The sequence below is a fragment of the Anabaena sp. EIM26 genome, from assembly GCF_057568715.1.
This window is the reverse complement of sequence record NZ_CM172472.1, coordinates 4,177,672-4,235,342: the sequence shown is the minus strand read 5'-3', so window position 1 is coordinate 4,235,342 and position 57,671 is coordinate 4,177,672. Positions and strand designations below refer to the sequence as shown.

General features: G+C 39.0%; 52 protein-coding genes, 1 tRNA gene and 1 pseudogene (2 of these 54 only partly in view). 22 read left to right on the top strand and 32 right to left on the bottom strand.

The window, feature by feature from the left end:
* The 3 genes from AC012T_RS18305 to gloB form a co-directional block, all read right to left on the bottom strand.
* Positions 1-2,964 carry the 5' portion of a replicative DNA helicase gene (locus AC012T_RS18305; RefSeq protein WP_487060166.1) on the bottom strand. Its footprint begins 837 nt before the window's first position, so only the first 2,964 of its 3,801 coding nucleotides appear in the window; it begins with the start codon at positions 2,962-2,964; the stop codon falls past the left edge of the window.
* Positions 2,965-3,276: 312 nt separating this feature from the next.
* The gene (rplI, locus tag AC012T_RS18300) at positions 3,277-3,735 is read right to left on the bottom strand and encodes a 50S ribosomal protein L9 (protein ID WP_487060165.1); all 459 of its coding nucleotides are present in this window, start codon (positions 3,733-3,735) and stop codon (positions 3,277-3,279) included.
* Between the two features lie 214 nt (positions 3,736-3,949).
* Positions 3,950-4,723 carry a hydroxyacylglutathione hydrolase gene (gloB, locus tag AC012T_RS18295; RefSeq protein ID WP_487066654.1) on the bottom strand — a complete coding sequence of 258 codons (774 nt, stop codon included), beginning with the start codon at positions 4,721-4,723 and terminating at the stop codon, positions 3,950-3,952.
* 658 nt (positions 4,724-5,381) lie between these two features.
* Here gloB and AC012T_RS18290 point away from each other — a divergent pair.
* The 7 genes from AC012T_RS18290 to AC012T_RS18260 all read left to right on the top strand — a co-directional run bounded on the left by AC012T_RS18290 (position 5,382) and on the right by AC012T_RS18260 (position 14,029).
* Positions 5,382-6,554 (top strand): glycosyltransferase family 4 protein, encoded by a 1,173-nt coding sequence (locus AC012T_RS18290; protein WP_487060164.1) that lies wholly within the window; start codon positions 5,382-5,384, stop codon positions 6,552-6,554.
* A gap of 85 nt (positions 6,555-6,639) precedes the next feature.
* Entirely contained in the window at positions 6,640-8,889 is a 2,250-nt protein-coding gene (locus AC012T_RS18285; protein WP_487060163.1) for an ABC transporter ATP-binding protein, read from the top strand.
* Between the two features lie 58 nt (positions 8,890-8,947).
* On the top strand, positions 8,948-10,165 hold the full coding sequence (locus AC012T_RS18280; protein WP_487066652.1) for a glycosyltransferase family 4 protein: 1,218 nt from the start codon (positions 8,948-8,950) through the stop codon (positions 10,163-10,165).
* Positions 10,166-10,176: 11 nt separating this feature from the next.
* Positions 10,177-11,130 (top strand): glycosyltransferase family 10 domain-containing protein, encoded by a 954-nt coding sequence (locus AC012T_RS18275; protein WP_487066650.1) that lies wholly within the window; start codon positions 10,177-10,179, stop codon positions 11,128-11,130.
* A gap of 36 nt (positions 11,131-11,166) precedes the next feature.
* Complete coding sequence (locus AC012T_RS18270; RefSeq protein ID WP_487060162.1) at positions 11,167-12,165, top strand: Npun_R2821/Npun_R2822 family protein; 999 nt, start codon at positions 11,167-11,169, stop codon at positions 12,163-12,165.
* Between the two features lie 11 nt (positions 12,166-12,176).
* On the top strand, positions 12,177-13,106 hold the full coding sequence (locus AC012T_RS18265; protein WP_487060161.1) for an Npun_R2821/Npun_R2822 family protein: 930 nt from the start codon (positions 12,177-12,179) through the stop codon (positions 13,104-13,106).
* Positions 13,107-13,144: 38 nt separating this feature from the next.
* The gene (locus tag AC012T_RS18260; protein ID WP_487060160.1) at positions 13,145-14,029 is read left to right on the top strand and encodes a hypothetical protein; all 885 of its coding nucleotides are present in this window, start codon (positions 13,145-13,147) and stop codon (positions 14,027-14,029) included.
* Positions 14,030-14,187: 158 nt separating this feature from the next.
* Here AC012T_RS18260 and AC012T_RS18255 read toward each other — a convergent pair whose 3' ends face one another.
* The 3 genes from AC012T_RS18255 to AC012T_RS18245 form a co-directional block, all read right to left on the bottom strand.
* On the bottom strand, positions 14,188-14,580 hold the full coding sequence (locus AC012T_RS18255; RefSeq protein ID WP_487060159.1) for a hypothetical protein: 393 nt from the start codon (positions 14,578-14,580) through the stop codon (positions 14,188-14,190).
* A gap of 46 nt (positions 14,581-14,626) precedes the next feature.
* The gene (locus AC012T_RS18250) at positions 14,627-16,303 is read right to left on the bottom strand and encodes an ABC1 kinase family protein (protein WP_487060158.1); all 1,677 of its coding nucleotides are present in this window, start codon (positions 16,301-16,303) and stop codon (positions 14,627-14,629) included.
* Between the two features lie 285 nt (positions 16,304-16,588).
* Positions 16,589-19,174 (bottom strand): M1 family aminopeptidase, encoded by a 2,586-nt coding sequence (locus AC012T_RS18245; RefSeq protein WP_487060157.1) that lies wholly within the window; start codon positions 19,172-19,174, stop codon positions 16,589-16,591.
* Positions 19,175-19,739: 565 nt separating this feature from the next.
* Here AC012T_RS18245 and AC012T_RS18240 point away from each other — a divergent pair.
* On the top strand, positions 19,740-21,410 hold the full coding sequence (locus AC012T_RS18240; protein ID WP_487060156.1) for a DUF3352 domain-containing protein: 1,671 nt from the start codon (positions 19,740-19,742) through the stop codon (positions 21,408-21,410).
* A 269-nt stretch (positions 21,411-21,679) separates the two neighbouring features.
* Here the strand turns inward: AC012T_RS18240 and AC012T_RS18235 are convergent, their stop codons facing one another.
* The 4 genes from AC012T_RS18235 to AC012T_RS18220 all read right to left on the bottom strand — a co-directional run bounded on the left by AC012T_RS18235 (position 21,680) and on the right by AC012T_RS18220 (position 26,127).
* Complete coding sequence (locus tag AC012T_RS18235) at positions 21,680-22,054, bottom strand: DUF2887 domain-containing protein (protein WP_487060155.1); 375 nt, start codon at positions 22,052-22,054, stop codon at positions 21,680-21,682.
* 1,119 nt (positions 22,055-23,173) lie between these two features.
* On the bottom strand, positions 23,174-24,991 hold the full coding sequence (locus AC012T_RS18230; RefSeq protein ID WP_487060154.1) for an SUMF1/EgtB/PvdO family nonheme iron enzyme: 1,818 nt from the start codon (positions 24,989-24,991) through the stop codon (positions 23,174-23,176).
* 7 nt (positions 24,992-24,998) lie between these two features.
* Positions 24,999-25,403, bottom strand: a complete 405-nt coding sequence (locus tag AC012T_RS18225) for a Pepco domain-containing protein (RefSeq protein ID WP_487060153.1) — start codon at positions 25,401-25,403, stop codon at positions 24,999-25,001.
* A gap of 271 nt (positions 25,404-25,674) precedes the next feature.
* The gene (locus AC012T_RS18220; RefSeq protein ID WP_487060152.1) at positions 25,675-26,127 is read right to left on the bottom strand and encodes a DUF29 domain-containing protein; all 453 of its coding nucleotides are present in this window, start codon (positions 26,125-26,127) and stop codon (positions 25,675-25,677) included.
* A 124-nt stretch (positions 26,128-26,251) separates the two neighbouring features.
* Between AC012T_RS18220 and AC012T_RS18215 the strand changes: the two genes are divergently transcribed.
* Positions 26,252-26,671: a BlaI/MecI/CopY family transcriptional regulator gene (locus AC012T_RS18215; protein ID WP_487060151.1), complete on the top strand. Its 420-nt coding sequence runs from the start codon at positions 26,252-26,254 to the stop codon at positions 26,669-26,671.
* Between the two features lie 4 nt (positions 26,672-26,675).
* Complete coding sequence (locus tag AC012T_RS18210; RefSeq protein ID WP_487060150.1) at positions 26,676-27,509, top strand: M56 family metallopeptidase; 834 nt, start codon at positions 26,676-26,678, stop codon at positions 27,507-27,509.
* A 200-nt stretch (positions 27,510-27,709) separates the two neighbouring features.
* Here the strand turns inward: AC012T_RS18210 and AC012T_RS18205 are convergent, their stop codons facing one another.
* Positions 27,710-28,570 carry an acyl-CoA desaturase gene (locus tag AC012T_RS18205; protein ID WP_487060149.1) on the bottom strand — a complete coding sequence of 287 codons (861 nt, stop codon included), beginning with the start codon at positions 28,568-28,570 and terminating at the stop codon, positions 27,710-27,712.
* A gap of 54 nt (positions 28,571-28,624) precedes the next feature.
* Complete coding sequence (gene hemF, locus AC012T_RS18200; RefSeq protein ID WP_487060148.1) at positions 28,625-29,707, bottom strand: oxygen-dependent coproporphyrinogen oxidase; 1,083 nt, start codon at positions 29,705-29,707, stop codon at positions 28,625-28,627.
* A gap of 269 nt (positions 29,708-29,976) precedes the next feature.
* On the opposite strand from hemF, the gene acsF reads away from it, so the two are divergent.
* A complete protein-coding gene (gene acsF / locus AC012T_RS18195) occupies positions 29,977-31,071 on the top strand; it encodes a magnesium-protoporphyrin IX monomethyl ester (oxidative) cyclase (protein WP_487060147.1) in 1,095 nt (364 codons plus the stop codon).
* A 65-nt stretch (positions 31,072-31,136) separates the two neighbouring features.
* On the opposite strand, the gene hetL is transcribed toward acsF, so the two are convergent.
* The gene (hetL, locus tag AC012T_RS18190) at positions 31,137-31,859 is read right to left on the bottom strand and encodes a heterocyst differentiation pentapeptide repeat protein HetL (RefSeq protein WP_487060146.1); all 723 of its coding nucleotides are present in this window, start codon (positions 31,857-31,859) and stop codon (positions 31,137-31,139) included.
* 259 nt (positions 31,860-32,118) lie between these two features.
* Between hetL and AC012T_RS18185 the strand changes: the two genes are divergently transcribed.
* A complete protein-coding gene (locus tag AC012T_RS18185) occupies positions 32,119-32,481 on the top strand; it encodes an ArsR/SmtB family transcription factor (protein WP_042466054.1) in 363 nt (120 codons plus the stop codon).
* Positions 32,482-32,487: 6 nt separating this feature from the next.
* Here the strand turns inward: AC012T_RS18185 and AC012T_RS18180 are convergent, their stop codons facing one another.
* Entirely contained in the window at positions 32,488-32,643 is a 156-nt protein-coding gene (locus AC012T_RS18180; protein WP_487066778.1) for a hypothetical protein, read from the bottom strand.
* A 218-nt stretch (positions 32,644-32,861) separates the two neighbouring features.
* Between AC012T_RS18180 and AC012T_RS18175 the strand changes: the two genes are divergently transcribed.
* Positions 32,862-33,059 carry an NblA/ycf18 family protein gene (locus AC012T_RS18175; protein ID WP_015215475.1) on the top strand — a complete coding sequence of 66 codons (198 nt, stop codon included), beginning with the start codon at positions 32,862-32,864 and terminating at the stop codon, positions 33,057-33,059.
* A gap of 181 nt (positions 33,060-33,240) precedes the next feature.
* Here AC012T_RS18175 and nifH read toward each other — a convergent pair whose 3' ends face one another.
* Positions 33,241-34,140 (bottom strand): nitrogenase iron protein, encoded by a 900-nt coding sequence (gene nifH / locus AC012T_RS18170; RefSeq protein ID WP_487060145.1) that lies wholly within the window; start codon positions 34,138-34,140, stop codon positions 33,241-33,243.
* Positions 34,141-35,442: 1,302 nt separating this feature from the next.
* Here nifH and AC012T_RS18165 point away from each other — a divergent pair.
* Positions 35,443-35,862: a pentapeptide repeat-containing protein gene (locus AC012T_RS18165; RefSeq protein ID WP_487060144.1), complete on the top strand. Its 420-nt coding sequence runs from the start codon at positions 35,443-35,445 to the stop codon at positions 35,860-35,862.
* A 98-nt stretch (positions 35,863-35,960) separates the two neighbouring features.
* On the opposite strand, the gene AC012T_RS18160 is transcribed toward AC012T_RS18165, so the two are convergent.
* From AC012T_RS18160 to AC012T_RS18145, 4 genes are all read right to left on the bottom strand, one after another.
* A tRNA-Asn gene (locus AC012T_RS18160) sits at positions 35,961-36,032 on the bottom strand.
* A gap of 158 nt (positions 36,033-36,190) precedes the next feature.
* Positions 36,191-36,739 (bottom strand): NYN domain-containing protein, encoded by a 549-nt coding sequence (locus AC012T_RS18155; protein ID WP_487060143.1) that lies wholly within the window; start codon positions 36,737-36,739, stop codon positions 36,191-36,193.
* Positions 36,740-37,132: 393 nt separating this feature from the next.
* Positions 37,133-37,810 (bottom strand): ABC transporter ATP-binding protein, encoded by a 678-nt coding sequence (locus AC012T_RS18150; RefSeq protein WP_015215479.1) that lies wholly within the window; start codon positions 37,808-37,810, stop codon positions 37,133-37,135.
* 13 nt (positions 37,811-37,823) lie between these two features.
* Positions 37,824-38,096: a UPF0367 protein family gene (locus AC012T_RS18145; protein ID WP_015215480.1), complete on the bottom strand. Its 273-nt coding sequence runs from the start codon at positions 38,094-38,096 to the stop codon at positions 37,824-37,826.
* 328 nt (positions 38,097-38,424) lie between these two features.
* Between AC012T_RS18145 and psbD the strand changes: the two genes are divergently transcribed.
* From psbD to AC012T_RS18120, 5 genes and pseudogenes are all read left to right on the top strand, one after another.
* Positions 38,425-39,480, top strand: a complete 1,056-nt coding sequence (gene psbD, locus AC012T_RS18140) for a photosystem II D2 protein (photosystem q(a) protein) (protein WP_487059583.1) — start codon at positions 38,425-38,427, stop codon at positions 39,478-39,480.
* A gap of 1,103 nt (positions 39,481-40,583) precedes the next feature.
* Positions 40,584-42,287: an iron uptake porin gene (locus tag AC012T_RS18135; RefSeq protein WP_487060142.1), complete on the top strand. Its 1,704-nt coding sequence runs from the start codon at positions 40,584-40,586 to the stop codon at positions 42,285-42,287.
* 242 nt (positions 42,288-42,529) lie between these two features.
* Positions 42,530-42,970, top strand: a complete 441-nt coding sequence (locus AC012T_RS18130) for an RrF2 family transcriptional regulator (protein WP_487060141.1) — start codon at positions 42,530-42,532, stop codon at positions 42,968-42,970.
* Positions 42,971-42,987: 17 nt separating this feature from the next.
* A pseudogene (gene cysK / locus AC012T_RS18125) lies at positions 42,988-43,949 on the top strand (cysteine synthase A).
* A 59-nt stretch (positions 43,950-44,008) separates the two neighbouring features.
* A complete protein-coding gene (locus AC012T_RS18120) occupies positions 44,009-44,698 on the top strand; it encodes a J domain-containing protein (protein ID WP_487060140.1) in 690 nt (229 codons plus the stop codon).
* Between the two features lie 7 nt (positions 44,699-44,705).
* Here the strand turns inward: AC012T_RS18120 and AC012T_RS18115 are convergent, their stop codons facing one another.
* From AC012T_RS18115 to AC012T_RS18095, 5 genes are all read right to left on the bottom strand, one after another.
* On the bottom strand, positions 44,706-45,125 hold the full coding sequence (locus tag AC012T_RS18115) for a putative toxin-antitoxin system toxin component, PIN family (RefSeq protein WP_487060139.1): 420 nt from the start codon (positions 45,123-45,125) through the stop codon (positions 44,706-44,708).
* On the bottom strand, positions 45,103-45,339 hold the full coding sequence (gene vap15 / locus AC012T_RS18110) for a type II toxin-antitoxin system VapB15 family antitoxin (RefSeq protein ID WP_487060138.1): 237 nt from the start codon (positions 45,337-45,339) through the stop codon (positions 45,103-45,105). The genes AC012T_RS18115 and vap15 overlap by 23 nt, the downstream gene beginning before the upstream one ends.
* A 74-nt stretch (positions 45,340-45,413) precedes the next feature.
* The gene (locus tag AC012T_RS18105; protein WP_487060137.1) at positions 45,414-45,782 is read right to left on the bottom strand and encodes a clan AA aspartic protease; all 369 of its coding nucleotides are present in this window, start codon (positions 45,780-45,782) and stop codon (positions 45,414-45,416) included.
* The gene (locus AC012T_RS18100; protein ID WP_487060136.1) at positions 45,779-46,051 is read right to left on the bottom strand and encodes a hypothetical protein; all 273 of its coding nucleotides are present in this window, start codon (positions 46,049-46,051) and stop codon (positions 45,779-45,781) included. Before AC012T_RS18100 ends, AC012T_RS18105 begins: the two co-directional genes overlap by 4 nt.
* A 119-nt stretch (positions 46,052-46,170) precedes the next feature.
* The gene (locus tag AC012T_RS18095; protein WP_487060135.1) at positions 46,171-46,575 is read right to left on the bottom strand and encodes a peptidoglycan-binding domain-containing protein; all 405 of its coding nucleotides are present in this window, start codon (positions 46,573-46,575) and stop codon (positions 46,171-46,173) included.
* Positions 46,576-47,094: 519 nt separating this feature from the next.
* Between AC012T_RS18095 and AC012T_RS18090 the strand changes: the two genes are divergently transcribed.
* A complete protein-coding gene (locus AC012T_RS18090) occupies positions 47,095-47,967 on the top strand; it encodes a 6-carboxytetrahydropterin synthase (protein ID WP_487060134.1) in 873 nt (290 codons plus the stop codon).
* 50 nt (positions 47,968-48,017) lie between these two features.
* Here the strand turns inward: AC012T_RS18090 and AC012T_RS18085 are convergent, their stop codons facing one another.
* The 3 genes from AC012T_RS18085 to AC012T_RS18075 are packed head-to-tail and all read right to left on the bottom strand — an operon-like array spanning position 48,018 to position 50,484.
* Positions 48,018-48,575, bottom strand: coding sequence for a Uma2 family endonuclease (locus AC012T_RS18085; protein WP_487060133.1), 558 nt, complete (start codon positions 48,573-48,575; stop codon positions 48,018-48,020).
* Between the two features lie 9 nt (positions 48,576-48,584).
* Complete coding sequence (locus tag AC012T_RS18080) at positions 48,585-49,571, bottom strand: PrsW family intramembrane metalloprotease (protein ID WP_487060132.1); 987 nt, start codon at positions 49,569-49,571, stop codon at positions 48,585-48,587.
* Positions 49,564-50,484: a class I SAM-dependent methyltransferase gene (locus AC012T_RS18075; protein WP_487060131.1), complete on the bottom strand. Its 921-nt coding sequence runs from the start codon at positions 50,482-50,484 to the stop codon at positions 49,564-49,566. The genes AC012T_RS18080 and AC012T_RS18075 overlap by 8 nt, the downstream gene beginning before the upstream one ends.
* A 298-nt stretch (positions 50,485-50,782) precedes the next feature.
* Here AC012T_RS18075 and AC012T_RS18070 point away from each other — a divergent pair, with 298 nt between their 5' ends.
* Entirely contained in the window at positions 50,783-51,523 is a 741-nt protein-coding gene (locus AC012T_RS18070) for a 2-phosphosulfolactate phosphatase family protein (RefSeq protein ID WP_487060130.1), read from the top strand.
* Positions 51,524-51,760: 237 nt separating this feature from the next.
* Here AC012T_RS18070 and AC012T_RS18065 read toward each other — a convergent pair whose 3' ends face one another.
* The 5 genes from AC012T_RS18065 to AC012T_RS18045 form a co-directional block, all read right to left on the bottom strand.
* Positions 51,761-53,548: a M61 family metallopeptidase gene (locus AC012T_RS18065; RefSeq protein WP_487060129.1), complete on the bottom strand. Its 1,788-nt coding sequence runs from the start codon at positions 53,546-53,548 to the stop codon at positions 51,761-51,763.
* Positions 53,549-53,647: 99 nt separating this feature from the next.
* Entirely contained in the window at positions 53,648-54,331 is a 684-nt protein-coding gene (locus tag AC012T_RS18060; RefSeq protein ID WP_487060128.1) for a Crp/Fnr family transcriptional regulator, read from the bottom strand.
* 345 nt (positions 54,332-54,676) lie between these two features.
* Positions 54,677-55,864 carry a HetZ-related protein 2 gene (locus tag AC012T_RS18055; RefSeq protein ID WP_487060127.1) on the bottom strand — a complete coding sequence of 396 codons (1,188 nt, stop codon included), beginning with the start codon at positions 55,862-55,864 and terminating at the stop codon, positions 54,677-54,679.
* A 602-nt stretch (positions 55,865-56,466) separates the two neighbouring features.
* Entirely contained in the window at positions 56,467-56,817 is a 351-nt protein-coding gene (locus AC012T_RS18050; RefSeq protein WP_487060126.1) for a carbon dioxide-concentrating mechanism protein CcmK, read from the bottom strand.
* Between the two features lie 86 nt (positions 56,818-56,903).
* Complete coding sequence (locus AC012T_RS18045; protein ID WP_015215497.1) at positions 56,904-57,215, bottom strand: carbon dioxide-concentrating mechanism protein CcmK; 312 nt, start codon at positions 57,213-57,215, stop codon at positions 56,904-56,906.
* A gap of 114 nt (positions 57,216-57,329) precedes the next feature.
* On the opposite strand from AC012T_RS18045, the gene AC012T_RS18040 reads away from it, so the two are divergent.
* Positions 57,330-57,671: the 5' end (the start) of an alpha/beta fold hydrolase gene (locus AC012T_RS18040; protein WP_487060125.1), read on the top strand. 549 nt of this gene lie beyond the right edge of the window; only the first 342 of its 891 coding nucleotides appear in the window; the start codon lies at positions 57,330-57,332; its stop codon lies off the right edge, out of view.

Sequence of the window (57,671 nt, the reverse complement as noted above, 5' to 3'; positions counted from 1 at the left end):
CTCTTGGGGCTGTGACAACAAGTCTTGAGGCACAAACTTTTCGTAAGACCTTAAACCAAAAATTCCAAGAGAGTCTAGCCATTTGGCTATTGGATTTCTAACACCATGAGTTAGGCGTTGTGATGCGGGCAAGTAAACCTGATACCAGCCACGTTCAGGTGAAATTCTGGGAACAATTGCATCTCCAAACAATTCTCTTGCTAAGAAAGCAACTTTCTCCGCTAAATCTATCTCTTTGGTAGTGTACTGTATGACATGACGTGGCAACGTACAACCGTCACCAATTAAATGCCCTAATAATGCAACCTCAGCATAAGTCATGGTTTGTTTACCAGAATTAGGTAGATATCTGGGTAAGCAAAGATGTTGTTTAGAACTTAACTCATCAAGTCTTTTCCAACCGTGTATTGTTAAAAATTTGTGATTACCTGTAGCTCTAATTTTTCTCCCTAATCGAGTTTTCAAGGTAAATACAGGTTTAATACCTGTGGAAAAGGCATTGCTAACAATTGCCCTTTCTAACTGCATTGTTTTTTCATTTAATGACCAAACTGCAAAATCAGATTTACCTACTAATTCTTTAATTGGTACTTGTAATCCGGTATCTGCCAATGTGACTAGACTATCACCCGTTAAACAACCCGATTCGCGTAAATCAGATAACATCGGGCGTTTATTGGTACGGGCTTCTACGCCTCGACTTAACTGAGATAGGGCTATAACTGGGACAGATAACTCACGAGCTAAACCTTTGAGCGATCGCGTGATTCTCGATAACTCCTGTACCCGATTATCCCCTCCACCTTCCATCAATTGCAAGTAATCTATAACGATTAAGCCCAGTTCTGTATTCTGTTCGGCTTGGAGTCGTCGCGCTTGACTCCGCATTTGTGTAACTGTAATATTTGCAGTATCGTCAATAAAAATGGGCATTTCCGAAAGCATCCCAATGGCACGGCTTAAAGGTTCCCACTGGGTTTGGCTAATGCGTCCACTGCGTAAATAACCACTTTCAATTCCCGCTTCACTAGCTAATAATCGCTGTACTAGCTGTTCTTTAGACATTTCCAAACTAAAAACAGCAACAGGTAATTTATAACCAGCCGCAATATTATGGGCTAGGTTAAGACAGAAGGCAGTATTGTGTACACAAATATCATTAGCAACAAAATTGTGTGTTTCTGGAATAGTTAAATCATAAACTTGCTTGTTACCTACTCCATCAATAGCAACGATTTCATCCCAATAAATATCACTATCTGCTAACTGTTGGAGTGGTAAATTATCTAAAGCAGTAGCTAAAATCCACAATCTTTCTCTGCTTAAAGATCGTTTACCAACGTGCATATTGCTATAGCCTTTAATGCCCGCACGATAAGCTAAACTATTCCAAGTTTCACTACCTTTGGCTACTGCTATTTGTTCCCAAATGTCTACAGGAATAAGGTCACGATTGGTTTGATATCGTTTTTTAGATACTGCTGCTGTAACCTTTGCTAATGCCTCTTCTTTACCGAAAATACCAATTTCTGCAATAAAAGTTTTGATAGATAAGGCATCAGTAATATCTAATTGCCAAGCAGGTCTACGAGTATTATTATATTTTACAGAGCGCTTTTTCAAGGTGGCAATAATGCCAAATCTTAATAACAGATGTTGAATCTGTCTTGCTAGTTTCTCGCTGACTGTTGCATAGCCTAACTGTGATTGTCCACTAGCGAGTAATGTCGCCCAGCCATCTGTAGCAAATAGACGGTTAAGGAATAAGGAAATTTGGGATTTTTCTAATTTAAAAATAATGGGTGGGACAGTTTTAGCATCAGGATTCTTACTCAATAAGCCTAATTCTTCTAAACCACCAAAATCATTCACTGCTTGAGAAAAATCTGCTTGTAGTAATGGGTTGCTATTTGTAAATCTTGCGGTGCTTGTAGTTAAACCACCATCACCAATCAAGTAACCTAATAACTTGACTTCGCACTCCCGGATGGTTTCTTTCCCAAAGACATCAATTTTGCGGGGGACGGCAATTTTATCACCAATGTTCAGATTTTCTAACTTTTGCCAGCCATTAATAGTTAAATACGGATGGGTAATGGTAGTTTCAATCGACCTACCCAAGCGAGTTGTTACCCGAAAAACAGGTTTGATGCCGTCATCTACAAAGGCAGATGGTTGGGTAAAGGTGAATTTCCAATCGTTGTTTAACGTCAATAAAGAGGCTTGACGCTGGTTGTACAATTCTTCAATTGTGGTAATTTGCCCATCAGCTAGGACGATTTCTGAGTCGTAACTGAGGCATTTCCCCATTGATGGTCTACCAGCGATGATAATTAAATCAGAACGCTGAAAACCACTGGTCATGGCATCTAAATCATAAAAACCGCAGGGAATACCGGGTAATGCAATGCCTTGATGACGAGTTTCAATTTCCTGGAAGGCGTTAATCAGGGTATCAGAAATGTGAACTAAACCTGATTGAGGACGTTCTTGAGTGACACCGAAAACTTTCTGTTCAGCTTGGTCGAGGACAATTGGTAATTCGGTTTCGGTTTCGTAACCAAGATGGACAACTTCATTACCAGCTTTTATTAATTGTCGTCGCAGGTATTTTTCTGTGACTAATCCTGCTAAGGCATCAATGTTAACTGCTGAGACAGTGCGGTCTACTAAAGTGGCTAATTTGTTTCTGCCACCAATGCGGGTCAGTTTATCGTTATCAGTCAGCCAACTGGTGAGGGAGAGTAGGTCTGTGGGTTTATTTTGGGCATGGAGAGCGATCGCAGCTTGATAGATATCTCTGTGGGCGCTAATATAAAATGCTTCAGGAGCCAAGCGATCGCGAATTCGACCTATTGCTTCTGGATCTAGTAAGATACCCCCCAAAATCGCTTCTTCTGCTTCAATGTTTTGGGGTGGTAAACGATTGCTACCATCACCTTGAAAACTCAGTTCTTCAGCCATAAGCGATTCTGGATTGGTGAGCAGGGTCAATTCAGTACAGAGTGATGAGTAACGAGTAGCGAGTAATGAGTAGAAGAGTCAATCAATTTTGGATTTTAGAGAAAGCGATTTTAGATTGACTGTACTCACTCTTGGGTTACAGCTTGGGGATTTTAGATAAAGCTATTTTAGATTTGTTCCACCCACAAGGGTTGGGGCTTGTACCAAACAAATAATCCAAAATCCAAAATCCAAAATTGGCACGGTCAACCACTCGACACTCAATACTCTGTACTTAATACTTTGTACTCGGTACTCGGTACTCGGTACTCGTTAGCTGGCAATAACTTCGATATCAATTTGCGCTGTTACTTCAGAATGCAGCTTAATCTCAGCTTTATAAGTACCGAGGTGGTTAATATCGGGGATGGTAATGCCACGACGATCAATTTCTTGACTAGTAGCTGCTAGAATTGCTTCTGCGACATCTTGGGTGGTGACAGTACCGAAAATCGCTTCATTTTCACCAACTGGCTTGGCAATTTTCAAGCTACCAACTTTTTCTAAAGTGGCTTTTTGTTCTAAAGCTTGTTGTTTGAGTTCTAATTGCCGTAGACGTTCTTGCTCACGACGACGTTCTACCTGTCTGAGAAGACCAGGGGTAGCATGATTTGCCTTTTTTTGAGGAATCAGATAGTTACGAGCATAACCAGGGGCCACATCCACTAAGTCGCCGGATTTGCCGAGCTTATAAATATCCTGATTCAAAATTAACTGCACACGTTTGGCCATTGTCTTTCGTTTTTCCTGTAAAATTTTTATTGACTTGGGTATCAGCAGGAGAGCTTACAAAATGGTAGCTTGATTCCCAGCGACTTTACATAGTTACCCCAAAGCTTACAGATCGTAGCGGAAAACAGGGGGCGATCGCAACTCTAATTTGCCAAATTTGCCAAAATCTACAATACCTGTTCCTACGATAGAGTTTCAGCAGTTACTAAAATATTTAAAATTGGTCTTTCATGCCTCTAATTCTGGCAAAGGTTTGCACTGGATCACTACTTTTTGCAGCTAATTGTAATGATGGTTGATCCCATCGCAAGAAGGGATTTGTCAGCTTTTCTATTCCTAGTACTGAAGGTACAGTCGGTTTTTGATGTTGACGCATAGCTGTGACTTCAGCAAAACGCCTTTGTAACTCTGGATTTTCACCATCAACGGTGAGAGCAAATCGTAAATTATTCAAGGTGTATTCATGGGCGCACCAAACACGAGTATTATCAGGTAAATTACGGAGTTTACTAAGAGAATCTACCATTTGTGTAGGTGTTCCTTCAAATAAGCGACCACAACCACCACCGAAGATGGTATCACCACAGAATAATTCCCCTGTCTCATCTGCTGTGGTTGGGGGGAAGTAATAAGCAATGTGAGCGCGGGTATGTCCAGGCACAAAGAAAACTTCTGCGGTGCGATCGCTAAACTGGATGCGATCGCCATCTTGTAAAAATACCTCCTGTCCAGGAATCCTCCCCCGATCTTGCTCCCCACCATAAACTACTACCTGGGGAAATTGTTGCATTAACTGCTGATTACCACCTACGTGATCATGATGGTGATGAGTGTTAAAAATTGCTACTAACTCCGCTTGAAGTTGCGCTAACTGCTGCAAAACTGGTTGAAAATCTGCCGGATCGACTACTGCGGCAATGTTTTTTTTGCTATCATGTAGCAAAAATATATAATTGTCCGAAAGTGCTGCCAATTGTATGATCTGCATCATATTCGCCTCAATTTTCAGTATAGTTAAAGTATTAAATATTTAATTTTTCTTCAGCGAAACACAGAACTTTATAAAAAATACAAATAATTACTTATATTTTAAATCAAAATAAAACTATATTTGGTATGATACTATAAAATTATACTTGCTTGTTTTTACAACACTATCCACAATATGTTGACTCTCAAAAAAATTAGGATAACAACATCGAATATTAACTCCAGGTTGTTGTTATACGGTTTTGGTATTATTTCCTAGTCATTAAATCATTACTAAAAAACTATGATTGTATATATTCGCTTAGATATTCATCAATGTTAACCTAGATTGCAACTACATAAATCATGTTAGTAATATCTGCGAAAGCTGGAAAGTTAGGAAACAGGTTATTTTTATTTGCTCATTTTATAGCATTTGCTATTGAACATAAATATAGGAATCCTATTTGATTTTTGAGCAGAACTCCGTACATACTGCAAGCCTTATTCCCTGTTACCTGCCTCCACAAAAAATTTATGCATCAAATCGGATCACTATATACAGTAATAAATCCCCCATTTGATGAATATTATGTAATCAAAAATTTACGATTAGTTAGATCGTAGCACAATAAAAAAATCTGAAAATTTTGCAATCATAGGAGAAAATACAAAAATTGAAAATTTCTATATTAGTGAGTGATTTATCGAGTGCTGGAGCAGGAAGATGGGGTGGTGGATCTGTCCGTTCTTTTCTGTTAGCTCAAGCACTGCAAAAACTGAATCATCAAGTAGAAATTTTAGGATTTGTCTTTGGACAAGAGGCCGCAGTGATTCCGAAATCAGAAATTATGATTAATCACTTTACTGGCTATAACTACCCAAAATTTCTGATCTCAGCTTCTCAGCTTTTGAAAAGACTTGATGGTGATATCATTTATGCTATGAGACCAAAACCTACAACTTTTGGGTTAGCATTACTGCAAAAATTAAAAACCAATCAACCAATAATTTTAGATATAGATGACTGGGAACTCAGTTGGTATGGTGGTGAAAAATGGCAATATAATTTCTCATGGAAGCAAATTTATCGGGATATTTTTAAACCAGATGGAGCATTGAAAAATCCAGATCATCCGCTTTATTTGCAAAAAGTTGAAGGGATGACACACAAAGCCAATGCCATTACAATTCATACTAAATTTTTACAAAATAAATTTGGCGGCATATATATACCCAATGGCAAAGATACTGAACTGTTTAATCCCAATGATTATGATCCTGAAGCAAGTAGAAGCTATTATGGACTGTCAGGTTATAAAATTTTAATGTTTCCTGGCGCACCTAGACCTTATAAAGGTGTTGAAGATGTATTAATGGCACTTGAAATTCTTAATGAACCAGATTTAAAACTAGTAATTGTGGGTGGTAGTCCCTATGATGATTATGATGCTCAACTCTCAAAAAAATGGGGACGTTGGATTATCAAACTCCCAAAATATCCATCTACAGAAATGCCTAAAATTGTAGCAGCTGCACACATCATTGTTGTACCACAAAGGGATACTCCCGCAGCTTTAGCTCAATTTCCCCTCAAGTTAACAGATGGTATGGCAATGGCTAAACCTATATTAGCAACCCGTGTGGGAGACATTCCTGAAATTTTAGGTGAAACAGGTTACTTAGTTGATTCTGAAGCACCTGCACAACTTGCCGAAAAAATCAAATTGATATTTGAGGATTTAGATACAGCTAATCAGCGTGCAGTTAAAGCAAGAGAAAGATGTGTAGAAAAATATAGTATCAACTCAATGTCCTCTGTTCTTGAGTCAGTCATCGCCAACTTATAGATAATTCTGAAATTAATTTTCAATGAATAATCATATATTATTGTTGGTGTAACAAATAACTTAATTTTCATGTTAATTAAACCTTATGTCTACCAGAAAACTACTACTAAGATTTGCTAAACCTTATCCAGTTTTGATTGTATTAACAATATTATTAGGATTTTCTGGAGCTTTGTTTAATGGTGTTAGCACGGCTCTAATTGTGCCAGTTGTTTTAAAAATAGTAGGACAAGATATAGATTTTAAAGGCGCTCCTGGTATTCTCAAAATTCTCCTGAATCCATTTGATGATGTGCCAGAAAATTACCGAATTGCAATAATGGCAATGGCAGTTATTGGCACAATTGCTTTAAAAAATTTAAGTTCCTATATAAGTTCATTAACATCTACTTCTTTAACCCGGATGTTAACCTCTGATATGCGAGAAGCTGGAATCAGTATTTTATTAAAAGTTGATATAGATTATCACAGCAAAATGAAGGTTGGCGATTTAATAGAGCGTCTGGGCGGAGAAATGAGTCGTGCCTCTAGTTCTATAAGTAATGTAGTCAAATTAACTACTCTGTCTATTACAATTTTAGTTTTTGTTGGTTTATTATTGTCAATTTCCTGGCAATTAACAGTTGCTGCGACAGTTTTAATGTCGGTAGTCACATTTTTAAATCAGTATTTTATTAACCGTTCCAAAAAATTTGGTAGACAACTTAGTGAGTTATCTAAAGCATATTCAATTGCTGTGTTAGAAACTTTGAACGGAATTAGGCTGGTTAAGTCAACAGGTAATGAAACGAGAGAATATCAACGTATTCAAAAACTAATTAAAAATCGTGAAAAAGCAGATTTTCAATCCCAGGCTAATTCACAAGTTATCGCTCCATTGAGCGAATTTATGGGCATCACTTGTTTAATGGTAATTGTTTTTTTGAGTAAAACTTTATTTGCCAACCAAATTACCGCCGTTTCTACCGTATTGTTGACATACTTACTAGTGCTATTGCGGTTACTACCATTAATTTCTCAATTAAATGGTCTGCGGAGCAATTTTGCCAGTACTGCGGCTAGCGTAGAGATTGTCAGTGAATTTTTAAGGATAGAAGATAAGCCATTTATGGGTGATGGTAAACTGCCCTATAAAAGTTTAGAAAAGGGGGTAAATTTTAAATCTATTGCCTTTGCATATCCTGGAAATAAACAACAGGTATTGAAAGATGTCAATTTATATTTACCTTGTGGCACAACTTTAGCATTGGTAGGTGGTTCTGGTGCTGGTAAATCGACATTGGCAGACCTTTTACCAAGATTTTATGATCCAACAAGTGGCTGTATTACCTTTGATGATGTAGATTTACGAGAATTTGATTTAACTTCTGTACGAAAACACATGGGAATTGTTAGTCAAGATACTTTTTTGTTTAACGATTCAGTACGGAATAACATTGCCTATGCTAGACCAGAAGCAACAGAAGAAGAAATCATCACAGCAGCACAGCAAGCGAATGCTTATGAATTCATTAGCAAATTACCACAGCAATTTGATACCCTGATAGGCGATCGTGGTGTGATGTTATCAGGTGGGCAAAGACAAAGACTAGCGATCGCCCGCGCACTAGTTCAAAATCCAGAAATCCTCATCCTAGATGAAGCTACAAGCGCCTTAGATACTGTTTCCGAACGCTTGGTACAATCTGCACTCGATGAACTCAGTCAGAATCGCACCACCCTAGTTATTGCTCACCGTCTTTCCACAGTCCGTAAAGCCGATCAAATAGCCGTCCTAGATCAAGGTCGTGTTGTAGAAGTTGGAACCCATGAAGAACTGCTCAAAAAAGGTGGATACTATTCACAGCTATGTTCCATGCAATTTGCCAGTAACTCTGACACTTCCAGTAAACGCAATCAAAGCTTACTCCGGATATCTTATGAAATTCGCACACAACTTAACTCCATGATCGGGTTAATGCGTTTATTACTTGATGATCTAGTAGATGATTCCCAAGAGCGTCAAGAATTACTAGAAGAATCTTACAAATCTGCATGGAGAATCCTCAACACCGTTGATGTTTTCGATGATGTAATTAACAAACAAATCAAGGGACAATTAGTCTCTATCGCCGAGCAAAACCGTAGTAGTATCACTACATATTATCAAAATTTCACTTATCTATTTGATGAATTTCGCTCCTCTCTTAATCCCATATTTGCCTACCTCCGCTCACTAGCTGATCACACAGAAGAACCAATAGAATTTCAAAATCAACTACTTCATGAAGCGTATGAATCTGCTATATATCTTCTGGGCAACTTAGAAAAATTTGAGGATAACATTAAGATATAAAATCATGGTTTTTTTTTGAAAAAATTGATATAATTAATTACAAATAATATAGCTAATGATGACAAATAATACCTCAGCAAATCAATATATATTTTATACGCAAGGATTATCCTTTCAACCAGATACAGCACATGAAATACATGATGTACTTTGTGCTAATGCAGCTGCTAACTTAGGGTATTCTTCAGTTTTGATATATCCAGATAAGAGAAATCATGCTGTTAGTCCTCTCTCGCTTTTTTCACCTTATCAAACCCAACAGCCCAATCCAGAATTTATCAAATTTTATGATGTGGATGCTAAACTAAAGGTTGCTCCCTTACCCCTACCTTGGCCTATTGATAGAATTGGAGGTAAATTCACTGATTCTCGGACATTAATAACTAAATATTATTTACCTACTCATATATTACCCTATACAAAAATTATCCACACTCGTGATTGGAATTTTGCTAAAGCCGCAGTTAAAAATAAAATCCCTACTATTTATGAACGTCATTACTTCCAAGACAAAAAATTTGAGCAAGAAATAGTTTCCAGTCCTTATTTTCAAATAGCTATTACTCAATCTGAACCTATCCGTCAAAGCCTAATTGAAAATGGAATGCCACCGCAAAAAGTAGTTTGGCTGCATAATGGCTTCAATCAGACATTTTTAGTCAGACAGCCTGAAGAAGCAGAAAAATGGCGGCAAGAATTATTAGCGAATGGGCATAAGTATCTAGTTGTCTATTCCGGCGCTTTATATCCTTTTAAAGGAATTGATGTTTTAATTGATGCTGCTAAAGAATTACCGGAAATTCAGTTTGCAATTACGGGTGGTACAGATTCACAAGTACAAAGTTATCAACAGCAAGCCCAAGAAAAACAAGTGGAGAATGTTAAATTCTTGGGCTGGATATTGCCAAGAGAAAGATTAGTAAGCCTCTTTCAAGCATCTGATATTTTGGCTCATCCTCACTGTTCAGGTAAATCAGCAAATTTCACAAATCCAGTTAAGTTTTTCCAATATATGGCATCTGGTACACCTATGGTTGTCACAGAAATTCCCCCATTAATGGAATTTAAAGAATCACCTTTAATTGCTAGTTGGTGTGAACCAGATAATTCTCATAAATTTGTTGCTGCTATCCGCTACGCTTTAGCAACCTATCCAAGAAAGATAGAAGGTTATACAGATAGTATAAATTTTGCTAAACAATTTTCTTGGGAGAATAGAATTACCAAAATTTTAAGCTACGTCAAAGAAGATATGCGTCCACTAATAATGAGTTAAGCAATGAAATGATGAAAACAGTAGGAATGATTAGCAGCTATCGCGCTCTAGAATCAAGAGCAGATTGGCTGTGGCAACAAACACCCCATCCCTTTGGTGTTTGGGAAAATATACAAATGCAAGCACTGGCAGAAAAACCAGATTTCCTGCTCATGTATCAGTTTAATTTTCCTCAACCATCACCTCCTCCGTCATTATTAGACCGTTTACGGAAACGGCAGTTAAAACCAGAATCAAATATTTATAATCTCTTACGTAATGTTAGTAAAGAGCAGATTATTTATTTATTGAGAGAACCACCTTTAGATGAAATTTTAGAAATTAATAAACGTAATTATCAACAAGCTGAAAATTATTGTGGTTATATTTCCGGCCCTGATGATTTTGCCCCCATTCCCAATTATATGCCTGCCATTTGGTATCACTCTAATTCCTTTAAGGATTTAAATGAAATGCCATGTCCGCAAAAAGTATCTAACTGTAGTTGGATTACTTCCGGTATTAATCGCACAGCTAATCATCGGCAACGGCTAGATTTTTTGCAAGCTTTAAAATCTAGCGGTATGCAAATTGATTTCTATGGGCGTGGTTTAGAAAAATGGGTGAAAACTTCAGGAGAACTTGGTAATAAGTGGTACGGCATGGCACCATATTATTATAATTTAGCAATTGAAAACTATGCTGATAATAGTTGGTATGTTAGTGAAAAACTTTGGGATAGTTTACTAGCTTGGTGTTTACCAATTTATTATGGTGGACAAGCAGCAGATAAATTATTACCACCAGGTAGCTTTTTAAGATTACCAAGTTTAGATGAAAAAGGAATTGCCTACATTCAAGAAATAACAGCTACTCCTGATGCTTGGTATGCTGCCAAAGATGCGATTGCTGAAGCCAGGCAAATTATTTTACACAAACTAAACTTACTCAATTGGTTATCAGAATTTGTCACTCAATTTTCTTAATTCAAATTGATAAATGTAAATTTTTAGGATTTATATATGGATGGTATTTGTACACTTGCTAATGACCGAGTTTATGACCAACTCATTGCCCTAATTAACAGTATAGAAGCAATTTATGGTCAGACAATGCCTGTATGTATCTATCCTTATGATCACAATACAGAAAAAATTGCTGCTGAACTTGTCCACCGTCCTCATGTAACACTTTATGATCACCAAGATTCAATTCAAAAATGGGATAAATTTGTCAAAGATATTTGGGATACCCATCCTACCGCCCAAACACATTGGCAAAAACTAGGAAGCGATCAATATCATCGACTCGGAACCCATCGGCGTTACTGCGCTTTTGATGCCCCTTTTGATCGCTTTGTTTATATGGACGCTGATACTATATTAATGAGTCCATTAGATCATATTTTTACTCAGCTAAATCATCATGATTGGGTAGTATACGATTTTCAATTCAAAGATTTATCTCATGTTTACAGTTTATCATCAACCAAATTAAAAGAATTATTTACCCCAAGACGTTTGCAAACTGAAATATTTTGTTCTGGATTTTATGGTTCTAAAAAAGATATATTTCCTGAACAAAACAGAGAAATGATCCTAGATTTTCTGCGTCAAGGAGAAGCAGAAGTTCTCTATGATATGGCTCCTGACCAAACAATTCTCAACTATATGGTCATGCGATTAGGGTTATCTAACTATAATTTTGCCCTGGAGATACCCGCTGATAAAACTACTGGTTGTTCTGTAACCTCTTTGCATTTTGAAAACCGAGATCAAATTCTCTATGACAAGGGTAACAGATTAACTTATTTGCATTATATTGGGTTATCTTCTAAATTATTCCATCGAGTTTGTACTGGAGAAAATATTGATTTTCCCTATCGAGATATTTTTCTGTACTATCGCTATTTGCATGAACCAGAACAGCGGCCAAAGTTTACAACTAAAGCTAAGGCTTATAATGCTGTTCCCAGTCTAGGCACAAGAATTTTAAACAAGTTGAAATTAGCTAAAAAGTAGAGGTTAATTGAATGAATAGGGGAATCTATATCATTGCTAATGATAAAGTGACAGACCAAGCGATCGCACTTTTGAATAGTATTCGGTTACATGACGCTGATACACCAGTAGTCATGATTCCTTATGATGATAATTATCATGCTATTGCTGATATTTTAGGTAAAAATTATGGCGTAAAAATCTACGAAGACCTAGATTTTATTGCTCGTCTTTCCCAAAGATTATACGAAACCTTTGGGGGACAGTTCTTTGCTCGTCCTAATCAATTTCGTAAACAAGCTTGCTGGTTTGGAGAATTTGATGAGTTTTTGTATATTGATACTGACATTGTTGTCTTTGAAAAAATAATTGATAATCTCAACTATTTGCAAAATACTGACTTTATCTGTTGTGATTATCAACATTTAGGAGGAATTAAAAATGTTTTTAATTCCCAAGTATTAGAAGATAAAGTATTTACAAAGGATGAAGTTAAAGAAATTTTTAACGGCGGTTTTTGGGGTTCTAAGAAAAACCTAATTTCTGAAAATGATTTGTATGAAATATTTGCTGAATGTGCATCTCATCCAGAATATTTTGATTTCTCTGAAAAAACTTCTGACCAACCAATTATAAATTATATGCTACTTAAGCGTATTCCCCGTCGTTTTAACATTGTCCGTAGAGAAGGTAAAGCACCAGGAAATTGGGGGGGAACACCACATTTTCAGACCCAAGGTAATACGTTATTTGATCCAACAGTTAATCAACCTCTACAATATCTCCATTGGGCAGGAATTAAAATTCAACCGGGTTGTCCCTATTGGAAAATTTGGGAATATTATCGTAATTTGAATGCTGGTCTTCCTCCCGCTGCTATTCCAGCACCTGTGAAAAAAAGTCAGTGGCAGCAGACTGTTGACAATATTAAAAACCAAGTTAGAAAACTGAGAAATAAGTAACTCTTCAGAATTAAAACAAAAATTGGAGTATTTTTGATATGAATTTACCAATGAAAGACTATTGTTTTTGTACTTATGCTGCTAGTAAAACTTATCGAACTTTAGCTAAACAACTGATTAGTGATTTAGAAAAATTTGCCCCAGATGTTCAGGTCGTACTTTACACTGATGATCCTCAAGATTTTGTAGATTATAAAAATGTTTTAGTATTTGCACATACAAGACAAGGAGTTTTACATTACCATGAACGTAGATTTTCTATAGTTAAAGCATTATCAATGTTTAACTCCTGTATTTATCTGGATGCAGATGTAAGAATATGTGCGCCAATATCTCAAAATCAGCAATGGCTACCAGGTATTACAGCCAGAAGTTGTACGAACATGAACAAACATTTTGACGAAAGATTAAATAAAAGCAATCCACCTCCAGCAAATGTTATCAAAGTATTTAATTTGTTCAAAAAAATGGCACAAAAATTAGATATAGATGTAGAAAAAGAGAATATTAAATGGATTAATGAATTTTTATTTGTAGTTACCAGAGATAATGGCAAAGAACAGGAATTTATAAAATATTGGGAAAAATTAGCTTTTTATGCAGACGTGAATGGTCTCCATAAACATCCAGCTTACGCGATAGGATTAGCAGCAGTTAAAGCAGGATTAACTATCAGACATGATAATATGGAAGGCATTGACTTTTTTGATGATAGGATAGAAAAGGTGAGAATTGCCCAAGGGCTTTCAGATGTAAATGCAAAAAAATCCTATTTTGAAGCTCAGAATCAAGTTGAAAACGCTCCTAAGTCAATTGTTCAAAAAATCATTAATAAAGTACATAAATTCTGCGAATATGTCTATTATTACAATCGTCTAAAAATTCATATGTTATTCAAAGATTATAAATTTTATTATGATTAACTGTCAAAAAATATTGTGGCTACAATTCGCAATACGTTGTTAAAATTTTCTATTTTCTGTGCGGGGATATTTAAAAATTTTTTGGTGATGGCTACAACATCTCTATATACTACCTATCCCCCTTCACCATAGGTATTTAGGGGGATAAACTTTTATTGTTAAGACCAAGAATCTAAATCTAAAGATTGCATTCCTTGGCTTTTAACATAATCTAGCAAACCTCCCAACTGCCACCAAACAAATAAACAAGTTAGCACGCTCATTGGTAAACCCACACCTAAAGCTAATCCAAAAGGAAAACCAAATATTTCTAAACCGGACGAAAGAAATAAACAAATACCACTCGTAATACCAATAAATGGCACTAACAATTGTTTATAAAAGAAACGGGCATTAGTATTTTGTTCAGAAGACTTATCTTTAGACTTATCCTTTGGCCATTGTTGAATAATTACTTTTAATGTGCCAGAGAGTGCTAAACCAGAAGTTAAAGCGGTGAGAAAACCAATTAATAGTAAAATGTAAGGCGGTTGTAGAGGGTAATAGTACATCAAAACTCCTGATTTTTATTAAAATTCGTTTTTATTTACTGAGGGATTATTTTGGCAGAATGGCCGCTACACTTTCTCTAGAAAACTCTGTTAACAAGCCAACTGCTACATTTAATAACCGATTTGGTGGTAAGTCATCTTTGACTAAATTCCAGAGCCGTTGTACTTCTTCAGTATGCAAGCGGTCATCTTCGGTGATAGCAAGCACTAACTGACGACGGAGAAATTTACCTTCTTCAGATAGTAGAAATTGTAAGCCCATTTTTGCTGTAGGTAAAACATCAAATTCCTCATCAGTACGAGCAATGGAAATTAGGTTTTCTAACCTCTGCCACTGGAATTTACCATCTTTAAATAATACATTCAGTAACCGCCGTCTCAATGCGGGAGATTCTCCGGTGAGCAATCGTCTTGCTATGTAGGGATAACCTATTTCAACGATTTTAAAATTGGGGTTAAGGCTGAGAGCAATGCCTTCTTGTGTCACCAGAGAACGAATAATTAAAGCAAATTTGGCTGGTACTCGGAAAGGATATTCATACATCAATTCCGAAAATTCATCAGTAATGGTTTTGAAGTTAAAGTCCTTGACATTTTTGCCAATAGCATTCCCCAACACGGCTTCTAATGCTGGTACGATTGGGCAAATATTTGTATCTGGAGCTAAAAAGCCCAGTTTTACAAAATCTTCGGCTAAGTCGGTGTAATCCTTATTGACCAGATGTATTAAGGCATCTACAAGTGATTCTTTGGTAGTTTCCTCTAATTGATCCATCATGCCAAAGTCGATGTAAGCCATCCGACCATCGGCGACAGCAAATAAATTACCTGGATGGGGATCGGCATGGAAAAAGCCATGTTCTAACAGCTGTTGTAATCCGGTAGTAACACATATTTGGATTATTGTTTCTGGATCTAAACCTGCTTGACGGATGCTTTGTGTATCGGTGAGTTTAAATCCGTTAATCCATTCTAGAGTTAAGACATGATTACTGGTATAACGCCAATAAATAGACGGAACTTTGACGTTAGGATTATCATGGAAGTTATTTGCAAATTTTTCGGCGTTGCGACCTTCGTTGATGTAATCTATTTCTTCAAATAGTTTTGTGCCAAATTCATCCACAATTGATGTGAGGTCGTGACCGAGATTAAGAGGCAACCAAGGTGTTAGCCAACCTGCTGCCCAGCGCATTAAGTACAAGTCTTTTGTGATGACTGGACGTAGGTGCGGACGCTGCACTTTTACGGCTACTTCTTCACCACTGAGTAAGCGACCCCGATAGACTTGACCTAAACTGGCTGCTGCTACTGGTTTGGGTGAGAGTTCCTTAAATATGTCCTGAATTGGTCGGTCTAGTTCAGTTTCAATAATGTGGTAAGCCAGGGCATTATCGAAAGGTGGTAACTGGTCTTGCAGCTTTACCAGTTCTGCTAGAAAGTCTTTGCGGATTAAGTCAGGTCTGGTGGAGAGTGCTTGACCTACTTTAATAAATGTAGGGCCAAGGCGAGTGAGCAGTTCTCGCAACTGGGTAGCTCGTTTTCCTTTGTTCTGCTCAACTTGATTTTGCCATTCATCCCACTTGAGACCGAGTATAAATCCTGCAAAAGATAGGATGATTCTTAGCAGTCTGCCCCAAGCTAACCAGGGACGGTAGCGGTAGTAACGAGCGATCGCGTCTGGATTATACTGCTTTAGTTGAGCAGGTTGATACTGACCCACGCCTTTATTTGCCTCTTCAACTGGGAATTTTACGATAGGTAATTGGTTGACAAAGCTCAACACTTTGTCTATTGACAGATACTATGTCAGGCTCAAGTAGCCTAGTTCAACTGTCTAGAGTTGTTTATCTTTTTCTTAATTATACTTTATAAAAGTACAAACATTTGTTTTCTAGCTGGCGTATTTTATATTTTCTTAATTGTTGAGTTAAAAAGGTTGAGATCCCCGAATCTTCAGGAAGTCGGGAATCTGGTTGTTGTTCAGGAATGATTGAGGATGTTGAGTTTACTTTGATTTAGCCTCTAAAGTTTCCAAGCGGCTTTTTAGTTCCTGATTTTGTTGTTTGAGTTGGTCAAGTTCTTCACGCATTTGGCGCAAGCTTTTTTCTGGGCCAATATTATTTTGGACTTTGGCAACTTCTTCTTCAGCATAACGACGAACACGCCCATCGGCTGTTTGATTAGCTAAAGATTGTAAAATAGCGATCGCTTTAGAAGTTTCCATTTGTCCTAATGCTGACACCACTGCCACCTGTGTCAAAAAGAACGTTTCTCTAGCTATTTCTGCTAATCGGTCTAAAATTCGTTCTAAATTAGCAGGAGTTTGACCAACAGAAATTTTGCCTAAAGCCCGAATTGTCGCCAGTCGTAACGGTTGGGGGATACCCAGTTTGGTGTATTCAATCAGCAAATTCAAAGCCGTTTCCGAAGTTTTCAATTCAGCCAGTCCAGCAACTGCGCCACTCCTTACCACTTCATTCCAACCTGCTTTTTCTTCCAAAACAGATTTTAGCAGCTTGATAACCTTATCTTCATGGGGTTTATCTTCCAAATTAGCAGCCGCAATTGTGCCAATGGTACGGCAAGCAGCAGCTTCCACATAGTAGCTGGGATCACCATCCTGCACAAAACCTTTCACAGCTTTATAACTAGTATGGGTTTTGATTTGAGACAAAGACTCTACCACCGCACGGCGTACATAAGGACTTTGATCTTGCAAACCAGTAACTAAAGCATCAAAAGCTTGATCTAACTTAATTTCTGCTAACTGTTTAGCCACTTCTACACGCACACCCCAGAAGGAATCATTTTCCAAAGCTGCTGATAGTGATTTTACCGATTCTAATGCGCCTTTTTTAGCTAAAGCTTCAGCTGCATAGATGCGAGAAATGGGATTTGGATCAAATTCTAACTGTGCTTTCAACTCTGGGACTGGATATTCTAAAGCCACAGTTTTCAGGTAATTATTACCCACATCAAAGCTGATAAATTCAGGCTTTTCTGTCAAGGGAAAGTAGAAACTTTGTTCTCGTTCATTCACACGCACAGTGAAACTTTTGAGTTCTAATTTTGGCTGAGTATAACCAAAACCGATGGGAATTTTCAGATCAAATAAATCCTTTTTCCCATTATCGTCTGAACTGGCTTGGGTTTGAGTCACCGTCACCTTAGCTAAATTCGCATCCCCATCCCAAGAGTAAGCAACTTTAAAATCGGGATAACCACCACGATAAACATACTGATCAAAAAGGAAAGTGAGATTTCGTCCAGTTGCTTTTTCAATTGACCTTAATAAATCTACTGTTTCGACAGTTTGATGAGCATAATCATTCACAAAGGTTTGAATGGCTTGCCAAAATAATTCATCTCCCAATTCTGTGCGAATCATGTGATAAACACAAGATCCTTTTTCGTAAATATGGCGGTCATAAAGCTCAATTGCTTCCCGGTAAACATGAGTTACCATTGGCCGACGGTAGCGACTGTTATCTTCGCTCAAATAACTCCGAGCTTCCAATAGGCGATAATAAGCTGCGTCTTGGATACCATATTCATGTTCTGTCCACATGACTTCAGAATAGGAAGCCATTCCTTCCTTAATCCAAGCGTGGGACCAATGTTTAATTACCAGTAAATCACCAAACCATTGGTGTGCTAGTTCATGAACAACTAAGCTTTCTGTATTGCGGTTATCTAATGTGGCCCGATTATCTAGTAAACAGCGATCGGTTAAGAGAGTGGTGGAGGTGTTTTCCATACCTCCAAAAATGAAGTCATCGACGCAAACTTGGGCATATTTGGGAAAAGGGTAGAAATAACCATACTTTTCACTCAAAAATTCGATCATGCGGGGAGTTTTTTCCATGCTACGTTTAGCATCTGCTTCCCTGCCTTTTTCTACGTAGTAGGTGACGGGTTTACCTTTCCACTCGTCTCGAATTTCGGCAAAGTCTCCTACTGCTAATGTCATCAAGTAGGTAGGATGAACTTGCTGCTGTAACCAATGGTAAATTTTATCATTGCCATTTTCTTGGGTGTGAATCAATTCACCATTGGAAATAGCGATCAGATGTTTGGGGACACGAACTCGAATTTCCGAAGTTGATAACTGTCCTGGGTAGTCAAAACAGGGAAACCAAAAACGAGAGTCTTCGTCTTCTCCTTGAGTCCAGACTTGGGTGGGTTTGTCTGGATAGTGTTTGTCTGGTTGAATAAAGTAGATTCCCCGTTGGGGTTTTTCCACTGAGTAAGCGATCGCAATCAACAATCTCTTACCGATCTGAGTTGGTTGAGACAGTTGAATTGCCAGCTTTTCTCCATCATATTCAAACTTTTGCGGTATTTCGTCTACCTGTACAGATTGGATATTCAGGTTTACAGCATCCAAGGTCAAACGCTCAATATTATTACGGATAGGCAACAATCTAATACTACAATTGCCATAGTAACTTTGCTTCGGGATATCCAAACTCAGGTCGAGAAAAATATGCTCAACCTGTCCGGGTTTGTCAGGGTTGTAGTGTGGTTTAGCCCCTGGCAACTCAAACGATTTGTGTCCGTTATTCTCTGTATCAAAATAAGAATGCAACATTGATAATTACTGACCTTGTAATCCTGAAACTTTCATAAACATACCGATAGCTACGCTTGCCGTCGGCATCGTAGATGCGTATCCTCAATCAACATGATTATTTGATGAGGATTTTTCTCTGGGATGGGATGATTGGTATTAACCTTTCCATTTTGCTCCCAAGTCTCGATGTTTTGATGTCATCTGATATTTTGCACTTTTACATCTTCGGGGCAAGAGTGTCTTGCACCGCGCTGTGTTCACGTAGCGTGCCGTTAGGCAATAGATTTCTGTTAAGCACAAATACTATCGATCATTCTTCTAGCTTAGAATAGCTTGTGGCTAAGAGTCCGACTATTTTTTGGATATCAACTAAGATACCATTTGCGGATTGACTCCTGACTCTAGTGAAGTCTTTTTTAGTGCCACTACAAATTCTGCGTCTGTATAAACACTAATTTTATCAGTAAAAACCGCTAAATTAGTGGAAATCGGTGATAAAAATCCTAAATATTGACTATCACTGTTTTAACTGCCTGATAATAATTTATTTGCTCAAATATCTGCTCAAAAGAGGACAATAACAATGCCTGAAAGTAAATCAAAGTTTTTAGTTCCTGCTATTAGTATTGCTATAGTCGTGGCAGGAGGTGTTGCAGTCTATATGTATTTAAAATCTCCTACTGGAGATAGTTCCAGTCCTCTGGGCAGTGCTAAGGTAGTACCCGCTAATGCCTTAATAGCAACTTATATCAATACAGACGATCAGTCTTGGAATAAATTACGGCAATTTGGTAATCCGCAAGCCCAACAGCTATTAACAAAAAGTCTAGAAAATGTCAATAAAGAACTATTAAGTGATAGTAATATTTCTTACGAAACAGACATTAAGCCTTGGGTAGGTGGTGTGATGATTGCTGTGTTACCACCAACTCCCCCTACACCTACTCAGCCGAATGCACCTATTAAGCCAAAACAAGAGCCAAATATCCTGTTAGTAGTAGGTATTAAGGATAAACTCAGTGCCTTGAATTTTTCTAAGAAATTGAAAGAGCAAAAAAATCTGCAAACTGAGGAATCAGATTATAAAGGTCAGAAAATTATTGCTAGTAAAAATAAGGGTAAATCGACATACACAACGGTTTTGAATAATAGCCAATTGCTGTTAGCACCAGAAAAACAAGCTTTAGAAAAAGCTATTGACACTTATAAAGGAGAACCTTCTTTTGCGACTAAAGAGGGTGCAAGCAGTATTCTCTCCAAAGGTGTGGATGTAAAAAACAGCCTTGCTCAAATTTATGTTCCTGACTACGCCAATATGGCACAGCAATTAACAGCATTAAGTCCTCAAGCTAGGCCATTACCTCCTCAAACATTGGCACAACTTAAACAAGTAAAGTCGATGGTAGCAGGGATTGGTGTTGATGATGCAGGACTGCGGTTAAAAGCTGTAGTGAATTTAGATCCGCAACTGAGCAAATTTCAGTATCAAACGACTCCTGCGAAGATAGTGGGACAATTTCCTAGCGATACCTTTGCTTTAGTCACTGGACAGAATATTAATCGTAGTTGGCAAACCTTGGTAGAACAATCAAAAGATTATCCTGAACTGAAGCAAGTAGTTGAACAAACTCGCGGACAACTACAACAATTTGCCAATCTTGATTTAGATAAAGATATTTTTGGTTGGATGAATCAAGAATTTGCTTTGGGTGCAGTGAAATCAAGTCAAGGATGGTTAGCTAATGTAGGATTTGGGGGAGCGATCGTATTTGATACGAGCGATCGCAAAACAGCCGAAGCTACCTTCACTAAATTAGATGATTTAGCCAAAAAACAATCTCTCAACGTTGCTCAAAAAAGCATTGGTGGTAAAAATATCACAGAATGGCAAATACCCCAGCAAGGCGCTTTAGTCGCACATGGTTGGCTAGATCAGGACACCGTATTTCTTGCTATTGGTGGCCCTGTTGGCGAAACCCTGGCTGATAAAAAAGGTCAATCCCTCGATAATACGGACACATTTAAATCTGTAACCGGTTCTTTGCAAAAACCTAACGCAGGCTATTTTTACTTAGATATGGACAGCACCACGACCCTGATTACTCGTTTTGCCACAGCAGGTCAACCTCTTCCTCCTGATGCTAGTGCTATCCTGAGTTCCATTCGTGGTCTTGGTGTGACTGTGAATAGCCCTGATAAATCTACCAGTCAAATGGAAATGTTGTTGTCTCTCAAACCTGCTACTGCAAAGTAAATTAAATTACTTGTAATAGGACGTAGGGGTAATTCATGAATTACCCCTACAAAACCTGAGTTCGGAGTTCGGAGTTTCTCCTCCGGAGACGCTACGCGAACGGAGACGCTACGCGAACGGAGTTAATATGATTTTTAAGGGCGAGAGAATAAGGGTTTGAGACTCCTACTGGGGGCAAGTTTTCCACAAATTATCTTATGTCGAACTCAGGTAACAATACCTTTTTCTCCTTGCACCTGATTACATTTCTCTGGTCTATCTAAGTTATACTAAAAATGGGTTAAAAGTGTCATTCTGAACGAAGTGAAGAAAGGAGTTAATACTTCTATATCCAAACTGCGTTTTGCAAATAAAGCTACTGCTTGCCAATCTTGTGGGGGTTTGTATTGATTGAGATAAATGTTGATTTCTGTAATTAGTTCCCAGTAAAAATCAGGTTTGGGTTGAAATTGGACTTCTACGAAATAGATGGGTTTTTCTAAACTATCTGGGATGAAAATACCATCAAATCGAAAGGCTTTTTCTTTGACTTCTACAGATGTGAAATTATAGCCTTCTGCATTTTCTGTGGGTTGACCGAGTAATTCAAATAAAAGGGTATGGAAGGTGAGAAAGATTTGGTAGAATATCGTATCTGTGTGCATATTTTTATTAATAGTAAATCGGCGGTTAGAAACCGCATCTATACAGGCAAAACCCACCTGCCTGGGTTGGATTTATTTATTTTCTCCTAGTCCACGTAGGTGGACTTTGTTTGTGTAGCCGTGATTTCTAATCACCAGGGCTTAAATTTAAAAAACATAGGTTTAAATTTAAAAATAATATAAATAGGACTTACGCAAGATATAATTGAAAGCCTTATTCTTGCGTAGGGGTAATTCATGAATTACCCCTACTTTCGTTCTGTTTTGCGTAAGTCCTAATAAAATAATATAATTAATTAATTGAGCCAGTTAAGTCTTCGGTTTCCCTACCAAGCTAACTGGCTCGGTTTTATATTCGGATATAGTTACCCACATCACTGGGTTTGAGTTTGGACTCTCTGGTGTACGCTTGATAGAATCCCTCCTATCAACTCTGACTGTAGAGAGTGCTGGCGAGCAAGACCCGAACACAACACGAAAACCGAGATTATTGTCTTGATTACGCGCGTTGTTCCTGTTACGATTCGCCGAACGGCAATTGATAGCATTGTTGTACCAAGAACCGCCTCGTTTAATAACTCAACCCCAAGCTATGTGCCATAAGTTCTAAGACTTATAAACAAGGATAGCCAATATCAATTTTACAGTGTTGAAATATTAATATTTGATGTGCGTTACAAGTCTTTAAAAAGTTATCTCATGTCCGCCTAATCACTTACGATAAAATATATAGTAATCATATTTGATTTCTGAAAAAATCTAGGTATATGTAGGGTGTGTTAGGCGTAAGCCGTAACGCACCAAAGGCTTCAAGGAAGGTGCGTTACGCTCCGCTAACACACCCTACGTGTATTTCAAAAATCAAATATTAGTCCTATATGTGTCATACTGAGCAGAACGTAGTGCCGCGTTCGCGTAGCGTACCGTAGGCTCTAGTATCTCGGAGATTCTTCACTTCGTATGGCTAACGCCACGCTTCGCTATCAGAATGACAAGCATTTTACCAGACTTGATATTATTTGGAGAATTAAAAATTGCCAAAAAATTTGATCGCCTAACGGCGAGGGGCAAGGGTAAAGGAAAGAAGGGCAGAGGGCAAAAGGGCAAGAGAGCAGAGGGCTAAGAAAGTCCTGGCGAGCAAGACCCGAACACAACACGAAAACCGAGAAAAGCGTCTTGAGAACGCGAGTTGATCCTGACACGAATCGCCGAACGGCAAATGATAGCAATGAGGTACCAAGAACCGCCTCGACACACATAAGTACGATTATCTTCTTTACTTACATTTAATTCTCCCCAAACTTCATTACCACTATTTTTTAAACGCGCTGGTTTTTCGCTATAGCTGTCGTGAAATTCATCCAAGCACCATTCCCAGACATTACCGTGCATTTGATATAAACCCCAGGCGTTAGGGGTGAAAAAACTATCTACATTTACTGTACATTCTCGATATTTGCCCTTGGGAGCATCGGCATAAGGATAATTGCCGTCATAGTTGACTTGATCGGTTGTAATGGTCTTACCAAAGGCAAAGGGTGTAGTTGTTCCAGCACGACAAGCGTATTCCCATTCTGCCTCTGTGGGCAATCTGACAGCCCGCTTTGTTTGCTCAGATAGCTTTTCACAAAATGCCCGTGCTTCATGCCAAGAAACGCCAACTACAGGCTGTTTATCGCCTTGAAACTTGGGGTCATATTTCTCAGATGGCTTGGTTTTCATGACGGCGTACCATTGGGCATTGGTGACGGCATATTTGCCCATTAAAAACTCTTGCAAATACACCTCATGCTGTGGAGTAGACCAATCTAACCATTTTGCAGCATCTTTCCAGCCATATTTCAGGGCATTTTCTAGGGCTATTTTGCGTTCTTCTGGGGGCATTCCCATAGTAAATTTCCCTGCTGGCACTCGCACCAGTTCCAGGGGTAAGCCTTGACCTAAATCTACAGTCAATTCACGGCGTTTTGCTGCTGCTATTTTCTGTCCTTGTGCTTCTGCTTCTCGACGCTGTTCTTGTTGACTCTGAGATTGCTTGTTTGCTAAACGCTGAAAGGCCGTAATGGCTTTCATATCTTGTCCACCTGCGGCCACATTCACACGTACCCACAACTGAAATGCTAAATCGAAATTTCCTTCAATTTCTGCATGAAAAGCATCTTCTCTGAGGGCGCTAATATCCCTATCGTTAGCCGATTTGGGCAGTAAAATATAATGCAGTTTTGTAGCGGGTTCTATGGCTGCATAGGGTGTCTGTATATAATTTTTATGCTTTAGGGTCAATTGGGGAACTTGATGGCGCAAATAGTTATACAGACGTTCAACTGTGGCACAGTTGCTTTCTCCTTGAATTTGCAAACCATTGAGTAATACGTGGGTAAATGCACCTTGTTGAATTTCCTCAATTTCGTAGGAAACCTGATTGGGACTACAGGAATAAAAGGTGATTACACCTTGCTGTTTTTCTTCACCAATTCCCAAACCTGCACTTTTTTCACCTGTGCTGCGACAGGCATCTATAAACAAGACTATGTTATCTGCACCACTCCGCCGCAAACGTTCGGTGATGTGGGTGATAGAGATGGCTAAATTGGGGACAGTGCGGGGATTTCCGTCTATGGGTAGTAAATAATCTCGTCCTTCGTGGGGGATGCCATGACCGCTAAAGTAAAACCAGAGGGTATCTCCAGGGTTTAAAAAAGGACGTTCAAAGCGATCGCCTAAAAAGGAAATTAGTGTACCGTAAGTTGGTTGAGTTTTGCGTCCCGCGCTGTTGCGTGGGGAATCATCTGAGAAAAAATATAGATTGTCTGGTTGTACGCCCAAATCACAGGCAAAATAATTACACACCCGTTCTGCATCAGTTTTTGCATAGTTGAGGTGCTGAATTTCGTCATATTCATTAATGCCAATGACAACGGCGCAATTCTTAGCCATATTGCGGTCAATTTTCCGGGGTTTTAGGCGATCGCTTAAATTTTAACTCTATTGCGCCTTTACCAGCTGCTTTTACACCCGTACCCAGTAATTTAATTTCACCTTCACTACTAATTTCTACTGTGAGGGTAACTTCGTCTAGTTCAAGTCCTGCTTGCGGTTTGATTTGCTTCTCTACATGACTAAAAAGATGACTAACTATGCCTACAAATTGCGACATTTGCGCCGCTAATTTCCCTGCTTTGATACGATTTTCTTTTATTTCTTCAACGGTTACAGGGGAACTGCTATAAGGATTACCGTTGCCTGTAACAGCTTTTACACCGTCTTTTGTGATATCTCTTGTGCGATCGCTTGGAGTGTTTGCGGTGACAATCCATAGTTCTTCGTCTTCCCACCTGTTGTCTGTCATGTTACTTCCTCACACCTGCTTGACAATTTTCGCATATATTGTCTAAATCAGGATTTCCAGGATTTAAGGATGAACAGGATTAAGATCATTAGCAATTATACTGTAACCGGGTGAAATCTGAACTTATGTCATACTGAGCGTAACGTGCCGTAGGCTCTAGCATCTCGGAGATTCTTCACTTCGTATGGCTAACGCCACGCTTCGCTATCAGAATGACACTTTTAACCCGTTCTTAGTATACCAATACCAATTTTAACTACGTGGGTAAGTGTCAATCCCAAAAATCGACATTTAACATTGCTTCTAAATCACGGCTAAACGGCCATGTATCAGGGAATTCACACTGTGGATAACCCCTGCGAACAATTTTGAGAGTATCTTCATAAGCTTCATCAAAGACTTGGCGAAAATAAGGCTTGAGGCTAGGTGAATCCTTTAGCAATTTTCTAATTCCAATCCTTTGCTTATCAATAGATTCTACCCATCCTCGATAACAATCAGGCATATTTACATAATTCCGCTTGAGAATATGTTCTAAAAGTTCTCTGAGTCTACTTTCCAATTCACGTTTATCCGATCGCCCCAAATCCTCTATCTCCTCAATCAGATTCTCAAAATCTAGACCTTCAATATCCCTATTCCGTAACTTATTAACGATATCTTCAATCCAAAGTAGATAGTCTTGCTCATATAAAGATACTGCAATCTGCGTCTGTGGTGTCATTGCTTTGTGTCCTTTGAGTGACCTAACTCAACCTTACAGCGAATTTTAATCTCTTTGCGCCTCTGCGTGAGATAAAAAATGTGAAAATATAAAAGATAAAAGCAGTTTCCCCGAAATTATCAACATGGCTCCATTACCAGATTATCGTCCCAAGCAACTATCTGTTGGCCCTTTAGAAGCAGAAATTTTGAGTATTGTCTGGGAACTGAATTCAGCAACAGTTAAAGATGTACACGATCGCATTTTGGCTGATCCCAACCGAGAATTAGCTTATACTTCTGTTACTACTGTTCTCCGTCGTCTCACTGATAAAGGTTGGTTAGCTTGCGATAAACAGGGTAAAGCATTCTATTGGCGGCCATTGCTAACTCAGCAACAAGCAGAGATGATTAAAGCTCATGAGCAATTGCAAAGATTCCTGGCAGTGGGAAATCCTGATGTTGTTGCGGCCTTTGCTGATAGTTTAGATCAAGCTGCTAGTGACCAAATAGAAGCGATCGCAAAACGCATTCAAGCTGCACGGGAAGCCAGAGGAGAAAAATAGAATTATGCATCTACTCATTATTATCTCTGCTGTAACTATTGCTTGCTGGTTAAGATATTCTGCCCATATACCCCAGGGTAATTGGAATTTACGCTGGGAGCGATCGCTCTTTTTATTCCTTTTTCCCCCCTTACTCATTTTCATGACAGCAATGGCTGTAGTCTGCATGGGTACACAAGGGACAATGGGCGGAATGTATACTGGTTCCTTCAGTTATCTTCTAGCATCAATTTTTCTCGGATTTTTTAACATTTTGGGTATCAAACTAGCTTTCCAAGGCTGGAAATCCATTAAATCAGCCCGTGAATGTCCCCTCGTTAATCTCGCAGGTAAACAAGCCCGACTCCTGCAAACTAAAGCATTATTCGCCGGACAAATGGGTTTTTGGCAACCTGAATTAGTAGTTAGTCAAGGATTGCTACAAACTCTCTCACCTGCCCATCTAGAAAGCGTTTTAGCCCACGAGCAAGGGCATTATCAGTATAGGGATACGTTTTGGTTCTTTTGGCTGGGTTGGATGCGTTCCTGCACCGCCTGGTTGCCCAATACAGAACCACTATGGCAAGAATTGTTAGTTTTGCGAGAATTACGGGCTGACAGTTACGCCGCATCCCAAGTAGATCCTTTGGTGTTAGCGGAATCACTGTTATTAGTAGTCAGTAACAACCCTATAACAGAAGAAGTTTGCTGTGCCGCTTTGGGTGCTGGCGATCGCTTGGAACAGAGAATAGAAGCTTTATTAACACCACCAGAAACAACTTCAGAAGCTCAATTACAGTCCTGGCATATTTTTTTGTTAGCTTTTCTACCCTTATTAACAGTCGTTTTTCATACTTGAATTACAAAAAAAGGGAATAGGGAACAGGTAACAGGTAACAGGTAACAGGTAACAGGTAACAGGTAACAGGTAACGGGGAACATAAGAAAAAAATATTCTCCATCCTTCTTTCTTCCTCCTTCTTTCTTCCTCCTTCTTTCTTCCTCCTGACTCCGAACTCCGAACTCCTGACTCCGAACTCCGAACTCCGAACTCCTGACTTACACATTTCCTGGTTTCATTGCTTGATCTGGCGGTAGGTTGATATTCGTTGCCAAACGAAGTGTTCTTAATACCGTAATTGCCCACCAAGTGAGATCAATTTCCCACCAGCGCCAGCCACACTTGGCTACATGAGGATAAGCATGGTGATTGTTATGCCAGCCTTCGCCATAGGTGAGAATGGCAGCCCACCAAAGATTACGAGAATTATCATCACTGGCAAATGTGCGGTATCCCCACATATGAGTAACCGAGTTAATTAGCCAGGTGGTATGCCAGAGAATGACTGACCTCAAAAACACGCCATAAATGACAAATGACCAGCCTCCCAAGGCATAGAGTAATAATGCAACGGGCATTTGCAGCAGCAGAAAGTAGCGATTTAGCCAGATGTAAAAAGGATCTCGTGCTAGGTCGGGGGCAAATCGTTGGTATAACTCATAATCGAAAAATTCGGAACGGGGATAAAAAATCCAAAGCATATGACTCCACCAAAAACCTTTACGGGCAGAGTAAGGATCTTTATCTTCGTCTTCGGTGTAAGCATGATGCAACCGATGTCCAGCTACCCAGAAAATGGGGCCTCCTTGTATAGATAATGCACCTAAAATAGCGATCGCATATTCTAACCACTTGGGAACTCGAAAACTGCGATGACTCAACAAACGGTGATAACCTAAACAAACTCCAATACTGCCAAATAGCCAGTGCAGAAACACAGTTACACCCACCGCAGCCCAGGAAAAATGCCAAGGAGCTAGTAGTGCGATCGCATGAATAATACCAAAAAATGCTACAGACACCCAATGAAGGCGCAGAGGTTGGGCATTCCCTAATAAATTTGATGAATTCAACGTCACTAACACTCCTCAAAAATTCAAAAAATTAGAGAACTAATCCAAATCACAAATTAGCTAAATGCTGTATTCCGGCTCTATAAAGCCATTTGCCCAATCTTGGGGCTTGAGAAAAACTTTGGTAAGCTGTGCTTCAGGGCTTCCTGCCTCTGGTTGATAGCCATATTCCCAGCGAGTCAAGGGTGGTAAAGACATTAAAATAGATTCTGCCCGGCCATTGGTTTGCAGTCCGAAAACTGTTCCCCGGTCATATACCAAATTAAACTCCACGTAACGACCCCGACGGTATAATTGAAATTGACGCTGGCGATCGCTATATTCTATTTCTTGTCGCTTTTGGGCTATGGGCAGATATGCTGGTAAAAATGCTTCACCGCAGTTTCTCACAAACGCAAACATATCTTCCCAGTTGCGTGATACCATTCCCACTTCCTGACTTGCCAGCGCTGCTTGAGTATCCAGTTGAGAACCTATATAAAGCCTACCACTAGCATCTTGATAGTCAAAGAAAATACCACCAATCCCACGTTGTTCTTGACGATGTTGTAAATAGAAATATTCATCACACCAGTGTTTGAAAACCCGATAATATTCTGGATGGGAAGCATCACAAGCATTTTTTAAAGTTTGATGAAAATGAACAGCATCTTCAGCAAAAGGATAGTAAGGCGTTAAATCAGCCCCACCACCAAACCACCAAATCGAACCTGCTTCAAAGTAGCGGTAGTTAAGATGTACCGTTGGTATGTATGGATTACGAGGATGTAACACCATCGAAGTTCCAGTTACAAAAAAGTCATTTCCCGCTGCTTCTGGGCGTTGAGTCAAAATTGCCGCAGGTAGACTATCTCCCCAAACTTCTGAAAAATTAACACCACCTTGTTCAAATATCCGCCCTTCTCGAATCACACGGGTGCGCCCTTGACCACCTTCGGCTCGTTCCCAGAGGTCTTCCCGAAAACAAGCTTCCCCATCTAATTGCTCTAGCCCAGCGCAGATTTGATCCTGTAAGTCTTGCATCAACTGCTTCACCCGCTGACGCGAATTCTCAGGTGGTGTATGGACTGAGTTAGCGATAGGGGGGAGCAATATTGTTTGATTTGTTGATTCCCGCAGATGATTCTCTAAATGACGACCCATATTGAATACCTCTTAATTTTTGAGTAAAAGTGGCAATTCGCTTAACAACTATATAGCTATTAAACTAATGAAAATATAAATGTTTCAAAACTTAATAAATTATCTCTGTCAAAAATCCCCTTCCCTCTGTTGACTTTCTCCGCGATAAATGGATAAATCTAAACTTTGCTTAAGGATTGTAAAGGTTTCATATTCAGAGTCCAGTTCAGGAATTACAGTTATCATAACTTGATAGCTATGTAAGTATTTAGCTTGTTAATAGAGGAATCATGGTAAATACCCTACCCCAGCCTGAAGTAAAGCCAGGAATTAAAGCGCCAGCTAAAGAAACCGTACTCACTCCTCGGTTTTACACCACAGACTTTGAAACTGCTGCTAGTTTGGATCTCTCAGCCCAAGAAAAAGAGTTGCAAGCCCTGTTGGCAGAAATGCGGACTGACTACAACCGTCATCATTTTGTTCGTGATGAAGAGTTTGATCAATCTTGGGAACATATTGACGGAGAAGCCCGCCGAGCTTTTATTGAGTATTTGGAACGCTCATGCATTTCCGAGTTTTCTGGGTTTTTGCTGTTCAAAGAACTATCTCGGAAACTAAAACAGCGTAGTCCCTTGCTGGCGGAAATATTTCAACTGATGGCGCGTGATGAAGCCCGTCATGCTGGATTTCTCAATAAAGCGATGGGCGATTTTAAACTCTCGCTAGACTTGGGTGAGGTAACTAAAATCCGCACCTATACATTTTTTCCTATTGAGTGGGTACTTTACACGGTCTATTTATCAGAAAAAATTGGTTACTGGCGTTACATTATTATTTATCACCATTTACAAAAGCATCCAGAACACCAGTTTTATCCCATCTTCCGCAAATTTGAGAGTTGGTGTCAAGACGAAAACCGACATGGGGATATATTCAAGGCATTATTGCGATGTCTGCCGACAAGCCGCTCCGCGTCTACGCAACCTCAACTCTGGAATAATTGGAGATCAAGGCTATGGAGTCGCTTTTTCCTATTATCAGTATTTGCTACCCACACTTTAACAGTTCACGAACGGGCTAGTTTTTACCACTTACTGGGACTTGAACCCACAGAATTTGACCAGCAAGTAGTTCGCAACACCAACGAAACTGCTGGACGTGCTTTTCCAGTCATGTTAAATACCGAACATCCCCACTTTTTCCCACGTCTGCAAAACTGCTCAAATTACAACTTGAAAATAGCAGAAATTTCACGCAGTTCTAGCAATAAAGTAGTGAAATTTATCCGCAAATTACCTTTAATAACAGCAATTGTCTGGAATCTCTTACTCGTATATTTAATTAAACCAATTGATACGGAAATATTGCGAGGAACAGTACGTTAGATCACTTATTATTTGGGTTGGGTTGCGTTGTGTTTAACCCAACCTAAAAATTATATTTTTATAATTCAAATCGGATTGCTATATATTGTCCCATCAGGCATAATTGCGCCTTCCAAATTAACATCTGTGAGAATTGCTCCCGTTAAATCTGCTCCTTGTAAATTTGCGTTTCGCAATATAGCATTAGTCAGATTTGCATAACTCAAATCTGCTCCTTGCAAACTAGCTTCAGTTAAATCAGTTGCTAAATCTCCCCATTGAATTATTCGACCTAAATTAGCTCTACACAACTTCGCACCATCCAAATTAGCATGGTGTAGTGAAGCGGCTCGTAAGTCTCCATAGCTCAAATCTGCTCCACTCAAAACTGCATATCCTAAATCTGTCCGTTGGTTAGAACTAGGACGTAAGTCTACTTGAATGAGCAAAGCACTAGATAGTTTTGCACCATGTAAATTTGCACCACATAAACTAGCCTTGATGAGGTTGGCTTCATCTAGTCGGGTTTGAGTTAATTTTGCACCTGTTAAATCTGCTTCTCGGAGAATAGCGCGATATAAATCTGCTGCACTTAAATCTATTCCCCACAGAATAGCTTCACTTAAATTTGCTTCTCGCAAACAAGCCTGACTGAAGTTAGTTTTACCTAGCCGTGTCTGACGCAAATCAGCATAGCTAAAATCTATACCTTCTAAATTTGCGTTCGTTAGCTCTGCATCTTGGAGATTAATTCGCCGAAAATTTCTTTCTCCAGCAGAATAGCGTTTGATAATTTCATCTACATTCATAAATACTTCAAAATTCTCAATTCCAACAAAATTCAAAATCCCCTACAATACTTAGGGTTGGAAAAAATAACTCCGGGAATGGAGGATACAAGTTAACGATAATTTTTTATTTTTCATTAATTAACTAAATAGCTGTAAAGTAATTTTACCATTTTAATGGTAAAATCTAATCATTTCATCGCCCTGTTCCCTACTGATTGATATTTAGTTACACTACTAAATAGTGATGAAGTTTTTTGCTGATGATTTAAGTTGCCCTATGCCAAAAACAAATCCGTCTCAGGCTAATCCAGCTATTCTTGCTGCCGTTGCTGACTATTTTAAGGTGCTATCAGAAGGAAGTCGGCTACAAATTTTGACCTGTCTCAAATCAGGTTCGATGAATGTTATGGAGATAGCAGAAGCGACTGGGTTGGGGCAGGCAAATCTGTCTAAGCATCTGAAAGTATTAACTCAGGCAGGAGTTTTATCTCGTCAGCCCAAAGGGACTAGTGCCTATTACGAGATTGCCGACCCGATTATTTTTGAGCTTTGTGAATTAGCGTGCGATCGCATTAGTCAACGTGTCCTACAGCAGGATGAAAGCCTGAAAGCTTTTCGGAACAAAACTACAGTTTTTTAAATTACCCTATTCATCCTCATTCCCCGGAGGACGTTCACTCAGGCTTTGTTGTGCGTGCCACTCCAAAACAATACGTTCCAACATCTCCGCCTGTGTACAGTTATTAACATCTGCATATACCTTAATCAACTGTCTCACTTCAGGGCTAACGTGTCGTATCACTAGTTGCTCATCTTTTTTCATGTTGATCTGACTCCCATTACGTCAGAATTGTAAATAATTCGTTATACTTATTAACATAAGTTCGTAAAAACATAAAATTCTTGCCCTACACCCCTCAAATCGGGAATGCCCTCGAACTCAATGGGTGTATGACTGCTTAAAACTTAAATAGCGAGTATTAACCCTTTATTTGCCCCAATTCGGCATAGGAGCCAGCAATGAATCAGCCTATAAAATTATCTTTAGAACAAGAATTTGGCCTCAGAATCTTTGCTGACCAGGTACACCAAATGTCTCGTGAACAAGCTCAGATATTTCTGCTCAAGTTGTACGAGCAGATGATGATTCAGGAAACAAGTTACCAACAATTACTTAAGCATGAATGGAAACTAGATTCAGGAAGCATCTCTGGTTAAACTAGGAAATCACAAGGCTTATAACTTGCATATTAAACAAGATATAAACCTTGTATTGTAAGCAGCTTGACCAAATGCAAATAAGATGTGAAAAAACCTATTTGAATTTTCACATCTTCATAAATTGAGGAAAGGGTGGGAGTTACCCTCCCCAATCTCAAGCACTAATAGCTTCGTGTTACTACTTTTTGACTGGTGCTTCAGTAGCTGACTTACCAACTAGCTTTTCAGTATTTTCATCACTTTCAAGAATACCGAACTCAATCAACAACTCTTCTAATTCTTCCATTTCAATAGGTGTAGGAATAGTTAGATTTTTGTTGTTGATGATCTTCTTAGCCAATGTCCGATATTCATTACCCTGATCACTATCAGGTGCATACTCGTTAACAGTCATCCGACGCAATTCTGCGTGTTGAACGATATTGTCACGAGGTACAAAGTGAATCATGTGGGTGTTCAAGCGTTTTGCCAGGGTTTCGATTAATTCGACTTCCCTGTCAACGTTACGGCTATTACAAATCAAGCCACCTAAACGCACACCACCAGTGTGAGCATATTTTAAAACACCACGAGCAATGTTGTTAGCAGCATACATCGCCATCATTTCACCTGATGTCACGATGTAAATTTCTTGCGCTTTTCCTTCCCGAATTGGCATGGCGAAACCACCACATACAACGTCACCTAATACGTCGTAAGATACGAAATCTAAGTCTTGGTAAGCACCATTTTCTTCCAAGAAGTTAATAGCGGTGATAATACCACGACCTGCACAACCAACACCGGGTTCTGGACCACCAGATTCTACACACTTAACACCACGGAAACCGGTCAATAGTACTTCGTTGAGTTCTAAATCTTCAACAGCACCTCTTTCAGCAGCCAAGGAAAGAACGGTGGTTTGAGCCTTGGAGTGCAGCATCAAACGGGTAGAGTCAGCTTTAGGATCGCAACCTACAATCATGATGCGTTGACCCATTTCTGCCATAGCAGCAAGGGTATTTTGAGAAGTAGTAGATTTACCAATACCACCTTTACCGTAAAAAGCAATTTGTCTAATATTTCCGTCAGTAGCCATGATGAGTTTATTCCTACAATTATTGTGTTGATGAGTCTGAAACTTGATTTGAGATTTTGTTCGATTAGGAAACAGAATTTGTATAGCGACTTAAGGCATACTCAAGGCACTACCAAACGCAGATTCAGATTTTTATAGGAAAACAAGATCTGGTTACTGGAAATTTATTGAGAAGAAATCCACATCTCCTGAATTAAAGAAATATTTAACAGCTTAAATTGGGCATTATCGCTTGTTGTCGCGGCATCCTCTGAGGATGTTTAATCTTGGAGAGTGGTTACAATAGGGATTCACCTTTATGCAGATTTTCCCCCTGAACCACCCAATCAACCAACATTGTAGTTCACTCTCAATGACTGCTACAATTGCGACGATTTTGCTGGTATTTTGGCTGCCAAAAATTTCTAATTTCCAGTCCAACAAACCATTTTCCTAATTTCTGGAAAATTGCTGTATTGATGTTGCTTTTGGATATTTTTTCAGAATCAATAAATCTCACTGTGATTGTTACTAGTTCACAGTAAAAAATATCTTTCTTGCTGGCTTTAAGTCGCTAACAGTTTTGATTCCTATACATTTACCAGACATCCTCTAAGAGTCTTTCTTCCCAAACTCCAAGGTTAGTCCCATCTGGTTGATAATGTTATCTATTCAGCCAATTCTTATCGGCAAATACTCAAAGGAATTCTGATTGACTTCAAGTTGTTACGAGGGTAACTCTTCTAATTCATTTGTCCTTATCTCTTCGTACAGAAAAGATATATAAACTGAAGTGGATTTAGCAGAACAAAAGAACTTGATTTCGTTGACCTCAATTTACCCTTGAAGTTTTTTTGACTTTGATGTTTTTGATTCCTATCCCAACAATAACATAGATATCAATATTTTATAAGCCTCAAAATAAATTATTTTTCAATTCTAAAAAATATTATCCCTATTACCTTTAATGGTTATGACTTAGCGGTTATAAGATGCAATTTAAGCAAACATTTCATCAAATATCGTTTGTGAAATCAGCTACTTTTATAATCGAGTTTGATTTAAAATAATTGAAACTAATATTTTAGAAAATTACATAATTCTGCTATTTTTGCATTCTCAAAAATTTATCGCTTTGTGTTTTGATCACTTTGCCATCTTTTGCAGTGTCAGGGGCAAGGAATCAATCGTAGTTGGTGATTTGGGCTTCGTCTAGTAGTCCGGTAGGGAGGTTTTTGATTTGCAGGGTAAGGTTAGATTGAGCAGGTGACTCTATTTGGTGTATACAGTAGGGTAAATGTTATCAAGTAATGGTGTTAAATAATGAAGGTCAAAAGGCAAAGAATTACTGTTGAGGAATTGTTGAGTAGATATGCTGCTGGGGAGCGAGATTTTACTTGTATTGCCATTGATGACTCGCGTGAAGGTTTGTTCAGAGGTGTTGACCTCAGCGGCATTAATCTGGAGGATTCCGCCCTCAGTGTTGACTTTAGTGGTGCTATTTTGAGAGAAGCTAATTTCCGATATACTGTGTGGGGCAGATGTAGTTGGGAAAATGCTGACTTCAGTGGTTCCGACTTTACTGGGATTAATAATGGTGTAGAATGCTATATTGTTCGCTGCAACTTCAGCAATACTAACTGGGAGCGAGCCAATTTGTGGCAATCCACCTTTAAAGACTGCAACATGACTACAGCTAACTTCGATAATGCCAGTTTGGCTGAAGTTGACCTCTACAGGTGAATTATGAGAAGGAATAGCTGACAATCTCTATAAAACTCAAAAGCATGAAGTTAGAAATTTCTGCTTTCTTCCTTCATGCCTTATCATTTATTTTTTAACTCCCCAGGCCGGATTCGAACCAGCGACCAATCGATTAACAGTCGATCGCTCTACCACTGAGCTACTGAGGAACGCTCGCAACGATTACTATATTAAACTTAAAACCAGATGATGTCAACTACTTTGGGGAAATTTTTTTAATTTTCTTTGGTAGCTGCTGAAAGTTAAAATTTTTGGCAGCGCAAATTCGCTCTAGAAGAGCAATTTAGAGATTTATGAATACTCTTTTCTATAATCCCATCCGCAATTGAGCCAGACGCTGCCTTGCTTTATCATCAATAGCATTAGCTAAGAATCGGCTTTTCGATTGTTTGGGAGGTTGATATCTGTGACGCATCCGGCACACAGTTGTTTCTACTTCTCCGCATAGTTGATGCGCTGATAACCATTCAGCACCATACCCCTGTACCATTAACTGCTGCGCTCGGTCTGATGTGGCAACAATTACGCGAGAAATTAAACATTGTGCTATTTGGTGACGCATGGACGCACAGGATTTTTCAATATAGGTGTCTGCGGTCTGACCAAAATCTGTGTAATGAACTGTGAGAAAGTCTGTAATATTTTCTCTATTGCTGGGGGTGTTTTGATATTGGGCATCAAAAACTATTTGAGTTTCATAGCCTTGAAATGCGCTGTAGTTTGTTATTGCTTCTATTAGTTCCCCTCGTGCTGCCTCTAGTCCGGCATGATCACGGGTTTTCTTTAAGCAATTCCAAGCGCCTATAATGTTGTAGCCGTCCACTAATAAAATGGACGGGATGATAGAACGGGGCATGGTTTTTAATCACAATTATCTAAAGTTAACAAAAATCATTCATAAGACTTATAGTAATTGAAGCATCACTTGTAACACTATGCTACAGAGAATAAAAAATGCCCAATTGCCGAAAAACTAAACCTTAAGGTAGAAGCCATAATGTCTAAAAAGCCTCTTGAAATAAGGGTTGTCGCAGTTTATTTAGAGAAATAAAAAATTTTTTTGAGTCGTCAAAATTCCATAATGAAAAACCAGATACCCATACAGCAAAGTGTTTGTCTAGTATCTGGTTATCAATTTTTGATGATTAAAAATTGTTGAAAATATTGATATTAGGGGCTTTCAAATAAAAAGTCTGCCAATACTTTTTCTAGAAAACCTGATAGGTGAAGATGCTGCTGGAGTTTTGTCTTAAGAAGTTTCGCTGTGTGCTTTCATCAGTCGCTGTTTGAGACGTTCGGCTTCACCTGCATCAACTAGAGAGCCTTCTTCTAATAAAAAAGCGCCATCACAATAATTTAACTCATCTAAACGGTGAGTCACCCATAAAGCCGTAATTCCGCGACTTTTAACTAGATGACGAACACTGGACACTAAGTCGAGTTGACTATCTGGATCTAGTAAAGCAGTGGGTTCATCTAATAATAGGACTTCACAGTGACGAGCGATCGCACCAGCAATAGCCACGCGCTGTTTCTGTCCACCAGAAAGAGCATAGATAGGACGACGCTGTAAAGACAGCAAATTCACTGCCCCTAAAGCTTCCTCCACCCTAGCTCTAACCATAGCAGGAGGCAATTTTTCTGCCACTAATCCAAAAGCCACATCAGCACCGACTGTTGGCATAACTAGTTGATGATCAGGATTTTGGAAAACAAACCCAACGGGGGGTGAAATGCCAATTTCGCCAGATTGGGGAGCTAATAACCCCGCTATCAGTCTTAGGAGAGTTGATTTGCCACTGCCATTAGTACCCAAAAGCATCCAAAATTCGCCTTGTGGTACTTTAAGAGAGCAAGATTTAATTACTTGCTCCCCATTAGGCCATAAGAAGTTTAAATCTTGAACTTCGATGCCTACAGCCGTCATTTGTACACCTGGTTTACTCAGTTGCTAAAGCGAAAAATCCGGGTGGTCTAGTACCACCAACGGCAGTACCATCTTTCTGTACAATTTGTACACCTGAAATTTCACTAGCACGGACAGCAATTTTTTTCTCTGTTTTGCCTTCGCACTTGAGTTCCACAATATCAGGGTTCCCAGAGCGCATTGCTGCCAGAATCAGCTGATAAACAGCTTCAGCGTCTTCAGTAGACTTACGTTGTACTGATATCGGGAAAGCAGTATTTTTGATGCTTAAGTCGATGGTAAACATTTAAAATTAATTACATTTCACTGACTGTAGGACTAATTCTAGCGTTACCTGGCTGATTCGGTGTGAATTGTGAAAGGAGGGAAGAATTATGAGATTTTGTTTTATATCGTTGTTTCGTTACTCTGAAAGGATTACAGGTGTCTCACAGATGAAATTATTTCCATTAGCACTGGAAAAATTAGAGATTTGCACCTATTATGATTAAAGAGCGTAAAAAATTGTAAACTGGATTAACAACCCGGTTAACTTTCTGCATATAGGCGGTTATGTCATAGCCATCTATATATAGATAAAACCTGTACTTATAAACTTTTGGAGATTCTTTGTAATGACCATCGCAGTTGGACGCGCCCCCAGTAGAGGGTGGTTTGACGTATTAGACGACTGGTTAAAGCGCGATCGCTTCGTATTCGTAGGTTGGTCAGGAATATTATTATTTCCCTGCGCCTTCCTCGCACTAGGCGGTTGGCTCACCGGTACAACCTTCGTCACATCCTGGTACACCCACGGATTAGCATCCTCCTACCTAGAAGGAGCTAACTTCCTCACAGTAGCAGTATCCACACCAGCAAACAGCATGGGACATTCCCTGTTGTTACTCTGGGGACCCGAAGCTCAAGGAGACCTAACCCGTTGGTTTCAACTAGGTGGCCTATGGCCCTTCGTAGCCTTACACGGAGCATTCGGTCTGATTGGCTTCATGTTGCGTCAATTTGAAATCGCCAGACTAGTAGGAATTCGTCCTTACAACGCACTTGCGTTCTCAGGACCAATTGCCGTCTTCGTCAGCGTCTTCTTGATGTACCCCTTGGGACAATCAAGCTGGTTCTTTGCACCCAGCTTTGGTGTAGCAGCAATCTTCCGATTCTTACTATTCCTGCAAGGGTTCCACAACTGGACACTCAACCCCTTCCACATGATGGGTGTAGCGGGAATCTTAGGTGGAGCATTACTGTCGGCAATTCACGGAGCCACAGTAGAAAACACCCTGTTTGATGACGGCGAAGGTTCCAACACCTTTCCTGCATTCAACCCCACCCAAGCTGAAGAAACCTACTCAATGGTGACAGCAAACCGTTTCTGGTCACAGATCTTCGGTGTTGCTTTCTCTAACAAACGTTGGTTGCACTTCTTCATGTTGTTCGTACCAGTCACCGGCTTATGGATGGCATCTGTAGGCATCGTTGGCTTGGCACTCAACCTGCGGGCTTATGACTTCGTTTCCCAAGAATTACGGGCAGCAGAAGACCCAGAGTTTGAAACTTTCTATACCAAAAATATTTTGCTGAACGAGGGTATCCGCGCTTGGATGGCTCCTCAAGATCAACCCCACGAACAATTTGTGTTCCCTGAAGAAGTATTACCACGTGGTAACGCTCTCTAATTGCATGATGAATTAATGCATCTTTAACATTCATCATTTTTAAATGATCCTCCACCAAACAAATTGGTGGATTTTTTTTATGGCTAATATTGCAAAGCAAATTTGATGTGTTATAGTAATCGAAGGTTACAAACCCAGAGTAAGACGCTCTGCCCTTTAAAAATTTAAGACCGCTTAGGCAACAAGGAGGTGATGCCCATGATAGAAAGTAGTATAAGCATGGGTCATCAGGTTGCAGTTAGCCGGCTGTGTGCCGGGGCTGTTCTCTAAAACTTAGCCTTAGTTATCCTGAGATACTAAGTTAGCTCAAGTAGCTAGGCTAAAAGTCGGAGTTCCTTCCGGCAGTCTGGTTGCAACCTGAAGACCCGCTAGACCGCCCTGATTTAGATCATCAGATTTAAATCAGGGCGGATAGTTGTTTATGGGAACTTTTGGTTTATCAATATAAGTCTATTAAAGATATCTGTAAATTAACCTCAGAGCCTTACAAATCCAGGAGCAAAACTTAATTTATAGCTAAAGCCACACTGCTCTATTGGATAAGTCTATTAAGTTAGAGTCGCCCGCTTAGAGGTTTATTAATTTTATGAATCAACAAACCAAATCTTTAATTTAAGAAATTTAGTCTGTAAATCAGTTTAGTGGAACTTTTTGACTTAGCAATGCCTCTTTAAATTATATAGGTTTATTGTAACCAGGTTAAACCTAGATCAAAGCACCCAAATGCTATTGCAGGATGTCACTCTTGCAGAGCCATTTTCTCATATCAGCTAATGAATTATTTGTCAAAATTTTCTTTAGCTATTTTTTGACTTTCTGCGGTTATTTGGATATGAGTAGAAAACCGTTATTTAATCAAAAACTCTGATCTTGATCATTAGATGCAGATATTATATAATGAGGAACTATAAAGAATTAGTCTTTACATAAGTTAATTGCATGAATATTTAACGATAAATTAATCAGTTATTAGCTTTGTAAAAACTAAAATTGTAGTAACGGTAGCAATGCCCTTTCTAAAGGTTTCGGAAAAATGCCACATTTCTAAGCAGCAAATACAGCGAAACCGTTTATCTATATAAGGTGTGAGGAGTAAAGGAAAGATGTCTAATCTATTGTGGAAATCCTTGGTGGTTAGCCCTGCCGTTTTGGGAGCGGCCTTATTAGTTTCAGGAACAGCGATCGCTTCGCCCGCAGCAGGCAATGCAGCCCCAAATACCGCCACTGAAGTATCAACACTAGAAACACAAGCGGCAACAGAGGTTGTTCAACAACCTGTGGTATTGGCTCAAGTCAACCAAGAAACTCAGGTTTTAGATCAAGTTAAACGCTACAGTAACGAAGGTCAAAATTTACAATCTCAAGTAACATCGGTTTCTCAGTTCTCCGATGTCCAACCCACCGACTGGGCATTCCAAGCTTTGCAGTCCTTGGTGGAACGTTATGGTTGTATCGCAGGTTATCCCAATGGTACATATCGCGGCAACCGTGCTTTAACCCGTTATGAATTTGCCGCTGGTTTGAATGCCTGTTTAGACCGGGTGAATGAATTGATTGCCACAGCAACAGCTGACATGGTGACAAAACAGGATTTAGCCACCTTACAGCGCTTGCAAGAAGAATTTTCTGCTGAATTGGCAACTTTACGCGGTCGTGTCGATGCTTTGGAAGCACGCACTGCTGAATTGGAAGCAAATCAGTTCTCAACTACCACCAAATTGCAAGGTGAAGCTATTTTTGCTCTGACCGATGCTTTTAATGGTGATATTGCGGGTAAGACAGTTTTTCAAGATAGAGTGCGTTTGAACCTGCAAAGCAGCTTCACAGGCCGAGATATGTTGAATACCCGTTTGGCTGCGGGTAATGCACAAAACTTTGGAAACACTGGAGAAAGTAGACAAACCTTTGACGTTGGTAGCACTGGTACTAACAATGTTGTGTTAGACAAATTGACCTATGAGGCTCCTGTTGGTCCAGCACAGGTCTATATAGCAGCTACTGGTGGTAAACACAGCCATTATGCTGCTGTTAACAACCCCTACTTCTTTGATAAAACAGATGGTGGTAATGGTTCTTTAAGTACCTTTAGCTCAGAAAACCCCATCTACCGAATTGGTGGTGGTTCTGGTATTGCCCTTAATGTACCCTTTGGTCAAGGTGGCGGTATTCTCAAACCAAGTTCATTGACATTGGGTTATTTGGCTTCTGAAGCTAGTAGTCCTGCTGCTGGTGAAGGTTTGTTTGACGGTAACTATGCTGCTTTAGGTCAGTTAAACTTTAACGTTGGTAATCGCATTGCCTTAGCTGCTACCTATGTACATGGTTATCATGGTGCTAGTAGCCGTTTGTTTGACTCAGGAGAGGGTGATGATATCGTAGGTACATCACTAGCTAATAATCTCAGTTTAGGTAGCGCTTCTTCCAGCAACTCCTACGGTGTTTCTGCTGCCTTCAGACCTAGTGACAAACTTTCTGTCAGTGGTTTTGTTTCTTACCACGATATCACAGGCTTTGGTGCTGGTGATGATTATGAAGCATGGAGCTATGGTGTTGGTGTAGCGTTACCTGACTTTGGTAAGAAAGGCAACGTATTGGGTATTTTCGGTGGCGCTCAACCTTATTCCTTTAACAATAATGGTGGTGCTAACTCTGGTGATATTCCCTACCAAGTTGAAGGTTTCTACAAGTATCGCGTTTCTGATAACGTCTCCGTTACTCCTGGTGTGATTTGGTTGCCAGCTACCGGACAAAACAGCAACAGCGAAGATACCTTTATCGGTACTTTAAGAACAACGTTCACTTTCTAAGACGTTGAAGATTTGCTGACAAGTTTGAAACTTGTTTATCCCCGCCATAAGGTGGGGATTTTGTTTTGGGTAGAAAAAAATAACAAACCCCAGTGGAGAACCGGAGTATACTAGAAAAGGGGTGAAGTGGATTTGAGTTGTGTCTTCAAGAAGGCGAAGATGAAAAGTTATGAATAATTTTGATCATTTAGCCTCCATCCTTCAGCTTTCATTGTTTATCCTTTATTCTTAAATTGCTGCTTGTGGAACTATCGTGTAAATCTGAATACGCAATTTTGGCGTTATTAGAGATGGCAATTCATTACGAAAGCTGCGAACCGATGCAAATTCGACAAATTGCTGCTCAACAAAATATACCGGATCGTTATCTAGAACAGCTATTAGCTACATTGAGGCGCGGCGGTATAGTCAAGAGTCAACGTGGTTCAAAAGGTGGCTATCTTTTGGCGCGGGAACCTTGGAAAATTAGCATTTTAGAAATATTGGAATGTTTGGAAGGTTTAGATGTGCGGATTAGTGAAGAAGATACCAACAACCTCAAAAGTGTAGATAGTTCTATTGTGGACGAAATTTGGCAAGAAGCTCGTCAGGCTGCAAATTCAGTCTTACAAAAACATTCGCTTCAGGATCTTTGTGAAAAAAGAGATTCACGCCGTCAGTTAGATATCATGTATTACATTTAAAGGATTCACAATTTATTATGCGGATTGCTCAGAATATTACAGAATTAGTAGGCCGGACACCCTTAGTAAAGTTAAACCGGATTCCCCAAGCAGAAGGCTGTGTCGCGCAGATTTTGGTGAAACTAGAAAGCATGAACCCCTCTTCTTCGGTGAAAGATCGTATTGGGGTAAGCATGATTAATGATGCTGAACAGGAAGGTTTAATTACTCCCAGCAAGACAATTTTGGTAGAACCGACATCGGGAAATACAGGAATTGCTTTGGCAATGACAGCGGCAGCTAAGGGGTATAGATTGATTTTGACGATGCCGGAGACGATGAGTGCAGAGCGACGGGCTATGTTGCGGGCTTATGGTGCTGAACTGGAACTCACCCCAGGAATTGAGGGGATGACTGGGGCAATTCGCAGAGCGCAGGAGATTGTAGAGAGAACTCCTTTTGCTTATATGTTGCAACAGTTCCGTAATCCAGCCAATGCTAAAATCCATCGGGAAACTACAGCTGAGGAAATCTGGGAAGATACCGATGGACAGGTAGATATGATTGTGGCGGGAGTGGGTACTGGTGGTACGATTACTGGTGTAGCGGAAGTAATTAAAGCTAAGAAACCAAGTTTTCAAGCGATCGCAGTTGAACCAACTAATAGCCCTGTTTTATCTGGTGGTAAACCAGCCCTCACAAAATTCAGGGGATTGGGGCTGGGTTTATTCCTCAAGTGTTGAGGGTAGAATTGATTGATGAAGTGGTTACTGTTAGTGATGAAGATGCGATCGCTTATAGTCGTCGTTTAGCTAGAGAAGAAGGGTTATTATCTGGGATTTCCAGCGGTGCTGCTCTCTGTGCTGCTATTCGTGTTGCCCAACGTCCAGAAAATCAGGGACGCTTAATAGTAATGATTCAACCCAGTTTTGGCGAGAGATATTTGAGTACACCACTATTCCAAGATTTAGAAGCAAAAGTTGCAAGTAGTATCAGTTAACGATACGTTAGATTAAATCAGTTAACCAATAACTGATGATTGATAACTGTTAGCTGATCATGGTCGATTCTAACCACTACGAAACCCTAAAAGTTAATTCCAAAGCCAGCCAAGCGGAGATTAAACAAGCCTATCGCCGCTTGGTTAAGTTATTTCATCCTGATACTAATCAAGAAATAGCAAATAACGAGCAGATTATTCTCATTAATGCAGCCTATGAGGTTTTAGGCGACACCCAAAATCGCCAGCATTACGACCAAAAACTGCGTCATAATTCTCAAAAATCAAGTATTCCTAAGCCAAAGCGCAATTCTGACCAAAAACCTTACCAAAAAACTAGGCCAACGGGAAGAGATGTTGATGAACAAATTGAAGAATGGTTGCGTCGAGTTTATAAACCAGTCAATCGGATACTTTGTACTATTCTCAGTTCTCTAGAAGAACAAATTGAGGAATTAGCCGCAGATCCTTTTGATGATGAATTGTTAGATGAATTTCAGGATTATTTAGAATCCTGTCGAGAAGATTTGAAGGAAGCTCAAATTAGGTTTCGTTCTTTACCAAATCCTGCTACGTTCGCAGCAGCAGCAGCGCACCTGTATTACTGTTTGAGTCAAGTTGCAGACGGAATAGAAGAGTTGGCGTATTTTCCGTTAAGCTACGATGATCGCTATTTGCACACAGGTCAAGAATTATTTAGAATAGCTAAAAGATTACATCGTGAAGCGCAAGAGTCGGTGAATTGTTAAAACTTACTCAGTATAATTTATGTAAAAGTTCTTGATAAGTGACAATTTCAGTATTTTCAAATTTTGTCATCACTAATAAATCTTGATCACCTGTAACTAAAAAATTTGCATCACTATCTTTTGCTAGTGCTAAAAGATAATTATCTTTCGCATCCCGACAAATAAAAACTTCTGAGGTTATATTTATAAATACACCAATAGTTCGTAAAATTTGAATTAATTCATCGACTTTGTGAGATGGGAAATATTTTTGTAACTTAGGACGTTGAGTTACTAAAGTAATTTCTTCTAATATTTGTTCAGAAATTATTACTAGAATTTTTTCTGCAACTAAAAGGTTTTTTAAATCTTTCAGTTCTTTACCAATCAAAAAACTAATCCAAAGATTAGTATCAATAATTATCTTAACTGCTTTGTTTTCTTTCATAAATTTGAGAGCGGACAATTTCAACCTCTTCAGTAATTTCTGCTAATGATAATTCATCAGTTTGAAATACTTCCAATAACTCTGTTAATTTATTATTCAATGTTTCTTTTTCTAGTTCTTTACTAAGTAATAATTTTTCAGAATCAGAAAGTTGTTTAACTAGAGTCAGAATTTGCTCAAATGTCAATGGGAGTTGATAGGTATTTTGTAGCATAGTGTTAATTCTCCTATTTTGATCAATTTCAATAATGATTTGTTAAGCCAGCTTTAGTTATATCATGCTCAAAATTATAGGATCTCATCAACTACAACCGTACCACCATCATAGAAATCTATACTGAGATGAGAATCTTCAAGCAGCGCAGTTCCAATCAGAGGACGACTACCCATAGCTAAAACTGCAACTTCTCTCTCGACACCATTCCATACAATATTTGCCAAAAAAACATTAACTGGAACATTAGAATTATCAGCAAGATTTGCTTCAATACTAGCAAGGTAGGGCAGCCCAAGTTTAGTAATTGCATCTGCTGGTAAAGTTAAGAAACCTTCAAATCCTGTATCAACAACACATCCAATTTCTATATTTAATCCTTCTGGTAAATGAAATATTACGTTAATTCGAGCTTGCAGCCCAACTACAGTTCCATGTATCACTGTGCTGTCCTGATCAATGTACCACCAACAGCATAAACCGCATTATAGCCAATTCGTCCTGCCCAAATTGCTGCATCAGCTTGTTTAGTTTGTAATTTGCGGCTGGTGGTTATTAAATCATTACCAATTTCATATTCACCTGTTTCTACATTAATTGAAATAATTTTGCCAATGTTGTCTGTTTTCTCTACTAGAGTGCGGATGCTTTTCTCATAGAATTCTTTACCACGTTTGGTAATTTCTTCACCACTGAGTTTAGGGTAAGGCATGGAACAACCTTCAAATTCAAGTTATATAGACTTCTGTAATTATTCTAAGATAAAAGCAACAGTGAATTGCTGATTGTTTTAATCACTATTTGCCATTGTTGAGAAAATACGCGATCGCTCTAACATTGCTTAAACAAGCTAATCCAAGTTTTATAACCAACTATACCGTCTGGTTTTATTCCTCTGCTTTTCTGAAACCTTATTATTGCTTGCTGGGTATTCTTTTTAAATACTCCGTCTACCTTTGTATAGAAACCCATATTAGTGAGTCGTTTTTGCAATACTGCTACTGCTTGACCTCTACTTTCCATCCTCAAAGTAGGAATCTTATTCATATTTAAGCATGGTGTATAGCTTGAAGCATTAGCATTAGTATTAACTAGTCTTGGCTGATTACCTATCTTTCCTAGCAAGAAAAAAATAAACAATATTACCACTATTGGTATACCAATACGCTTTAATCCGGCAGTAAGTAAAAATCCTGCCATCTGCTCCTGTACCCATCCCCAAAAATCGTCTTCCATATTTTGCTAGTGAATGCAATTTCTAATACTTGTATAGACAGTTGTTCAGGCAAGTCATTAACGTATATTTACTTTCTTTAAATTACTTTTAATAACACAAGACTTACACAATATACAAATTGTACATAATATGTATGAAGGAAATTGCCTAGTTTCAGGCTTTTGGAATCCCATATTAGTGCGGTGCGTCAGATAGAGAAAATCTGTTCTGTACTAAACTATCGGGTCTGACGCACCCTACAAGAGATAAAAACTGTAACTTTACTTAAAAACTTTAGGACTTAAAAAGGATCTATAGTCTTCTAAAATTTTATATCACTAATTGGCACACAGCAAGTCTTTATACCAAAAAGTTTATATAGTATTTTATACATACTGCAAATAGATTACACTCTTCCAAACTCTCACTTTTATCAATAGTTACCAGTAAAAAAACAACTGACCACTAAGCAAGCAAATTAGTTTATACTGATAACAGTAAAAGATTAAGAAATTTTAAGTTCTGTTACCAGAGTACTCATGCAATGTATTGTAAATCGCCGCGCTCAGTTTTCGGCCAGCCATCGGTATTGGTTGCCAGAACTGAGTGAAAACGAAAATGTGGAAAAATTTGGTCTTTGCTCGAAATTTCCCGGACACGGGCACAACTATGTTTTATTTATTTCCCTCGCTGGGGAATTAGATGAATATGGTATGGTGCTGAACTTGTCTGATGTAAAACACGTCATCAAGCGGGAAGTTACTGGTCAACTAGATTTTTCTTATCTCAATGATGTGTGGACAGAATTTCAGCAAACTCTCCCCACCACAGAAAATATTGCGCGGGTGATTTGGGAACGTCTCGCACCCCATTTACCTTTAGTCCGCGTGCAGTTATTTGAAAATCCTGAACTTTGGGCAGATTATATGGGCAACGGCATGGAAGCATATTTAAGTATTAGTACTCACTTTAGCGCAGCGCACAGACTAGCTCATCCTGATTTGAGTTTAGAAGAGAATACAGAGATTTATGGTAAATGCGCTCGTGTGAATGGACATGGACATAACTACCATTTAGAAGTCACTGTGAAAGGAGAAATTGATCCTCGCACGGGTATGACTGTAGATTTAGGTGCGTTAAATCAGGTAATTGCAGATTATGTAGTAGAACCATTTGATCACACCTTTTTAAACAAAGATATTGCTTTCTTTGCTAAAGTTGTTCCCACTGCTGAGAATATCGCCCTTTATATTAGTAACGTATTGCGATCGCCTATTCAAGAGCTAGGAGCCAAGCTTTACAAGGTCAAACTCATTGAAAGCCCTAATAATTCCTGCGAAATTTACGCCGCTGAATTTGATTCTAACTCAGTTAGTGTCGCAGTCAGTCAGCCAGTATTGGCAAGAGTTTAAAATACCCAGATCCCCAACTTCTTAAAGAAGTCGGGGATCTATCTTATGAATTAAAAAAGTTGACTTACTAAACACTTGAATCCTGGTAATAAAGGACTAATCAATTCATCTGCACTAAATAAAGTAGCGGCTAACTTTAAAACAGCTTGTTGACGATGATAAACTTCTACTTTTTTAGCGATTGGATCACAAATCCAATATTCTCGAACTCCTTGGACTGAGTAAAGCTTCAGTTTCGATTCTTTATCACGTTTTTCATTTTTTTCTCCTGGGGACAACACCTCAACCACTAATTCTGGTGCGCCGATTAGGTGTCCAGCTTCATCTAGGAGACGTTCTAAAGATTCATGACTAGCCCAGACTACATCTGGAATCACATTATCACTATCTGAGAAAATAATTCCTGGTGCGACAGCCACCTTCCCCAAACCACTTTCATCTGACCAAACTTTGAGAACAGTACTGATATTAACACAGCTAAACTGATGATCCCAATGAGGCGCTCTGGTCATAAATAATTCTCCCTCAATAATCTCATAGCGATTTCTTTTATCGCCTGCGAATAACTCTAAATCAGCAGTAGTCCAACGTACTGGAGTTGCTTGCATAAAAATCTCCTAGTATTTTCCTAACTTTAAAAAATACCGACGACCAGCTAAATATCGTAAATACCGATAAATTAACCAGGACAAAACTCCTAAAAATATATTTATTGCTATTTGTTTAAGTATAAACGAGAAAATATCCGGCTCAAACAGTTGCTCCCACCGCAAAGGACTGAGTTTTCTAGCGAGAAGAAACAACCCAAAAATAGCATTTCCACCTAGTAAGAGAATTAATAGCACTAAACTCCTTTGCAAATAACGAGTTTGGGGTGTGTAACCGGAGATTAAAGTAATAATACTTTTGCGTTGCACTCTTCGTAGTAGTTGCTCTAACCGCCAAAACATCCACAACAGTAAAGGAAATAAAGCGTAACTAAGAAAATGGATTGGACGTGGATAAACCCAAGCCCTAGATAAAATATTCACCAAAGCATGAAAAAAGACAGCATTTAACCAAGCTATAAAAATCAAACTTCTGTCTCTATTTAAACGCCTTGTGGAAGCAATATATATTCCTAGTGCATAACCCCAGGGTGCAGAAAACATAGAATGTACAGGAGTGCTAATCAACCTTTCTAGAATTGATGCTGTACCGTGAAACCAGTAAATCCAGTTTTCTTCAGCCGTAAATCCTAAAGCCACAGCGATGGTAAAAAGAAAAACAGTTGTAGCACGAAATTGGTATCTGCGTTGAAGATAACAGATAGGCAAGATAACTGCGGCTAACTTACAGCCTTCTTCAATTGGTGCTATTACCATGATCTGTCGCAGGGAAAAGCCAAAAAAAGAACGCTGTATTTTTGCCCAGTCTATAACTGAGTTAGCAACAGTTTCCACCGTCCATTCTAGTCCCAGGGCTACGAAACCAGACATTGCGCCAAAGATGAAGAAAAAGAGCAATTGTAGCGGTGGCGGGGCAGCATGAGTCCGGCGGTAATAAAACCACAAAAACAGCAGCGGTGGAATGACTGCCCATAGTATGAGAGATAAATTAGCCACACACCTGAGCAATTACAGTCCGGTGACGGGGGCTATTGCTAGTGATGGTAGGAGTTTGAAAACCTGCCTTTACTAAAGCTTGCTCAATATCCAAACTGAAGTATTCATCTAAATAAGGTTCGGTACTTTTGAGCAGAGTTAAGATGTATGTTGGCATTTTCTTGTAAATTTCCGATTTGGGATTCATGTCCATAATTGCTAAATGCCCACCTGGACGCAAAACACGTCTTGCTTCTGCAAAAATATTTTGGGTTGCTGACTGGGGTAATTCATGGCACATGAGAAAAATGGAGACTAAATCAAATGATTGATTTGGGAATCCTGTAGATTCGGCAGCAGCATGAACCCAGTTAATTTTAGCTTGATGTTGTTGGGTGCGGTAGTTAGCTACAGCTAAGAAGTAGGGAGATAAATCTAAACCAGTAATTTTGGACTGGGGATAAACTGCTTGCAGGGCAAAAGTACTCATTCCCACACTACAACCTAAATCTAGGATGTCTTGTGGTGGTTGGGAAATGGAACTTTCGACGATTTTATGGTAACTTTGGCGTAGTTTCGCATCACCTGAGGCTTCGGTATCTTGCCAAATTTTAGCGTGGACGGCATGAGCAGCAGGTTCTACCTCAAAAGCAGCTTGCCAACTGAGATTTCCGGTTTTGTAAGCGTGGAATGAGGTGACGTAGTAGTCTGGGTAGGTTAGCTGAGAATTTTGGACTTGAGCTAAATCTGTAGACCAATCACGCGATCGCAGTTTTTCTACTTCTTGTGTCCAAAAAACGCCAATTTTTTCAGCCCGTTTGATCATCATTTGTCTGGCTTGGTGTTTGGCGAGGTTCGCTAAAGGTTGAATTGAGAGGATACCATTCACTAGCCGGGAAGGTAAGTCAGGAGTTGATGTTACAGAAACCGTCATAAGTCAATTTGTGTTGAACAACCTTTTTATTTACTTATGACATATTTGCTGGAGTTGAGTCTAGAAGTTAAGCAAATGGTTATGTTAATCCTGAAAATCATGATTTAGACAATCTCTGTGTTTTTCTATCTTTGAGATTAGAAGATGCAATACCAAGCTTCAAACCTTGATAAATATGCTTTTGATAATTTTATAGTATTTATGTATTGATAGAAAGATAGGGTTAAGTATCAACAGTTTGTGACATCAAGTGGGTAAAATATAACCGCAGTATTTATAAAGCAGGTATATCCAGCGCGTGAAGATATTTGTATATCATACTCCAGAATTAACTCCAACTGATGAAGCGCCAGAATGCGCGATCGCTGTTGATGTCTTGCGAGCAACTAGCACAATGGCGACAGTTTTAGCGGCTGGAGGCGAAGCGGTGCAAGTCTTCAGTGATTTAGACCAACTAGTGGAAGTTAGCGAAAAATGGCCATCGGAAAAACGATTACGTGCTGGAGAACGTGGCGGTGCAAAGGTAGCTGGCTTTGAATTGGGTAATTCACCCTTAGATTGCACAGCAGAATTGGTACAGGGGCGGCGCTTATTTATCAGTACCACTAATGGAACTCGCGCCTTACAACGGATACAGAATGCGCCAATTGTTCTCGCTGCTGCTTTAATTAACCGGGCTGCTGTGGTGCAATTTCTCCTAGAAAAGCAACCGGAGACAGTCTGGATTGTTGGTTCTGGTTGGGAAGGCAGTTTTTCTTTAGAGGATACTGTTTGTGCTGGTGCGATCGCTCATAGCATTTGGCAACAAACGAATTCTTCTTTAGAAGATTTAACTGGTAATGATGAAGTCACCAGTGCGATCGCTCTCTATTCACAATGGCAAAATGACTTACTGGGATTATTCTACCAAGCTAGTCACGGTAAACGATTATTACGCCTGGAATGTTTAGAAGATTTAAAATATTGTTCCCAAACTGATATTTTAGATGTCCTACCTATTCAGCAAGAACCAGGTGTTTTAAAAAGTCATAATAAATAACCAAAAAATAATTTTTTCTGGTTAGATTTACCCCTTATAAGCAAAAGTTTCGTAAGGGGTAAATTTTAATTTGCTAAATTTAAAAATTAGCAGATGATCTCAACATTTTCTTCTTTATATCGTACTAGCAGTATATTCAAATCTTTTTGGGAAACTTTCATCAACATCTTCAGCGTAAAACTAGGTCGTTAATAACTACAATTTCACCTTTAGTTGCCGGTGGGTGAATGAGTATTCTTAATGAATAGTTTTTAAAGATACACCCAACCAATTCGCAAAATTATCTTGCTGAGTGCGGGAAGGGTGATCAACTGACTTGAGTTGATATTTAGCAGGTTGTTGTATTGCTAGAGATACACAATATTGACGTAATTCGTCTTGGTGAAAAACTGTAATTTCGATAGTGTCATTAGGTAAATAATCTTTTAAACGTTCGCTTAAAAGACTTGTTCCTACCTTAATCCCATCAATCGCTAATAATTCATCACCTGGATCAATTCCTGCTATATTTGCAGGTGAACCTATTTCCACAAATTTAATTATTTCCCTTCCATATTCAGTTTTTGTTTTCACACCCAAGAAAGGTTCTTCATCCTTTTCCTCTACTAGTTGTATACCAAAAGGTTCTAAATATTGATTAAATGGTAAATCATCTAGACCATGAATATACTTGTTAAAGAAATCAGATAAATCTATCCCTGCTACAGATTCCATTGTTTCCTTTAACTGCTCTGAAGTATAACCAACTTCTGCTTGTCCAAATTGTTGCCACATTTTCAGCATGACGCTATCCAAAGAAAGCTGATTGCTATGGCGAGAACGAATTAATAAATCAAGCAAAAGTGATACCATTTCTCCTTTTAAATAGTAGGAGATTTGCGAATTACAACTATTAGCATCAGGACGATAAAGTTTAATCCAAGTATCAAAACTTGACTCAGAAAGAGGTTGTACTTTACGTCCGGGAATATTGTTATATTTGGTAATTTCCTGACTTAAATGGTTCAAATACGATGTAGCATTATAAATTCCTGCCCGCAGAGGAATTACCAAATCATAGTAACTGGTTGTTCCTTCGCAAAACCAAAGAGATGATGTATAGTTTTCTTGGTCATAATCAAACACCTCTAAGGCTTTTGGGCGAATTCTTTTGACATTCCACAGGTGAAAAAACTCGTGTGCTACTAATTGAATAAAGCGCTCATATTTATCTTGATTGCGAAAACCAAAACGGTGATAAATTAACGAGCAAGAATTTTTATGCTCTAACCCGCCATAGGCTTGGTTAAATAAATGTAGTATGAATACATATCTTTCATAGGGCAAACCACCAAACATTTCGGCTTCGACTTCTATAATTTTTTTAAAGTCAGTAAGCATCTGTTGTACTTGATAGTTACCCTGTCCCCAAATTGCCAATTCATGAGATTTGCCTAATACTTCAAAGTCAAAAATCTGATGATTACCAATTTCAAAAGGACTATCGACAAGAGTATCAAAATCCGCAGCTAAGAAGGTATTGTTTTGATCAGCAACTTTTGGTAAACCTGTAGTGACCTGCCACTCTGGGTGCGGTGGTACAATAGTAATGTGAATTGGTCGCTCTTGCCAACCAGGGATTCTCAAAAATAGCGCCGCACTATTAAAATAAGCGTGGGTAGCATCCAAATGATTTGTGCGTACCGATAGTTCATTAGCAAAAACTCGATAGCGCAAGATGACTTTAGCCGCATCACCTTTCTCTACCTGCCAGTGATTTTTACTTATTTTCCGCCAAGGTAAAGGTGTTTCTTCTTCTGAAAATGCCGCAAAATCTTGTAGATTTTTAGCATATTCTCGCACCAAGTAAGAACCAGGTGTCCAAACTGGCATTTTTAGATCAAGAATCGGCAATGGATAATCTACAAAATGTAGAGTTACCTCAAACAGATGATTTTCTGGTTGGGGCATTGCTACCCAGTAATGAATTAGTGGATACACTCCTTGAACTGGAGTGTTAAAACGAATAGCTATTGCTTCAGTCATTTTGTGTCCTGATTGTGGTGTTATTTAGTCAATAGTCAACAGTTGATAGATAGTAGTAAATAATCAATTAATGCAAGGTTTGTTACCACTAAGCTGCAATTAGAATTTATTAGCCAAATTTACTAGTTGCTTAACATTAATGATATCAATGGAGTTATTAGGGGGGTCAATTTTAATCCATCCTTTTTCATGAAGTTTTTCCATGATTTTGGTAGTTTCATCAAGGGTAATTTCGGTTACTTCTGCCAAATCTTTAAAAGGGATGTAAAAAATTTCCTGTCCTTGGTCTGACTTTTTACCATAGTTATCACTCAAGCCAACTAGAGTGTGGGCGAGTTTGACTGCTGGTGGTGAAGACCGCATTTGCAAACGGATATTAATTTGCCGCACTCGTCGCACCATTAGTTGCAGCATCCTATGATGTAATTGCGGATCTTTGAACAATATTTGGATAAAACGTTCTCTGGAGACAGTTAATAATTTCACCGGTGAAAGGGCAATGACATCTGTTGATCGTGGTGATTCATCTAAAACCGCCATTTCTCCAAAAAAATCGCCCTGGCCTAAAATTGCTATTGTCACAGAATCATCACCATTGGTGCGTCGAACTTTAACCCAACCAGAAACCAAGAAGTAAACTGCATTACCCCAAGCATCTTCCATCAAAACTGCTCGTCCAGATGGGTATTCGTGTTCAACTGCTATGTTAAGTAACCATTCCAAAGTTTGTGGGTTGGCTGTACTCAACAAGGGAAAAAGATCACTAAAAACCTCTATTTGCATGAAAGATTCACAAGGAATTAATTCAATAAGATTGTAACTTTTCAGTTTTTTACCATAGATTGCTTGTATTATGTATGTAATATAAGCTATTCATATTTAAAAAAACTGAGCAATGGTACTATGTCAGTTCTAACACTTATTAAATTTGTTAGGACTAATTGGTAAGTTTGGCTTGCTATAATCATAACCAGGCGATGAGTTATGGTAAGTAAACAGCAATTAGCTATTAACAACGAGTCCAAATTTATGCTAAATAATTAACCGAACTTGATCTCAATGCTTTGATTACAACATAACAATTATGTATTGTGATCAAAAACAGAGTTCTCAAACTACTGTGTTGAGTTAATCTTGAGTTCTCAAGGTTTGGGCAGCAAGATATACTTTAGTCCATTCGCCTATTACTTGATGGGTTTTAAGTTGTAAGCTTTGGGCTATAGCTTCCATAGAGTTCCCGGCTATCCGTAGCTGAAGAATGTTCCTGCCCAGAGGCGTTAATGTTTCGTCAAGTTGCTGCCATTGGCGTTGTGTTAGCCCCAAGTTATTTTCTTGCAAGGAAGTTGAAAGCCAGTTATCTACGAGTTCTGGTTTACCTTTGATAGCAAAAACGCGGACAGCATGGTAGCTAATTTTTTCGCGCAGTCGATATACTTCCTTAATTGGCTTATTGAGTTTTTTGGCAATCTCTTCTTGAGATTTACCTTGGAGATATAATTGCAGCCAGTCTACTGCTTGTTGCCCTAAATTTTGCAGTAAATATTGCTCAAATTCTTGATGTACGGCTTGACGTAGTGATTGTTGTTCTTCTACTTTTTGTGCTTCTTGATATTGAGCGATCGCTTGACTATCGACTAAGTTGAGTGGATTGTCAGTATCTTCAGTCAAAACTTCGTCGGAAACTAGTCTAATCAAGTCACTGACTGGAACTTGAGTTAAGCCCCCCCGCTGAATCCGGCGCAGATAGTTAACAAAACGGTACACTAATAGGGGTTGGTTGCGGACTGGTCGCAAACAATATTCCTCTATACTGGCAAATAGTAAAGTATCCTGCAATCTTCTATCAGCACTGATTTCAGCAATTGAAGACATTTGCTGCTGCATATATGTGTCACTTTGGAGCAGTTCTTGGAGTACTTCTTGTAATACATCCATTACACTGCGCTGGCGATCGCGACTCAGAGCTACCCAAGTCTGAATTTTATTTCTCAGTGTCATCACACTACCCAAGCGACTGAGCAAGTTACGATAAGCACGTTCTCGTCCCACTCCCAAATAACGCTGCTGTAAAATCCGCCAGCGGTACTCCATTGCTTGCTTGGCAATTTCCAATTCTTTGGGGTTGAGTAGATCAAATCTTTTTAAATCTACCCCCAAAAGCCAAAACATAATACTTTCTCTAGCAACCTCACTTTGTTCTGGACATTCAGCAGCGAGTCGCTTTTGCCAATATTGCGCCAGATTTGCCGCATCGTTTTCCATAGTGAGATTGCGCTCCTCGAAACTCTGTTTTAAAGTTTGCATCACAACCCCCATACCAACTTAAGTTATTAACTAGTAGCTGCCCCTGATCTCAAAATCCTGATTAATCAATGTCTGTGCTTAATTCTTGATTAGGTTTTGAGTCACTAAAGTTATATAGAAACTTTTGGTTTAGTTAATTTGCTTTCCCAAGATCAAAATGATGATTCACTATCATAGGACGTGTATTTACTTATCTAAGTTTCAGACTTTTGTCGTGATTTGTGGTCAAATCTCTTTACAATTCTTGGTGTTTATTAGAGAATAAGAAAAGTAACAGTTTTATCAATTTACATACATCCGTGCATAGTTTTTAGAAATGAATTTGAAAACCGAAGTTAACTAAAGTTTCAGGTTTTTTCCTTAAAAAATCATGTATCTAAAAACCTAGGAAGTTATCTTGATCAAATGGGATAAGTGAGAACTCCTCATCAATTAATTCAGTATTAGAATACTACTATAAATAGGCTGTAAGTGTACTGTGACTGTGATCACTAGGTTTAAGTAATTCTTTTGGGTTAAGTTCAGTAATAAAACTAAAATTTTTTAATAAAAACCTACATCTTTGAGAGTCCGTAGTCAATTTAGACAGACTGTGGACTCTTGAAAAGCTGCATTTATATGCCGTTGGATGATCTGACGATGGGATTTTCTACGGATTCCCGATACTGTTGAACATCTGCTGTGTAGGCGATAGGGAGAACAGCTTCGACGTTTTCATGGGGACGGGCAATAATTACCCAGGATTCCAGAGTGCCACCATAAACGTTTTCTGCTGCTTCCACACCAGCAGCCATAGCTGCCTTAACTTCAGAAACATCGCCACGAATATTAACTGTAAAGCGGGCGCTACCAACTCTGATATAACCAACTAGAGTGACTCTTCCAGCTTTTACCATTGCATCTGCGGCTGCAAGTACTGCCGGAAAACCTTTAGTTTCAAGTGCGCCAACTGCCTGTAGTGACATTAGTAATCTCCTGTATGAATAAAAGTTATATGGCGCTACAAATTAATTTTAAGAAGTTGTGCTGCCAATTTTGATAGAGAACTTGCTCAAAACATCCGAAAAGGTTCAGATTTTGAAGTGAAGTGGATGGGTAGAATGGTTTCCACATTTTCCGGGGGATTGGGAACTATATAATGGGTAATTACTTGCCCACCATAAACTTCTTCTCCGGCGGTAATTCCTGCTTCAACTGCTGTTCTGACTTCGGCAACGTGTCCTCTAACAGCCACTAATAAGCGACCGCTTTCGGCTATACCATAATATACGATTGTGACAGCGGCAGATTTTACCATTGCATCTGCTGATGCCAGTACTGCCGGAAAACCTAAAGTTTCAATTACGCCAACCGCCATTGGCATGGCTTCACTCTCCTCAGTCATGGATAAGCAATATTTATTGTACGAGGCTTTGGTTACAGGTTTAACATTTGGGAAAATTTTCTTTTTGTCAGTTGTTCAGGTAAACTAATTTTTATGTTTCCAAGTTTTTTACCTGCCGCAGTTGGGCAACTAAGTGAACCTACATCTATCGCTTTGGCTAAAAGTATCCAAAGTCAAGCGATTATTGCTACCTCCGCAAATAATGAATCAATCGCTACTACTTATATACAGCAAGGTAGTGGTGGTATACCGATCCTCTTAATTCACGGTTTTGACAGTTCTATTCTAGAATTTCGGCGGCTGTTACCCTTGTTAGCTGAAGAGAATGAAACTTGGGCAGTGGATTTATTGGGTTTTGGCTTTACAGATAGACTTGCGGGGATTGATTATAGCCCCATAGCCATTAAAACTCATCTTTATTCTTTCTGGAAAACC

What these genes read in the sequence shown, in the direction of transcription:
- rplI (WP_487060165.1), bottom strand. Translation starts at nt 3,735, where the DNA reads ATGGCCAAACGTGTGCAGTTAATTTTGAATCAGGATATTTATAAGCTC.
- gloB (WP_487066654.1), bottom strand. Translation starts at nt 4,723, where the DNA reads ATGCAGATCATACAATTGGCAGCACTTTCGGACAATTATATATTTTTG.
- AC012T_RS18285 (WP_487060163.1), top strand. Translation starts at nt 6,640, where the DNA reads ATGTCTACCAGAAAACTACTACTAAGATTTGCTAAACCTTATCCAGTT.
- AC012T_RS18280 (WP_487066652.1), top strand. Translation starts at nt 8,948, where the DNA reads ATGACAAATAATACCTCAGCAAATCAATATATATTTTATACGCAAGGA.
- AC012T_RS18275 (WP_487066650.1), top strand. Translation starts at nt 10,177, where the DNA reads ATGAAAACAGTAGGAATGATTAGCAGCTATCGCGCTCTAGAATCAAGA.
- AC012T_RS18270 (WP_487060162.1), top strand. Translation starts at nt 11,167, where the DNA reads ATGGATGGTATTTGTACACTTGCTAATGACCGAGTTTATGACCAACTC.
- AC012T_RS18265 (WP_487060161.1), top strand. Translation starts at nt 12,177, where the DNA reads ATGAATAGGGGAATCTATATCATTGCTAATGATAAAGTGACAGACCAA.
- AC012T_RS18260 (WP_487060160.1), top strand. Translation starts at nt 13,145, where the DNA reads ATGAATTTACCAATGAAAGACTATTGTTTTTGTACTTATGCTGCTAGT.
- AC012T_RS18255 (WP_487060159.1), bottom strand. Translation starts at nt 14,580, where the DNA reads ATGTACTATTACCCTCTACAACCGCCTTACATTTTACTATTAATTGGT.
- AC012T_RS18245 (WP_487060157.1), bottom strand. Translation starts at nt 19,174, where the DNA reads ATGTTGCATTCTTATTTTGATACAGAGAATAACGGACACAAATCGTTT.
- AC012T_RS18240 (WP_487060156.1), top strand. Translation starts at nt 19,740, where the DNA reads ATGCCTGAAAGTAAATCAAAGTTTTTAGTTCCTGCTATTAGTATTGCT.
- AC012T_RS18235 (WP_487060155.1), bottom strand. Translation starts at nt 22,054, where the DNA reads ATGCACACAGATACGATATTCTACCAAATCTTTCTCACCTTCCATACC.
- AC012T_RS18230 (WP_487060154.1), bottom strand. Translation starts at nt 24,991, where the DNA reads ATGGCTAAGAATTGCGCCGTTGTCATTGGCATTAATGAATATGACGAA.
- AC012T_RS18225 (WP_487060153.1), bottom strand. Translation starts at nt 25,403, where the DNA reads ATGACAGACAACAGGTGGGAAGACGAAGAACTATGGATTGTCACCGCA.
- AC012T_RS18220 (WP_487060152.1), bottom strand. Translation starts at nt 26,127, where the DNA reads ATGACACCACAGACGCAGATTGCAGTATCTTTATATGAGCAAGACTAT.
- AC012T_RS18215 (WP_487060151.1), top strand. Translation starts at nt 26,252, where the DNA reads ATGGCTCCATTACCAGATTATCGTCCCAAGCAACTATCTGTTGGCCCT.
- AC012T_RS18210 (WP_487060150.1), top strand. Translation starts at nt 26,676, where the DNA reads ATGCATCTACTCATTATTATCTCTGCTGTAACTATTGCTTGCTGGTTA.
- hemF (WP_487060148.1), bottom strand. Translation starts at nt 29,707, where the DNA reads ATGGGTCGTCATTTAGAGAATCATCTGCGGGAATCAACAAATCAAACA.
- acsF (WP_487060147.1), top strand. Translation starts at nt 29,977, where the DNA reads ATGGTAAATACCCTACCCCAGCCTGAAGTAAAGCCAGGAATTAAAGCG.
- hetL (WP_487060146.1), bottom strand. Translation starts at nt 31,859, where the DNA reads ATGAATGTAGATGAAATTATCAAACGCTATTCTGCTGGAGAAAGAAAT.
- AC012T_RS18185 (WP_042466054.1), top strand. Translation starts at nt 32,119, where the DNA reads ATGCCAAAAACAAATCCGTCTCAGGCTAATCCAGCTATTCTTGCTGCC.
- AC012T_RS18175 (WP_015215475.1), top strand. Translation starts at nt 32,862, where the DNA reads ATGAATCAGCCTATAAAATTATCTTTAGAACAAGAATTTGGCCTCAGA.
- nifH (WP_487060145.1), bottom strand. Translation starts at nt 34,140, where the DNA reads ATGGCTACTGACGGAAATATTAGACAAATTGCTTTTTACGGTAAAGGT.
- AC012T_RS18165 (WP_487060144.1), top strand. Translation starts at nt 35,443, where the DNA reads ATGAAGGTCAAAAGGCAAAGAATTACTGTTGAGGAATTGTTGAGTAGA.
- AC012T_RS18155 (WP_487060143.1), bottom strand. Translation starts at nt 36,739, where the DNA reads ATGCCCCGTTCTATCATCCCGTCCATTTTATTAGTGGACGGCTACAAC.
- AC012T_RS18150 (WP_015215479.1), bottom strand. Translation starts at nt 37,810, where the DNA reads ATGACGGCTGTAGGCATCGAAGTTCAAGATTTAAACTTCTTATGGCCT.
- AC012T_RS18145 (WP_015215480.1), bottom strand. Translation starts at nt 38,096, where the DNA reads ATGTTTACCATCGACTTAAGCATCAAAAATACTGCTTTCCCGATATCA.
- psbD (WP_487059583.1), top strand. Translation starts at nt 38,425, where the DNA reads ATGACCATCGCAGTTGGACGCGCCCCCAGTAGAGGGTGGTTTGACGTA.
- AC012T_RS18135 (WP_487060142.1), top strand. Translation starts at nt 40,584, where the DNA reads ATGTCTAATCTATTGTGGAAATCCTTGGTGGTTAGCCCTGCCGTTTTG.
- AC012T_RS18120 (WP_487060140.1), top strand. Translation starts at nt 44,009, where the DNA reads ATGGTCGATTCTAACCACTACGAAACCCTAAAAGTTAATTCCAAAGCC.
- AC012T_RS18115 (WP_487060139.1), bottom strand. Translation starts at nt 45,125, where the DNA reads ATGAAAGAAAACAAAGCAGTTAAGATAATTATTGATACTAATCTTTGG.
- vap15 (WP_487060138.1), bottom strand. Translation starts at nt 45,339, where the DNA reads ATGCTACAAAATACCTATCAACTCCCATTGACATTTGAGCAAATTCTG.
- AC012T_RS18100 (WP_487060136.1), bottom strand. Translation starts at nt 46,051, where the DNA reads ATGCCTTACCCTAAACTCAGTGGTGAAGAAATTACCAAACGTGGTAAA.
- AC012T_RS18095 (WP_487060135.1), bottom strand. Translation starts at nt 46,575, where the DNA reads ATGGAAGACGATTTTTGGGGATGGGTACAGGAGCAGATGGCAGGATTT.
- AC012T_RS18090 (WP_487060134.1), top strand. Translation starts at nt 47,095, where the DNA reads ATGCAATGTATTGTAAATCGCCGCGCTCAGTTTTCGGCCAGCCATCGG.
- AC012T_RS18085 (WP_487060133.1), bottom strand. Translation starts at nt 48,575, where the DNA reads ATGCAAGCAACTCCAGTACGTTGGACTACTGCTGATTTAGAGTTATTC.
- AC012T_RS18075 (WP_487060131.1), bottom strand. Translation starts at nt 50,484, where the DNA reads ATGACGGTTTCTGTAACATCAACTCCTGACTTACCTTCCCGGCTAGTG.
- AC012T_RS18065 (WP_487060129.1), bottom strand. Translation starts at nt 53,548, where the DNA reads ATGACTGAAGCAATAGCTATTCGTTTTAACACTCCAGTTCAAGGAGTG.
- AC012T_RS18060 (WP_487060128.1), bottom strand. Translation starts at nt 54,331, where the DNA reads ATGCAAATAGAGGTTTTTAGTGATCTTTTTCCCTTGTTGAGTACAGCC.
- AC012T_RS18055 (WP_487060127.1), bottom strand. Translation starts at nt 55,864, where the DNA reads ATGGGGGTTGTGATGCAAACTTTAAAACAGAGTTTCGAGGAGCGCAAT.
- AC012T_RS18050 (WP_487060126.1), bottom strand. Translation starts at nt 56,817, where the DNA reads ATGTCACTACAGGCAGTTGGCGCACTTGAAACTAAAGGTTTTCCGGCA.
- AC012T_RS18045 (WP_015215497.1), bottom strand. Translation starts at nt 57,215, where the DNA reads ATGCCAATGGCGGTTGGCGTAATTGAAACTTTAGGTTTTCCGGCAGTA.